This is a genomic window from Streptomyces sp. NPDC047042, from assembly GCF_040644035.1.
GTDB lineage: Bacteria > Actinomycetota > Actinomycetes > Streptomycetales > Streptomycetaceae > Streptomyces.
Map to the genome: position 1 here is coordinate 168754 of NZ_JBEYVP010000002.1, position 55493 is coordinate 224246.

Below are 55493 nucleotides of genomic sequence, written 5' to 3' on the forward strand. Positions count from 1 at the left end.
CCATTGGTTCAGCTCGCCAGCGATGTCCAGCACGTGCATGCCTTTCTTGCCGTAGGACGGATCGAACCGCCGTTGTCTCAGAGGAGTTTGTCCAGCGTGATCGGCAGGTCCCGCACCCGCTTGCCGGTCGCGTGGTACACGGCGTTCGCCACGGCCGCACCGACACCCGTGACTCCCACTTCGCCCGCGCCGAGGATGCCGAAGGCCGTGTTCGGGTCCGGGTCGTCAAGGAAGGACACGTCGATCGGCGGGATGTCGGCGTGCACGGGGACGTGGTACTCGGCCAGGCTGGGGTTCATGATCCGTCCGTTGCGCGGGTCGACGAGGGTCTCCTCGGCCATCGCCAGGCCCAGGCCCATCACGATGCCGCCGCGCAGCTGGCTGGCCGCCGTCTTCGCGTTGATCACCCTGCCGATGTCGAACACGCCGACCCACCGCGACACCCGCGTCTCACCGGTCTCGGCGTCGACCCTCACCTCGCAGAACTGGACACCGGAGGCAGCCTTGATCAACCGCTGGGCGCTGAGCAGGAAGCCCGGGAGGAACCGTGCCCGCCCGGCGATGCGGCCGAGCCGCGTCTCGGATCCGACTTTGGCTTCGACGTGCGGCACCTTCGCGCGCCGGAGTATCTCCTCGTTGCTGTCGCCGCCGGTCCTGCGGGCCATGGACTGCAGCTTCTGCTTCAGCTCCTCGCACGCCTGCAGCACACTGGCGGCGGTACTCGCGGTCTGGACGGAGGACGCGGCGGCCGGTCCCATCGGCAGATCGGAATCGCCGTACTCCACGCGGACCGCGTCGAACGGCACACCCAGCGCGTCGGCCGTGATCTGGGCCTGAGCCGTGGCCGCGCCCATGCCCATCTCCTGGAAGGCGCAGCGCACCAGGACGCTGCCGTCGGCCGACAGTCGGACCGTGACGTTGACCGGCATCGACAGTGCCGGGTGGAACGCCGTGGCCATGCCCGTCCCGACCAGCCACCGTCCCTCGCGTGTCGAGCGCGGTTCGGGGTTGCGCTCGTGCCAGCCGAACCGCTCCGCGCCCAGCGCGTAAAGCTCCGGCAGCTTGCGGTGCGAGAACTTCTTCTTGCCGTCGATCGGGTCGACCGCGGTGTCATTGCGCAGGCGCAGCTCGATCGGGTCCATGCCCAGCTCGTAGGCCAGTTCGTCGATCGCGGACTCCAGCGCGAAGGTACCGATCGCCTCGCCCGGCGCCCGCATGAAGGTGCTGGGCAGCAGGTCGAGCCGCACGCGGTCATGCCGCGCGAGGATGTTCTCGGCCGCGTAGAGGTGCTGGGACGCGGAGGTGACCTGCTCGAAATTGCCGCCGATCTCGCTGGCGCGGGTGACGCTGGTGTGCAGCAGCGAGGTCAGCCTGCCGTCGCGGTCGGCCCCGAGCGCGACCCGCTGGATGGAGGGGGTGCGTCCGCCCACCGTGCGGTAGACCGCCTCCCGCGACAGCACCAGCCGCACGGGCCTGCTGGTCGCGCGTGCGGCCAGCGCCGCGAGGATGGTGCCGGGCCACATCGCGAACTTGCCGCCGAAGGCGCCGCCGACGAAGGGCGCCAGTACCCGTACGTTGGTCCTGGGTACGGAGAACCGCAGCGCGAGGTGGGTGCGGAACCAGTCGATGGACTGCGTCGCGTCGTGGACGGTCAGCCGGTCGCCGTCCCAGACGGCGATGGTGGAGTGCAGCTCCAGCGCGTTGTGGCTGTGCGGCGGGGTGGTGTACCGCAGGTCCAGCGACACCTGCGCGGTGGCGAGCGCGGCCTCCGCGTCGCCCCTCTCCGCTCCCTGGGGGAAGAAGGAGTTGTTCGTTTGCGGCTGTGCGTCGTGTTGGACCCCCTCGAAGTCCACCACGGACTCGGTCACCGCGTACTCGGCGCGCACCAGCGCGGCTGCCTCCCGGGCGGCGGCGGAGGTCTCCGCTACGACCACCGCGATCGGCTGCCCCTCCCACAGCACCTCGTCGCTCTGCAGGTAGTTCACCGAGGTGCCGGAGAACAACATGGTGAAGTTGAACGTTCCGGCCTTGGGCGCCGGTTTCATGGGGGGTGCGTTGAGGTGGGTGAGGACGGCGATCACGCCCGGCACCGCGCTCGCCTCGTCGGTGTGCAGTACGGTGACGCGGCCGCGGCTGATGGTGGCGTGCACGAGTACGGCGTGCGCGAGGCCGGGGTAGAAGTGCTCGGCGGCGAACTTCGCGGCGCCGGTCGTCTTGACGCCGCCGTCGATGCGGTCGAGCGGTTGTCCGATCGTGGTCATGCCGCCCTGCCTTCTTCCTGCCTTTGAGTTCGGCATCAGGCGGCGCTCCCGTCGGTCAGCAGCTGCCGCAGGGTCGCCGCGATCGTGCGCCGTGCGAGTTCGATCTTGAAGGCGTTCTGCGGTCCGCCCTCTGCGGCGGCGAGTTCGGCTTCCGCCGCCCGCCGGAAGGCCTCCTCGGTCGGGGGCTGACCGAGCAGGAACCGTTCGGCTTCGGTGGCGCGCCAGGGTTTGGTGGCTACGCCGCCGAGTGCGAGCCGTACGTCGGTGATCACGCCGTCCTCGACGGCGAGCGCGGCGGCGACCGAGACGAGGGCGAAGGCGTACGACGCCCGGTCGCGGACCTTGCGGTAGAGCGAGTGCGCCGCGACCGGCACCGGGGGCAGTTCGACGGCCGTGATCAGCTCGTCGGGGGCCAGCACCGACTCGATGTGCGGGGTGTCGCCGGGCAGCGTGTGGAAGTCGGCGACTGGGATACGCCGTACGCCGCGCACGCTCTCCGCTTCGACGACCGCGTCGAGGAGCACCAGCGCCACGGCCATGTCCGAGGGGTGGGTGGCGATGCAGTGTTCGCTCGTGCCCAGGACCGCGCTGCCGCGGGAGAACCCGCCGATCGCGTCGCAACCGGTGCCGGGCGCGCGTTTGTTGCAGCTTGCGGTCTCGTCGTAGAAGTACATGCAGCGGGTGCGCTGGAGGAGGTTGCCTCCGACGGTCGCCATGTTCCGCAGTTGCGCGGAGGCGCCGAGCAGGATGGCCTGCGCCAGGACCGGGTAGCGGGTGCGGACGAGGGGGTCCGCGGCGAGGCGGCTGTTGCTCACCAGCGCGCCGACGCGGAGGGTGCCGTCGGGGAGTTCCTCGATGTCGGTCAGGGGCAGGCGGGTGATGTCGACGAGCGTCGCCGGGTGTTCGATGCCCTCGCGCATGAGGTCGACGAGGTTCGTCCCGCCGGCGAGGAACTTCACGCCCTCGCCGTCGGCGGCCGTGCGCAGCGCCGTGTCCACATCCGTCGCACTGGCGTAGGAGAACGACTTCACTTCGCGACCTCCCTGATCGCCGAGACGATGCCGTTGTAGGCGCCGCAACGGCACAGGTTGCCGCTCATCCGCTCCCGGATCTCCGCCTCGTCCAACTCCCCGCCACCGTCGGCGAGATGCTCGGTCGCCGCGCTGGGCGCGCCCTCCTTGTGCTCGGCCAGCATCCCGATCGCCGAACAGATCTGACCCGGCGTGCAGTACCCGCACTGGAACCCGTCCGTGCGCACGAACGCCTCCTGCAACGGGTGGTCGACCCCCTCGATCGTCGTGATCTCCCGGCCCTCGTACTGCACCGCCAGCGCGAGACAGGCGTTGATCCGCCGCCCGTCCACCAGCACCGTGCAGGCACCGCACGCGCCCTGGTCGCAGCCCTTCTTCGTGCCGGTCAGGTTCAGGTACTCGCGCAACGCGTCCAGCAGACTCACTTGCGGCGCGACGTCCAGTCTTCGGGCGGATCCATTGATCCGCAGCTCTATCTCCACCTGTCATTCCTCCGGTTCACCCGAGGGCTCGTTGTCTTGAGGGGTGCTCGCGAATGGTGATCGTTGTGCAGGTCACGCGCTGTCGGCGGGCAGCGCCGGGTAGTCGGTGTAGCCGCGGTGGTCGCCGCCGTAGAAGGTGGCCGCGTCGGGGGTGTTGTACGGGCCACCGGCTGCGAGCCGGGCGGGCAGGTCGGGGTTGGCCAGGAACAGGGCGCCGAAGGCGACGATGTCGGCGGTGCCGTCCTCGATGAGGGCGAGTGCGTCGGGGCCGGTGGTCTCGGGGTGGGTGAAGGGGTTGAGGACGAACGCCGTCGGCCAGTCCTTGCGCAGCCGGAGGGTCAGGTCGCGGTCCGGGCTCTCGACCAGGTGCAGGTAGGCGAGGTCCAGCCGGGCGAGACCGGCGATCAGGGTGCTGTAGGTCTCCAGCACGTCCGCCGGGTCGGTCTCGGCGATGTCGTTGTAGGGGTTGCCGGGCGAGATGCGGAAGCCGGTCCGGTGACCGCCGATCGCCTCCGCGACGGCCCTGGCGACCTCGATGCCGAAGCGGACCCGGTCCGCGGGCCCGCCTCCCCAACTGTCGGTGCGCAGGTTGGTGTTGGGGGCGAGGAACTGGTGGATCAGGTAGCCGTTCGCGCCGTGGATCTCCACGCCGTCGAAGCCGGCGGAGATCGCGTTGTGGGCGGCCTCGGCGTAGTCGGCGATCGTCCGGGTGATGCCGTCCTGGTCCAGTTCCCTGGGTGTGACGTAGTCGTGGGGGCCCTCGTACGTGAACACCTGGCCGGTCGCCGCGACGGCGGAGGGGGCGACGGGGACGAGTCCGTCGGGCAGCAGGCTGGGGTGGCCGATCCGGCCGGTGTGCATGAGCTGCGCGAAGATCGTGCCGCCCTGGGCGTGGACGGCGTCGGTCACCTTCCGCCAGGCGTCGACCTGCGCCGCGGAGTGCAGGCCGGGGGTGTTGGTGTAGCCCTGGCCGACCGCCGACGGCTGGATGCCCTCGGTGACGATCAGGCCGGCGCTCGCGCGCTGGGCGTAGTAGGTGGCCGTCAGCTCCGTCGCCGTGGCTGCGGGAGCGTCGGCGCGGCTGCGGGTCATCGGTGCCATCGCGATGCGGTTGGCCAGCGGCTTTCCGCTCAGGTCGATCGGGTCGAACGCGGTAGTCATGGCGGCTTCCCTCGAGGAACGGGTCGGGTGGGAGAGGTTGGAGAGCTAGTAGAGACTGTACATCTCTTTGAGACTGAGTCTCAAGATGAGTCGTGGCAGTAATATGCCTCGTATGACCGACTCCGCGAGCGCCGCCAACCCCACCCCGCCGAAGCCGCCCGGTCTGCGTGAGCGCATGCGGGCGACGGTCCGGACGGAAGTGACGGAAGTGGCGCTCCGGCTCTTCACCGCTCAGGGCTTCGACCGGACGACCGCCGACCAGATCGCGGCGGAAGCGGGACTGTCGCGCGCCAGCCTGTTCCGGTACTTCGGGACCAAGGAAGACATCGTGCTGGGCGGCCTGGAGGGCAATGGCCCGCAGGTCGTGGAGGCGCTCGCCGCCCGTCCCGACGAGGAGCGGCCCTTGGTGGCGCTGCGCCGGGCGTTCGACGTCCTGGTACGGGTGAACGAGGAAGCGCCCGAGCAGACGCTGAGCTTTCTGCGCCTGCTGCACGGGACGCCGTCACTGCGCGCCCGGCACTTCGAGAAGCAGCTGAAGTGGCAGGAACAGATGGTGCCGGAGATCGCCAGGCGACTGGAAACCGGCCCTGACGATCCGGAGGACCCCAGACCGACCGCCTTGGTAGCAGCCGCCCTGGCCTGCCTGGACGCGGCAGCGAGAGGATGGGTGGCCGGCGAGGGCAAGGCTTCCCTCGCCGACCTGCTCGACCGGGCAATGGGCGCCCTGACGGAATAGCCGCTCCAGGGACGGCCGAAGGCCCCCTAAGGGGCGCGGGGAACTGCGCGACCGGCCACAACGGCGCCGCACCAGACAACAAACCCCTCGGGGCCGCGGGGAACTACGCAACCGGCCCCAGCGGCCACTCCCTAAGGGGCGCGGGGAACTGCGCGACCGGCCACTATGGCGCCGCAGCAGACGACGAACCCCCTAGGGGCGCGGGGAACTGCGCGACCAGCCCCAACGGCGCCGCAGCAGACAAGCAAACAAACGAACCCCTACACCCGCCGCACATCCCCCCGCAAATGCACCCGCCCCCCACCACCCCGAAGCTCAAACCCCCCAAACCCATCCGCCCCATACTCCACCGCCCCCGGCAACAACACCGGCGCCCTGAACTCCGCACGGACCCAGGCCGACGGCGGCGCGCCATGCGCGGCGAGGCAGCGCGCGACGGTCCACATGCCATGGGCTATCGCACGCCGAAACCCGAAGAGGCGCGCGGCAAGCGGATGCAGATGAATGGGGTTGCGGTCACCGGATGCGCCCGCGTACCGCCGCCCGAGATCCCCGCAGAGCCGCCACTCGGCGACGAGGGGGAGCACCTCACGTTCGTCATAAACACCGCCCCCACCCCTGGGCGTACCGGCGGCAAGGTCACGCCGGTGCCGTGCGAGATACGTGCTCCGCGACTCCCACACCAGCTCCTCACCGTCACCGTCCCGCACCTCCGTCTGCACGGCGACCTCGGTGCCGCGTCGATGCGGCGCCAACTCCTCGACGTACACCGTGAGTTCGTAGTAGCCGCCGGTGGCGGTGAGCGGGCGCCAGCGGACGATCTCGACCGAGGTGTGGACCAGGCCGAGGAGCGGGAGCGGGAAGCCGCGGTCGGTCATCAGGAGCATGGCCAGGGGGAAGCCGAGGACGTGCGGGTAGGTGATGGGGAGGGAGTCGTCGCCGACGGGGAAGCCGCAGACCCGTTCGTAGGCGGCGAGGCGGGCGAGGTCGATGCGTACGCCGGGCAGCACGAGGCGGGTGCCGGGGTGGCCGGCGTACGGGCGGGGCCGGTCGAGGGCGGCCTTCTTGAAGGGGGACAGCAGGGCGCCCCGGGCGAGCAGGGGTGTCAGGGCCGGGGATCGGTCGAGGGTGCGAACAGAGCGGTCGGCCATGGTCAACTCCCACCTCGATACCTTACTTACTCCAGAGTCAGGTTACCGGAGGTAAGTCCCAGAACACCCCGAGATGAAAGTGTGAAGAACCACTGGGAACGCGCGTAGGGCCGGTGCTAACGTGAAAAACGCTCAGGACAGGGCAAGATGACGCATCGGTAACCTGTGTGACGCCTGAGCTTGCACATCCCCGCCGCTTCACCGCCCCGGAACCCGCACGAACCCCCCACGCGCGAGCCGTACGATCCGGTTTCTGAACAGCGGCACCGCCGAAGTCGTACATCTGTGGTGAACACCATCAGAGGTGTACACGCCGGAAGGCCGCCGCACGCCACAGGAGCTGCTCGTGTCCTCGTCGTTCCCGTCCTCCCCGCCCTCGCCGCCGATCGTGACCGCCGTCGGCTACGACGGTGAACCCCTCCTGGTGGAGCCCGAGATCCGACGACTGGACGGGGCCGTACGGGAGGTGTCCGTCCCGGCGTTCGTCGCGCCCGTGACGTACGGCTCGCTCGCCGACCTCCCGTTCGACAACGCGAACGAGGAACCCGAGGCGACCGCCCTCAGCCGCCGTACGCCGGACGGGAGTTGGGCGGACGTGACGGCGGCCGAGTTCGCCGAGCAGGTGCTCGCGGTGGCCAAGGGGCTGATAGCCGAGGGCCTGATGCCGGGCGACCGGCTGGCCATCATGGCGCGGACGACGTACGAGTGGACGCTCATGGACTTCGCCGCGTGGGCGGCGGGCCTGGTGACCGTCCCCATCTACCCGACGTCCTCCGCCTTCCAGACCCGCTGGATCCTCCAGGACTCCGGCGCCGTCGCCCTCGCCGCGGAGACCGTCGCCCAGGCCGCCGCCCTCGGCCCGGAGCGCGACCGTATCCCCGACCTGCGGCACATGTGGGTCTTCGAGAAGGGGCACCTCGACCGGCTCGCCGAGCTCGGCAAGGACGTACCGGACCAGGAAGTCGCCGTACGGCGTGGGGTGTTGGGCCCCGACACGCTCGCCACCCTCATCTACACCTCCGGCACCACGGGCCGCCCGAAGGGCTGCGCGCTGTCGCACGGCAACTTCTTCGCCGAGGTCGACAACGCCATCGAACTCCTCTACCCCGTCTTCCGGGAACAGACCAAGGACGAGGCGTCGGTGCTGCTGTTCCTGCCGATGTCGCACGTCTTCGGGCGGATGGTGGCCATCGCGTGCATCCGCGCGGGCATCCGCCTGGGCCACGCCCCGAGCCTCAAGTCGGAAGACCTGCTGGGGGACTTGGCGGCCTTCAGGCCCACCTGCCTCCTGGCCATCCCGTACATGCTGGAGAAGGTCTTCAACACCGCCCGCGCCAGGGCCGAGACGGGCAAGCGGGTCTCGTCCTTCGACCGCGCGGTGGCCGTGGCCCGCCGCTACAGCGAGGCGGTGGAGGAACAGCGCCACGGCATCGGCCACGGCCCCAGCCGCGCCCTGCGCACCGCGCGCACCTTCTACGACCCCCTCGTGTACCGCCGTATCCGCAACGCCATGGGCGGCAGGGTCCGTTACATGATCTGCGGCGGCTCACCGCTCGGCCGCCCGCTGGCCGGGTTCTTCGCCGGCGCGGGCATCGAGATCTACGAGGGGTACGGCCTCACCGAGTCCACGGGCGCGGCCACGGTCACGCCACCGCTCAAACCCCGCGTGGGCACGGTGGGTTGGCCCCTTCCCGGCACCCGCGTCCGGATCGCCGCCGACGGCGAGGTGGAGCTGTCCGGCGACCAGATCCTGCGCGGCTACTGGGACCCGAGCGCGGGCGGCGTCGTCCCGGCGGCACCGGACGGCTGGCTGGCGACCGGTGACATCGGCTCCCTCGACGAGGAGGGCTATCTGACGATCACCGGCCGCAAGAAGGAGATCCTGATCACCGCCGGCGGCAAGAGCGTGGCCCCGGCGCCCATGGAGAACTGGCTGCGGGCCCACCCCCTGATCTCCCAGGCGATGGTCCTGGGCGACGGCCGCCCCTACATCTCGGCCCTGATCACCCTCGACACCCCCGGCCTCACCCACTGGCGCCAGATGCAGGGCAAACACCCGGTACCGGCCGAACTCCTCATGGATGACGCCGACTTGAGGGCGGTCATCCAGCGGGCGGTGGAGGAGGCCAACAAACTGGTCTCCCGCCCGGAGTCGATCCGCCGCTTCACCATCCTCCCCGTCGACTTCACGGAGGAGGAGGGCCACCTGACCCCGTCGATGAAACTCCGCCGCTTCGAGATCATGCGGGACTTCGCGGCGGAGGTGGAGGGGTTGTACGAGCGGTAGGCGGAGGGTTGTACCGGCGCGGCGGCAGTCGGGAGGGCCGCCCGGCGGTGGGCGGAGGTTTGCCCGGCGGTGGGCCATATGTCTTCCGATAGTCATCTCGGCGGGTCACAATCACGCCATGACGGAGACGACCACCACGAGTGTGCCGCCGACCCGCAGCAGTCCGGTGGATGTCGTCCGCGGGTTTTTGACGAGTGGTGTGTCGGGAGCCTCGCTGACCGCGTTCGCGGTGGGCTGCATCATCGAGGACGTGCAGCCGATCATCGGCAGCCTCGTTCTCCCGGTGGTCTACGCACTGCTCCACTACCTCTCCCGCGCCCCGGAACGGGCTCGCAGGGCGGCCCTCGTCCCCGTCCCAGCGCTCGCGATGGTCGAGAGCCTGAAGGCCAGCGGGTCCGAACTGTCGTCGAACATACCGATCGACTTCGACCTCACGGTCGCCCCGGACGACGCGCCCGTGTTCCGCGCCCGGATGAACGACTGGGTCAAGCTCGTAAACGTCCCCGACTACCAGCCGCGCGACATCGTGGTCGTCGAGTACCCGCCGCACCGGCCGTGGGAGGTACGGCTCGTCAAGCAGCCGACTCCGGAATGGCAGCGCAGGGCGGCCGACGCGGCCATCGACTCGGCGCCCGAGTCGACGCTGGTGAAGGAACCGCCGATCAGCGACGGACACGCCGGGGCCGGCCTCGTCGGCTTTTTCGTCGGGGTGGCGGTGGTTCTGTTGCTGTTCCGCGCAGACCTGACGGACAAGGTCTGCGGCTCGGACGGGGACACGGGCAAACCCTTGTCGTCGTCCTCGGCGCAGTCTTCGCCCCCGCCCTCGTCGTCATCGTCATCCTCGATGAACACCACGGTGGTGTCGTCGGGGTCCGGCACGGTCGTTCTGGGTTCGGGACAGTCGTTCCTCGACGAGGGTGAGCTGCGGCGGGCCGTCGAGTCGCTGACCAAGGGCGGCAAGGGCCAGGCGCTCGTGTTGGCCGTCGAGGACAGCACGCTGTCGGTGGTGTTCCCGCCTTCGGGCCCCCAGCCCCCGCTCTTCGACCCGAACTCCCTGCCGTACGAGCGCATCCCGGCCCTGGTGAGGGAGGCGCGGACGACTCTCGGCGTCCGCTCGCCCCAGTCCTGGCAGCTGACGGCCGACCGTCTCACCGGCTCACTCAACCTGAGGGTGAGTGTGACAGGGGCGGGCGACGACACGGCGTCCCTGGTGGCGAACGGGAAGGGCGAGGTCGTAGGGCGGACGCGGGCGGCGAACTGAGAGCGGGGAGGAGCGGGGAGGAGAGGGGAGGGGAGGAGAGGGGAGGGGAGGCTCAGCGCCCGGCGCCCTTCCTCGCCGCCACCGTGTCCGCGAACGCCCGCGCCGCCGGACTCAGCGCGTCCCACCGCCGCACGGCCCACCCCACCGCCAACGGCCGGAGCGCGGGCAGCGGAATCAGCCGCACCGGCCCCTCGCTGCCCGGCACCGGCAGGTCCGGGACGGCCGGCACGATGGCGTACCCGAGCCCCAACTCCGCGAGCAGCAAAGCCGTGTCCCAGTCGGCGACACTCGTGTCGAACGCCGGTCGCGCCCCCAACTCCGCGAACGCCGCTTCCAGTTGGGCGGCGGACGTCGAGTTCGGCGGCAGCCTGATCAACCGCAGGTCGCGCAGATCGTCGGCCTCGGCGTACGCCCGCCGCGCGAGCGGATCACCGGCGCGTACGGCGAGCACCCACGGCAGCTCCATCACCACCCGCTGCTCGATGCCCCGCACGGGCGCCCCGATGGTGACCCACGCGAGGTCCAGCTCGCTGTCGGCGAGCGCGGCGAAACACCCCCGGCTGGAGTTCTCCGTACGGAACTCCAGGCTGACGCCCGGGTGTTGACGCCGGAAGGCGACCACCGCCTCCGCCATGAAATGCCGCACGGTGGTCGCACCGGTGGCGATCCGCACCGACCCGGTCTCCCCGTCGACGAGATCCTTGAGGCTCCGCAGCGCGAGATCCAGCCCGGCGATGCCCTCCGAGGCGGCGGCCTGCAACACCCGCCCGGCCGCGGTCGGTACGACACCCCGCGCATGCCGCTCCAGCAGGGCGACGCCCGTCTCCCGCTCCAGCCGTTTCACATGCTGGCTGACGGCCGACTGGGTGCACGCGAGGTCACGCGCGACCGCGCTCAGGCTCCCGGCCCGGCACACGGCGACGAAGACACGCAGGTCGTCCAGGGTCACACCACCCAGCTAACACCCAACTCAACCCGCACCCCAACCCCCACCCCACCCCCCACCCCAACACCCAAGTAAATACTTGGAGTTGGTGACAGAACCTTAGGATTGACTGGCTACGGACCGGTACGTCACGATCGTTGCAGGGCCCAGGCGGCAACCCGTCCCGCGCCCCCGCCGGGGTCCGGACCACAGGGTGGGGAGCGGACGGGTGCCGACCTTTCGCGCACCGAGAGGACGCCACCCCATGTCCGCTTCCCCTCCCTCTCCCCCTACGCTCGTCCCCTCCACGGCAGCTCAAGCAGTCGCGTTTCTACGGCAGTTGGGCGCCGAACAGATAGGCCACCCCGGCGGCACCCTGCTCGCCCACCTCTGCCGGGTCTACCGGCTGCTCGCCGCCTGGGACGCCCGGCCGGCCCTCCGCCTGGCGGGTCTCTGCCACGCCGCCTACGGCACCGACGGCTTCCCCACCGCCCTGCTCACCCTCGACCGCCGGGCCGAGCTGGCGAGGGTCATCGGCTCGGAGGCGGAGGAGATCGTCCACACGTACGCCGCCATGGACCGCAAGGCCACCTACCCGGGCCTGGCCACCCCGGACGCGCCGTTCCACGACCGCTTCATCGGCGGCGCCCGGGCCATGCCCCGCGACCGCCGCGAGGACCTCGCCGAACTGACGGCCGCGAACGAACTCGACCTGGCCCGCATCAACCCGGTGTTCCGCGAACAGTGGGGCCCGCACCTCCTCGCCCTGTTCACCGGCTTCCGGCCCCTGCTGAGCGCACCGGCGTGGGAGGAGACGGAAACGCTGCTGGGCCGCCGAGACGGCCGGGACCACTGAGGACCACCACCCTGACCATCTTCAAGGCGGCACTACGCTGCTCTGTCGTGCAGGAGACGCGACTCGACACCGCTAGGATCCGGGCGGCTCGCCGGGTCATCGACCCGGTCTTTCTCGACACCCCGCTGTATCGCTGCGAGGCGCTGGAGGCCGTCCTCGGGTGTGCGGTGAGCATCAAGCTCGAAACGGCGAACCCGGTCCGCAGCTTCAAGGCCCGCGGCACGGAGGTGATCGCGAGCCGGCTCGCACACAACGGCTCGTGCGCCGTTGTGTGCGCCAGCGCGGGCAACCTGGGCCAGGCCCTCGCCTGGTCCGGTCGCGGCCGGGAACTCGACGTCACCGTCGTGGCATCCCGCTTCGCGACTCGCACCAAGCTGGAGCGCATCCGTGCGTTGGGCGCCCGCCTGGAACTGGTGGACGGCGACCACGAGGTGGCCCGTGAGCGGGCGGCGGCCATCGCACGGTACGACGGAATCCGGCTCGTCGAGGACAGCCTGGACCTCGAGACCTGCGAGGGTGCGGCGACCATCGGCCTCGAACTGACGGAAGCCGCGCCCTCGTTCGACACCGTCCTGATCGCTCTCGGCGGTGGGGCGCTGGCCACCGGCGTGGGTCATGTGCTGAAGGAAGCGGCACCCGAGGTCGACGTGATCTGCGTCCAGCCGCTGGGCGCACCGGCGTTGACCCACTCCTGGCACCAACGGCGGGTCGTCACCACCGACTCGACCGACACCATCGCCGACGGAGTGGCCGGCCGATGCCCCATCCCGGCCGTCCTGGACGACCTCCTCCTGGTCGCCGACGACGCCGTCCTCGTCCAAGAAGCGTCGATCATCGCCGGTATGCGGCTGCTCCTCGAACACGCCGGACTCGTCGTCGAACCGTCGGCCGCGCTCGGCATCGCCGCGATCCTCGAAGACCGCGACCGCTTCGCCGGCCGACATGTGGTCACCATCCTGTGCGGCAGCAACGTCGACGTGGACGCCTATCGCCGGTGGTGCGCGCCTGCGCTCTGACGCGGCGTACGTCACTGTCCGGCGGAGACCGACCAGCGCACGCCGGAGGTGCCGGTGACGTGGACGTACGCGTCCGGGTCCGGCGTGCTGATCTCCGCCTCGTTGTAGATGCTGACGACCTTGCCGGCCTCACAGTTCTCGGCGAAGGTCATGCCGAGGTCCTTGACCTCGACCTTCACCTTGCCGTTGCCCTCGCAGTTCAGGGCGATCCCGAGGGTTCCCTTGTGGAGCCCGCCCTTGAGGGGGATGGCGCGACCGGACTGCCCGTTGGCGAACGAGGCGATGACCTTCCGCTCGATCTTCGGAGCCTCGGTGACGCTCTCGCCGTTGGTCTGGTCAACCTCGACGGCGGCTGCGGGTGTGGCCGGAGCCGACTTCTTGGCCGAGGTCTTCGGGCCGTCGCCGGCGCCGTCACCGGCGCCGTTGTCGCTGGTGCAGGCGGTGCCGGTCAGCAGTACGGCGGCGCAGATCGCTGCCGCTGTGGCGGCGCGGGTGATGGTGGTCATGTCCCGATCATCACCACGGCGGCTGCCGGGAAAGCCGACGCGGGCAGGCCCGCAGCACGCCCGCAGCACAGCTGTTACAGAGCCGCCCGGCGGAGGAAGGCGGCCCATGAAAGACAGGTGAGTTGGTGGTGCGGCGGATCACCAGGGGATGACGCCGTCGTCCTCGAAGAACGCACCGGTCGGGCCGTCGTCGGGCAGTGTGGCGAGCCGGACGGGGGTGGCCGCGCCCTGCTCGGGGGTGCGGGAGCCGTAGAAGCCGTTGAGGTCGGTCGCGACCAGGCCCGGGCAGGCGGCGTTGATCAGGATGTTCGTGTCCGCGAGCTGCCGGGCGTACTGGACGGTGACGGCGTTGAGGAACGACTTCGACGGTGCGTAGGCGGCCATGACGGGCCCGACCTCGATGTCCGGGTCCGCCTGTCGGGTCAGGGAGCCGACGGAACTGGAGACGTTGACGATGCGCGGCGACGTCGAGCGCCGCAGCAGCGGCAGCATCGCGTTGGTCACCCGGATGACACCGAGGACGTTGGTCTCCAGCACGGTGCGGACCATGTCGAGGTCGAGCGTGGTCGGGTCCTGGCCCCAGCCCGGCCCCGTCTCTCCTGAGATGCCGGCGTTGTTGACCAGGACGTCCAGGTGTCCGGCTTGCCGTTCGATCAGTTCCGCGGCAGCGCTGACGCTTCGGTCGCCCGTCACATCCAGCGGCACCCCGAACGCGTCCACCCCGGCGGCGCGCAGCTTCTCGACCGCGGTCTCGCAGCGTGTCTTGTCGCGGGCTCCCACGCCCACGCGGTATCCGAGGGCGCCCAGCCCCGCTGCGATCTCGTACCCGATTCCCTTGTTCGCGCCGGTCACCAGCGCGATCTTCGTTTCGCTCATGCCGTTGATGCTCGCTCGATGACGGCCCGCGCATCCAACACCGATACGGTGGTCTGTCATACCCGCCAGGTATCACAGAGATACTCTGCGGAAGTGGACACCCTGAACGCCCTGAACGCCCTGAACACCCAGAACACCCTGGACACCTTGGAGACCCGCGAGCTGCGCTACTTCGTCGCCGTCGCCGAGGAGCTGCACTTCGGCCGCGCCGCCGAACGTCTCGGCATGGCCCAACCGCCGCTCTCCCGGGCGATTCAGCAGCTCGAACGACGCCTCGGAGTCCGCCTGTTGGACCGTAACCGGCGCGGTGTCAGCCTGACCGGCGCCGGGGAGGTGCTGCTGTACGAGGGCCGCGCGGCCCTTGACGCGACCGTCGCCGCCGCGCGCCGCACCCGTCGTGCCGGTGGCGCCGACAGCCCGGGCGGGCCGCGCAACCGGCTCGTGCTGGCGGTGAAGGCCGCCGCGGCTCACGAGCTGCTGCAGAAGCTTCTCGGCGCCTACGCGGCCGAGCCCGACGCCGCCGACATCGAGGTCCTGCCGTGCGGCTTCTGCGAGCAGGAGGAGCTGCTGCGCGACGGCCGCGCCGATGTGGCGCTCATGCACGCGCCGTTCAACTCCCTCGCCGGATTCGACAGCGAGGTGCTGATGACCGAGGGACAGATCGCCGTGCTGCCCGCCGGTCACCCCCTCGCCGCACGGAAGACGCTGTCCCTGGCGGACATCGAGGACGTCCCCGACCTTCCGCAAGCCCGCTGGCCCCGCCACGGCACGTACCCGCCCGGCCCCGGCCCCGCAATCCGCGACCAGACGCAGCTGGCCCAGCTGATCGCCCTCGGACGCACGATGGCTGTCTTCCCCGAGTCCGCCCGTGCCTGGCTGTGGGCCGAGCACGTCGCCGTCCCCGTGACCGACGCGCCTCCCGTCGTCACCCACATCGCCTGGCCCGCGCACAGCCGCTCCCTCGCCCTCGCCGGACTGATCCGCACGGCCACCCGACTGTGACCGTGTGCGGCGCGGACAACGGCCGACCGAGCGGCCCGACCAACCTCTGACCTGCGGGTCTCCAGGGAGTGACCAGCGGGTCAAGCCCCGCTCACGACCGCCCGCCGAACTGCCACCCGTGCACCTCGATCGCCGCATACCGGTCCGGAGTCGCGAGGACGGCGCGGGCCGTGGCCGGGTCCGGGGCGCGGAGCAGGGCCGCCGTGCCCAGCCAGGTGGTGGCGTCGTCGGAGAGCAGCGGGCCGTACGCGATCAGGTTCTCCGTGTCGGACGGCAGGTCGAGGTCGGCGCCCTCACCGGCACCGGCGCCGACACCCGTGCTGTGTCCGAGGCCGATCACCAGGTACCGCCTGCCTTCGGTCGGGCCGCCGGGGAACTCCCACATCGTGCGTCCCAGCGTGTTGCGCCACCGGCGCAGCAGTACGTCACGGTAGGCGCCGGCCTGGTAGCACGGCTCGTCGAAGGCGAACGCGCGGGCGGTGGCGGGATCCGGCAGGTCGAGGATGTGCACGCTGCCGGTGAGGGTGTCGCCGTCGTCGGCGAAGGTCGGGCCGCGGGCGATCATCTCCTTGGCGTACTGGTCCATGTACGACCAGTGCTCTTCCAGCAGTTCGTCGCGCAGCGCCAGGGAATCCGGCCGGTCACGGTGGTAGCAGAGGAACTCCATGCCCGTAGGCGTACCAGGTTCTCCCGGCGCATGTCGCTTGACTTCACAAGACCCAAGTAGGACATTCCCGCCCCATGAACCCAGAAACGGACTCCACGCGACGTACCGAACTCCCCTCCAGACGTGGTGTGTTGGCGGGCGCGGCGGCGGCAGCGACAGCGACAGCGGTGGGTGTAGGGGTGGGGGCAGGTGGGTCCGCCCGGGCGGCGGTGCCGCCGCCCCTCCTCGGGACGTACGACGTCGTCGTGATCGGCGCCGGTGCCGCCGGGATGACCGCCGCGCTGACCGCAGTAAAACAGGGGCTGACCTGCGTGGTCGTCGAGAAGGCGGCCACCTTCGGTGGGTCCGCCGCCCGTTCCGGTGCCGGGATCTGGATCCCGAACAACCCGGTGATCCTGGCGGCCGGGGTGCCGGACACCCCGGCGAAGGCCGCCGCCTACCTCGCGGCGGTCGTCGGGCCGGAGGTCCCCGCCGCGCGGCAGCAGGCCTTCCTCGCGCACGGGCCCGCCATGCTCTCCTTCGTCATGGCGAACAGTCCCCTCCGCTTCCGCTGGATGGAGGGATACAGCGACTACTACCCGGAGTTGCCCGGCGGCTTGCCGGGCGGCCGTTCCATAGAGCCCGATCAGCTCGACGGGAACATCCTGGGCGCCGAACTCGCCCACCTCAACCCGCCCTACCTGCCCGTCCCCGCCGGCATGGTCGTCTTCAGCGCCGACTACAAGTGGCTGGCCCTGGCCGCCGTGAACGTGAAGGGCGCGGCCGTCGCCGTCGAGTGCCTGGCGCGCGGTACGAAGGCCGCGCTCAAGGGGCAGACCCCGCTCACCATGGGCCAGGCCCTCGCGGGCGGCCTGCGCGCGGGGCTGGCGTCGGCGGGGGTGCCCGTCTGGCTCAACACCCCGCTCACCGACCTCCACCTGGAGTCCGGAGCGGTCACCGGAGCCGTCGTCACCCGGGGCGGCGCACCCGGCCTCCTCCGCGCCCGGCGCGGCGTGATCGTCGGCTCGGGCGGCTTCGAGCACAACGCGGCGATGCGCGCCCAGTACCAGCGGCAGCCGATCGGTACGGAGTGGACGATCGGCGCGAAGGAGAACACCGGGGACGGCATCCGGGCGGGCGAACGGGCCGGCGGCTCCCTGGCCCTGATGGACGACGCCTGGTGGGGCCCGGCGATCCCGCTCCCCGGCGAGCCGTACTTCTGCCTCGCCGAACGCACCCTCCCCGGCGGCCTGTTGGTCAACGCGGCGGGCGCCCGCTTCGTCAACGAGGCCGGCCCCTACAGCGACGTCGTCCACACCATGTACGAGCGAAACGCCACCGACCCCGACATCCCGGCCTGGCTGATCGTCGACCAGAACTACCGCAACCGCTACCTCTTCCGGGACGTCTCCCCGACCTTCGTGCTCCCGGCCGACTGGTACAACTCCGGTGCCGCGTACAAGGCGTGGAACCTGGACGACCTGGCCACCTCCATCGGCGTACCGCCCGCGGCCCTGCGCACCACGGTCAGCCGCTTCAACTCCCTTGCCCGGAACGGCGACGACACGGACTTCGGGCGCGGCGACAGCGCGTACGACCACTACTACACGGACCCGGCGATCCTCCCGAACTCGTGCCTGGCGCCCCTGTGGCTGCCCCCGTACTACGCCTTCCGGATCGTCCCCGGCGACCTCGGCACCAAGGGCGGCCTGCGCACCGACGCCCGGGCGCGCGTCCTGCGGGCCGACGGCACGGCGATCCCGGGCCTGTACGCCGCCGGCAACGCCAGCGCCGCCGTCATGGGCCACAGCTACGCGGGCGCGGGCTCGACGATCGGCCCGGCGATGACGTTCGGGTACGTGGCGGCACTGGCCGCGGCAGGGGTGCTCTGATCCCGATCCTTTCCGACCCTCCGATAAGCCTGTGCGTTCTGCATGGACATGCCCTAGTGTCACGCTGATTGCTGGGGAGGCAACAGGTGCGTACAGGGCACGGGGGGCGGTTCGCCGCATCGAGAAGGACGGCGAGGACCGCGACGACCGCGGTGGTCGCGATGACGGTGGTGTGCATGTCGCTCGTCGCGGGATGCGGGCAGCGTTACAAGGATTCACAGCCGTACGAGAGCCTGGCGCAGACGCCGGAGAAGCTCGCGCCGAACGGCACGACCATCCTGGTCGGCGACCAGACCGCCGAGGTGACCGTGCACCTCTACGAGGACATGCGCTGCCCGTTCTGCGAGGAGTTCGAGACGACCGGCGCGGGCCCGGAACTCCAGCGGGCCGTGCTGCGACGCGAGGTAAAGGTGGAATACACCCTCGCCTCCTTCCTGGACGACAGGGTCGGCGGCAGCGGCTCGAAGAAGGCCGCCAACGCGCTCCGGGCCGCGCTCGACTCCGACAGGTTCGCCGAGTACCACGAGGTGCTGTACGCCAACCAGCCCGAGGAGGAGGTCGACGGCTTCACGGACGCCCGCCTCCTCGAACTGGCCGGACAGGTCGAGGGGTTGCGCACCCCCGCCTTCGAATCGGCGGTGAGGACGATGAAGTACCGCTCCTTCGTGACCGCCGCCGAGCGCGCCTACGAGGCCGTCGGCGACGAGCCGGGAAAGGGCCCGGGGACCCCGACCGCCGTGATCAACGACGTCCGGGTCCCCAAGGAGCTCGGCGGGGTGCTCTACGACTCGAAGGTCTTCGTGAAACTGCTGCGGGCGATCCAGGAGAACCCCGGCGAGTGGCAGTCGTACAAGGACTACCAGCCACTTCCGGACCCCAAGGACTACGGATACTGAGCCGGCGGCCTGCGGGCCATGAGGAACGCCTGCGGGGACGACTCCCCGGCCTCCTCGTACGCCGCCCGCACGGTCTGCGAGGTGAGGGTGAACCCGGCCTCGGTCAGCAGTTCGGCGATCCGCTCGGGGCGGCGGCGCTGGAAGGTCATGGACACGGGGCGTCCGAAGGGCCGGTCGTGGTGCTTGTGCACGTCCCCCGCCTGGAAGGCGAGCAGCAGGTGTCCGCCCGGCGCGAGCACGCGACGGAACTCGGCGAAGAGGGCGGGCAGCCGGTCGGCCGGGGTGTGGATGGACGAGTACCAGGACACCACTCCGGCGAGTGCCCCGTCGGGAAGGTCCAGCTCCAGCATCGACCCCTGCTCGAACCGCAGCCCCGGATGCTCCCGCCGGGCCACCGCGAGCATCGACGCCGACACGTCGAGCCCGAACACCGACAGCCCGAGCGAGTCGAGCAGCGCGGTGACCCACCCCGGCCCGCACCCGAGATCGGCGACCTGGCCGCTCCCGCCCCCTGAACCCCGTACGAACTCCGCGTACGCGGCGATCAGGGCCCGCTCGAGCGGCTGCTCGGCGAGCCCGGAACGGAAGAGGGCGTAGTAGTCCTCGGCGATGGCGTCGTAGAAGACACGGGTGGCGGCGACGAAGTCGGGGTCGTAGTCGGTGTCAGAGACAGTGTCGGTGTGGCTGTGGCTGTGGTTGTGGCTGTGGCTGTCCATGGCGGGACGGTAGTGGGGCCCACTGACATCGCGCCCCTGTGGCTGGAGGCCGTGGCCGGAAAAGGCAGGAGCTCCGATGCCTGATGGCTCGGAGCTCCTTGGGTACTGCACACGTTCCGGATCAGAGTAATCGGCTCAGAAGAGCCGCAGACTTAGATCGGGGTGACGTTCTCCGCCTGCGGGCCCTTCGGACCCTGCGTGACGTCGAAGGAAACCGCCTGGTTCTCTTCGAGAGAGCGGAAGCCGCTCGCGTTGATCGCGGAGTAGTGGACGAAGACGTCCGGGCCGCCGCCTTCCTGGGCAATGAAACCAAAGCCCTTTTCGGCGTTGAACCACTTCACGGTTCCGGTAGCCATAAGCCCTCCTTGGGCCCAAAGGGTTGCCCTGCTCCAGAACCTGCAAGGTGTAAACAAAAGCTTGTAAACAACTGCATTCATCTGAATACGACGAGAGCCCGCGGTCACATGCTCCGCAGGCTCTGTACTGCAAGGGAAACCAAACTGCAACTTGCGGCGAGCCTAGCATGCAGGCACCCGAATGCAATAGAGGTCAAGATCACGTCACTCGGACGTTTGAGAGGCGGCGCGCGCTCTTGACAACCCCCCAGGAGGTCTCATGGTAGGGCAGGCCGGTTAGCCTCGCGAGGTGGACAATTCTCGCACCCGGCCGCGCGTCGGCCACATCCAGTTCCTGAACTGCCTGCCCCTGTACTGGGGGCTTGCGAGAACAGGCACGCTCCTCGACTTCGAGCTGACCAAGGACACCCCTGAGAAGCTCAGCGAGAAGCTGGTGCGCGGAGATCTCGACATCGGGCCCATCACCCTCGTCGAGTTCCTCCGCAACGCCGATGACCTGGTCGCCTTCCCCGACATCGCCGTGGGCTGCGACGGTCCGGTCATGTCGTGCGTGCTCGTCTCCCAGGTCCCCCTGGACCGGCTGGACGGCGCACGGGTGGCGCTCGGCTCGACCTCCCGCACCTCCGTACGCCTGGCGCAACTGCTCCTGGCCGAGCGCTACGGCGTGCGACCGGACTACTACACGTGTCCGCCCGACCTCAGCCTGATGATGCAGGAGGCGGACGCGGCCGTACTGATCGGGGACGCGGCCCTGCGCGCCAACCTCCTGGACGGCCCGCGCTACGGCCTCGAGGTGCACGACCTGGGCACCCTCTGGAAGGAGTGGACGGGGCTGCCGTTCGTCTTCGCGGTATGGGCGGCCCGCAAGGACTACCTGGCCCGCGAACCGGTCCTCACCCGCAAGGTCCACGAGGCGTTCCTCGCCTCCCGCGACCTCTCCCTCGAGGAGGTCGCCAAGGTCGCCGAACAGGCCGCCCGCTGGGAGGAGTTCGACGCGGGCGTCCTGGAGCGCTACTTCACGACCCTCGACTTCCGTTTCGGCGGTCCGCAACTGGCGGCCGTACAGGAGTTCGCCCGCCGGGTCGGCCCGACGACAGGCTTCCCCGCGGACGTGGAGGTCGACCTGCTGGAGCCGTAGGCTGCTGGTCGCGCGCGGGACGGGCGGGCGCAAGGGCCGTGGGTGTGTGTACGGGTCGTGGGTGTGTGTACGGGGGAGAGGTGGGCGTCATGCAGCCGCTGGACGTCGGTGAGGCGACCGTCGTGGGGCCCTACCGGCTGCTCGGGCGGCTCGGCTCGGGCGGAATGGGCCGGGTCTACCTCGGGCGCAGCGCGGGCGGCCGTACCGTCGCGGTCAAGATCGTGCACCCGCACTTCGCGCTCGACGAGGAGTTCCGGGCCCGGTTCCGGCGCGAGGTCGAGGCCGCCCGGCGGGTCGGCGGCGCCTGGACGGCCCCCGTGCTGGACGCGGACCCGGAGGCCCCGGTGCCGTGGGTGGCGACGGCGTACGCGGCCGGCCCCTCCCTGACGGCCGCGATCACGGACGACGGCCCCCTGCCCGTCGACTCCGTACGGGCACTGGGCGCCGGCCTCGCCGAGGCGCTGACCGCCGTGCACGCCCTGAACCTCGTCCACCGGGACGTGAAACCGTCCAACGTCCTGCTCACTCTCGACGGCCCCCTCCTCATCGACTTCGGCATCGCCCGGGCCACGGACGGCACGGCGTCCCTGACGTCCACCGGCGTCTCGGTCGGCTCGCCCGGCTACATGTCCCCCGAACAGATCCTCGGCAGGCCCGTCACCGGAGCGGCGGACGTCTTCTCGCTGGGCGCGGTACTGGCGTACGCGGCGACCGGCCGCTCCCCCTTCCCCGGTGACTCCTCCGCCGCCCTCCTCTACAAGGTCGTCCACGAGGACCCCGAACTCGACGGTCTGGACGGTGAGTTGCGGGAGGTGGTGGTGCGCTGCCTGGCGAAGGACCCGACCGCGCGACCGGCCCCCGGCGAGGTGGCCCGACGGCTCGCCCCGGAGGGCGCGGCCCGACTGGTGGCGGGCGGGTGGCTGCCGGGGGCGGTGGTGGAGCGGGTCAGCCGGAGTGCGGTGGCGCTGCTGAACCTGGAGGTGGCGGGGGCGGAGGCTCGGGAGGGGGGTGCGGTGCCGGGGCTGGGCGAGTTCGGCCCGCCGCCGGTGATGCCGGGCGCGGTGCTGCCGGGGCCTCGCGATGCGGAACCCGCGCCCGCGCCCGATCCTGACCCTGAGCCGGTCGACCGTACGCCCCCCGGGAAGGTCTCCGTGAGTGTGGCGGCGACCTCGGCACCCGTCGCCGGCGGGCGCGGACGGAAACTGAGCTGCACGGTGGCCCTCGCCGTGGCGGGCGCAATGGCGGCGGTCACGGTGGGCTCCGTGTACATGTTCGACCTGCTGCCGGACAAGGGCGGCGACAAGGACACGTCGGCGAGCAGCGACACCGGCCCGGCCGCCGAGAGCCCCTCACCGAGCACGGTGCCTGGACCGGCGAGCGGCACGATGACGGTTCCCGCGTCCTACGTCGGCACCTGGGAGGGGCCGGCCGTCGCCCTCGACGGCGCGCTGTCGATGGGGACGTTCCGGGTGACGGTCGGGCGGGCGGCGGTGGGCGCCAAGTTGGGCACGTTCCGGCAGACCGACCCGATCGGGGGCACCTGCGACGACGACCTGTTCCTGAAGGAGATCACGAAGAGCAGGCTCGTCGTCACATCGATCGCCGACAAGTCGAACAGGGACGTGTGCACGACGGGATCGCACACGGTGCTGCTGACGCCGGTCGGCGACGACTTGAAGTACGAGACGGACAACCCGGAGGCGGGGGATCCGGTGGCTCGGATGTCGCGGGTGGGGTAGGGGGTCGAATTTCCAGCCCGCCGGCGTTTGAGGACAAGGCCCGTTCAGGGCCGTAGGGGGGCCTGGGGGCGCAGCCCCCAGAGACAGGATGGGACGGGTAGGGGCGGCGGGGGCGAGAACACCCCCCCCAGCCACCCCCCTCCCCCTCCAACTCACCCCGGAATGACCACCGTACGAAGCTCCCCGTCCCCCAGATGCAACATCCCCTTGCCCGGCGCGACCTGCCCCCCCACCATGCTCCGGTTGATGCGCACCCCGATCAGATCCCCGCTCGAGGACTCCTGCGGCGACAGCAGAATCCCCCGCCGCCCCTTCTTCGCGTCGACCTGCCACCCACTGAACCCACTGCAGACATCCTCCTCGTCGCCGGCGATGACCAGCGCGAGCCCCCGCTCCGCCCCCCGCGAGACGATCTTCTTCATCTGGCTCGCGGCGTCGCAGTCCTCCAGGATCTCCCCGTCGTCGACGAGCACCACGATCGGTTCCTCGAGCGACGCCTGGTCGATGATCTCCTCGAAGTCGTCCTCGTCGATGTCGTCCCCGGTGTACACCTTCAACACGCCGTCCATGCCGTCCAGTTGACGCAACGGCGACTGACGCGGCGCCGCGACGACCAGCCGTACCCCCTGCGACAGATACGACTGCGCGAAGTTCATCAGCACCGTCGAACGCCCCGACTTGGCCGGCCCCGCGACGACGAACGTCGGCACACCCGCCGCGAGGTCGGGCCCGAAGCCCGTGATGTCGTCGCCGCCGATGCCCACGAGCCCCCACAGCCGGGACCCGGAGGTCTCCGGGTCGCGCATGCCCCACGCGTCCGCGAACGAGATCCGGGACGGCAGGGAGTCGACCCGGAACGGCCGCCGGGAACGCGGGACTTGGGCATCCCGCGCCGCGGCCGCCTCCCCGATCGCGGTGATCGCCGCGGCCTGGCCCTGCCCGGTCGTGTCCTCCGACAGCAGCGCGAACTGGGTCTCGATACCGGACTCGTTCTTGTAGCCGCGACCCGGCGGAATCTCCTCCGGAACCTTGCGGTGCGGGATACCGAGCGTCGAGAAGTCGCTGCGGTCGGCGAGCCGCAGCCCGTACTTGTCCTCGGTGAGCGTGGCGATCCGGCCCACCAGCAGCGTGCGGTCACCGGTCAGGACGAGGTGGATACCGACGCTCGCACCCTCACGCATCATCGTGGTCAACTCGTCGGTCAGCGAGCCGTGGTCGACCTCGCCGAGGGTGGGCACCCAGCCCTCCCAGCGGTCCAGCAGTACAACGATGTGCGGCAGCCGCTCCTCCTCCGCCGACGCGGCCCGCTGCTCGCCGATGTCGGCGAACCCCTTCTCCGCCAACAGGTCCTGGCGGCGCCCCATTTCACCCTTGAGCCGGTTGACCAGCCGGATCACGCGCTCGGTCTGGTTACGGCTGACCACAGCACCGCAGTGCGGCAGCCGGCTCAGCGCGTTGAGCGCGCCGTTGCCGCAGTCGATCCCGTAGAGGTGGACGTCGGCGGTGGAGTGGGTGCGGGCGAGCGAGGCAGCGATCGTACGCAGGATCTGCGAGCGGCCGCTGCGCGGGGCGCCGCCGATCATCAGATGCCCGAAGGTGGCGAAGTCGACGACGACCGGGCGGCGCGCCTGGGCCGCCGGCAGGTCCTCGACGCCGTACGGGACGGGCGCCAGCTTGCCCGTGCCGTGGTCGGTGAAGGCCGGGACCTCGATCTCGTCGAGGAGCAGTGTCTCGGAGAGCGCGGGCAGCCAGGGGCTGTGCTGGGGCGGGATCCCGAGCGACCGGTTGGCGTCACGCACGGCGTCGACGAGCACCTTGAGGTCGGTGATCTCCTCTTCCTCCCGCGCCTCGACCTTGGGCTTCTTCAGCGTGGCCCGGCCCAGGTCCTCCCAGGTCAGCGCGCCCGACCAGGGCATGAGGACCGCCGGGTCGGCGGCTCCGGGCCGGCGTCCACCGACACGTCCGGACTGGAAGGGGACAAGGGACGCGTGGCCGAGTCGTACGTACGCGCGACCGGGGGTGTTCTTGGAGATGTGCCCGGCCTCGGGGGAGTCGATGACATCGCTCGACTCCCCGCCGTCCGTCACGCGCAGCGCGATACGGAGGTTGGTGTTGGCGCGGATCTCGGGCGACACGACACCCGACGGCCGCTGCGTGGCGAGGAGCAGGTGGATGCCGAGGGAACGACCACGCTGGGCGATGTTCACGAGTCCGGTGACGAAGTCGGGCAGGTCACGCACCATCGACGCGAACTCGTCGATGACGATGAGGAGTCGGGGCACGGGCGCGTGGGACGCCGGGTCCCGGCGCACCAGGTCCTGGTAGTCCTCGATGTCCTTCGCGTCGGCTTTGGCCAGGATGTGCTCGCGGCGGTGCAGCTCGGCGCCGAGCGACTCGAGGGCGCGTTCGACGAGGTGGGCGTCGAGGTCGGTCACCATGCCGACGGTGTGCGGGAGATGCACACAGTCCTTGAACGCCGCGCCACCCTTGTAGTCCACGAGGACGAACGTCATGTTCTCGGGGGTGTTGGCGACGGCGAGCGCGGCCACGATGGTCTGCAGCAGCTCCGACTTACCGGAACCGGTCGTACCGGCGATGAGCCCGTGCGGCCCGTCCTTGCGGATGTCGATGCCGAACGCCCCGTCGTACGACTCACCGATGACGGCCATCGTCGACTGCCCGCCCATCCGCCAGCGCGCGGTGATCGCCTCGGGCGTAGGCGGCTCCAGCTGAAGCACGTCGAGCAGCCGACTCGACCCGGGCAGCGCCGAGTCCTCGGTCTCGCCGCTGATGTCGCGCAGGGCGGACAGGGAGCGCGCGAGGCGCAGACACCAGGCGGCGGAGACGAAGTCGGGCCGTACGTCGGCCAGTCGCTCCGCGCTCTCCTCCTCGACGCGCAGCCGCAGCTTGTCGGCCCTCTCTCGCTGCTCGGGCTCGTTGCTGACGGCGTGCCACGCCTGGAAGGACGGGAACCCGCCCGCGACCTGCGGCTGAGCGTATCCCTGGCCCTGCTGCTGACCCTGGTTGTGGTGGGCTGCGTACGCCGGGTCGGTGTGCTCCTCGGCCTTGGGCTCGGCGACGACGAAGGCCTGGCACTCACCGGGCAGGAACCGCTCCTCGGCGTCGAGGCAGAGGGCGTACATCGCCACGGCCGGCCCCTCACGCAGCAGCTTGACGACACCGGGAAGCGACCGCAGCCGCCGGGACCCGTCCCACACCACGACAATGTCCGGGTCGCTGAACGACGCCCGCTGCCCCTTGTTCTGCTCGGCCGCCTTCTTGCGGGCGTCGAGAATCTGGGTCAGCTCACCGATCCGGGCGCCGACGGTCTCCGCGTCCGTACCGATGAGGACATTGACGTCCTGTCCGCCGGACGGCCTGGTGTGCGGCAGCCAGCGGACCCAGTCCCAGCTGTCCTGCGCGGTGCTCTCGCTCAGCACATAGAACTGGACGTCCATCGGACTCTGCAGCGCGGCGGTCTGGGCGACGGCCCACCGGCCGAGCGCGCGGGCCGAGTCCCCGGGCCCGGCCATACCGATGACTCCGAGGGAACGCAGCGAGAGCGCGACAGGCGCGTCTTCGATCTTCCACGTGACCTGGCGGCGATGCTCGTCCTGCTCGGGGTCGTCGAGCACGACCTCGGAGGGGAGTTGACCGGTCCCGACCCGCAGGAGCAGATGATCACGATCCGTACGCCGCCGCTCCCACAGCCGCGTACGGGGTCCGGTCCCGAGGGAGAGGACGGTGGCCGGATCGGGGATGGCGTGCCGCCGGTCCTGCCGCTCGGCGAGAAGTGCGTCCTGGGCGTCCTTCTCGATCCGTGCCTTCTGCTCCTTGTACTCCTTGACCTGCTTCGCATGGGACTTGCGCCCGTGCTTCTTGTCCATGAAGTAGTTGGCGAAGAGCATGATGGGGCTGAGGCCGGCCATGATCAGGTAGTACCAGCGCCCGAAGATGGTCACGGCCACGATCGCGCCCACCAGCGGTGTCAGCGCCATCAGCCAGGGCAGCGGCCGGGCCTCGAAGTCCCGGGGCGGCGACGGCAGCCGGAACTTGGTCTGCCGGTCGGGGGAGCGGAGGCGGGGCGGGCGGTTGTAGTCGAGGCCGACGCCGTCGTCCGACCACTTGAGGGCGGCGTTCGGCGGGGTGTAACGGGCAAGCTCGACAAGGGAGTTGCCGATGGCGATCTGCCCGCCGAGGGGCCACTCGTCGCCTTCGACGTCGGCGATGTCCTTGCCGTCGAGGGTGACGCCCGACTTCTCTCCGCTCTCCTTGTCCCCGCGTTCCCTGCCCCCGTGCACGGCGACCTGGCAGGTGCCGTCGGTTGCAACTGACAACGTGAGGGCGCGGGCGGCGACTTCGGGATCGTCGATCCTGATGTACGAGGCGGGCCCGCTGCCGATGTCGTACCGCCCGACCCCGAGCCGGTGCACGAACCCGGCGACGGGCCCGCCCACGACCCGCAGCTCGACGAGCCCGGTCGGCTCGCCGGGCAGACACCCGGCCGGATCCTGCAGGCTGACGACCGCGCCTTCGCGCAGGGGCGAGCCGACGACGTTCGAACTCGGGTCGACGGCGTAACCGTCCACATAGACAAGGGGAGCGTTGTTGGCGGGCACGCGCCCGTGCTGCCCATGTTGCCCGCGCTGCCCGTGCTGCCCGTACTGTCCAAGAGGGATGATCTGGGCGCCGCTGTGGCCGACCTGCTTCGCCAGTTCCTGGGCGATGTCCCCGACGGTGGACTCGGGATCCGCGTCGAGCACGACGTCGGCGGTGCCCCCGCCGAACGGATCGACGACGGTCAGAGTCAGGCGCACGGTTGTCCTCCCCAACGGCCCCCGTGGCCGCTTCCGCAACGCCGGCCACCGTAGGGAGTGACGATATCCGCTCGATATGACAGAAGGGCAACGGGTGTGGACAGGGGCGGACAGGGCCCTTCCCTATGGTGAATTGGTGACGGAACGGTGTTGAACAGTTCCGTGCCCGCTTCTGTTCCAGAACCGGGATGTTTCCACTCGCGCCACACCCGTAAGCTGCTGCCTCAGCCAGCTGGAACAGCCAGTTGGAACAGGGGAGCCACGGGGGTTGGCCCTGCGGCACTTTCACGAGGGAGCGGCTTCATGGCCAAGGACCTTGATGTCACATATCAGGACATGCGGGATGCTGCGAAGCATGTCGTGAAGGAGAAGGAAAGGCTTCAGGAGAAGCTGGACGGCCTGCGCAAGTACATCGCGAACCTGGTCGAGTCCGGCTACGTCACGAAGAGCTCGTCGAAGGCCTTCGACGAGAACTTCGAGGAGTTCACCCGCGGCGCGAAGGACACGCTGGACGGTCTGGACGGCATGGGTGACTACCTGACCATGGCCGCGGACAAGTTCGAGCAGATCGACGAGGAACTGGCGAAGTCGGCGAAGAAGTAGCCCAGCCAGTCAGGCCTGCGGGGCGCCGGCCAGGTGCGGCAGCGGACGCTGTACGTACCGAGCCGGCGCCCGGCCTCGTCCCGGCCGTGGCCGCGTCCAGATCCTTGCCCATGCGGATGGCTGCGAGGTATGAACAGCGCAGCCATGGAAGACGCGGGAGCGGACGGGTCCAAGCAGGCTTCGGCCGCGTTCCGTCAGGCTTCTCAACAGGGGGAGACCATGTCGGACCAGACTGCCGATATCACGCGCATCAAAGAGAGCGCACGATCTCTCTCCAAGATCCACCGGGAGTTCACCCGGAACGCGAATCCGGCCGACGGCCTCGGGGTCGACGTACTCGGTGACCGGAGTCTGGTCGACACCTTCGATGACTTCGGCGACAACTGGAAGATCCACCGGGAACGGCTCACCGACGAGATAGAGAAGCTCTCGAAGATCCTTTCCACGGCGGCCCAGGCCTATGAGGACATCGACCACCAGCTTGCAGAAGCTCTCCGCGCCACGGACAAACAGGGCACGGGACAGGCTGCGGACAAACAGGGTACGGATGGCAAAGGGGGCGCGAAGTGACGCGTCCCAGGCTGGATGAATGGGCGGTCATCGGGGAATCCTCGGACCCGATCCCCGGAGATCCGGAGCAGATCGCCTCGCTCGGCCGGGATTTCCGCAAGACCGCGGAATCCATCAAGAAGCAGGCGGACGAGATCAAGGCGCTCTCGTCCGTCGAGGCCTGGAAGAGCAAGACGGCCGACGAGTTCCGTACGCAGGCCGAAGGCGCCGAAGGAAAGCTGCGGAAGGCTTTCAAGCGATACGACGCGGCAGCGGACGCCCTCGGCGAAAAGGTGGTCGAAGGCGGCTCGTCGAAGGAGTACGCCTCCGAGCTGCACCGCGCCCAGACCCTCGCCGACAAAGCGCTCCGTGACGCCCAGGACGCGGACGCCGACCAGAAGACGAGCACCGGCGCGATCGACGGCCTGCCCAAGGACACGGCGGACGACGATCCCCAGCGCAAGAAGCTGGAGAAGCGCCAGGAGGCGGCGACTTCGGCGATGGAACGGGCGAAGAGGGACATCGAGGCCGCCAAGGACGTCCGCGACGCGGCGGTCAAGCGCGCGCGTGAAGCCATCCGGACCGCGATCGACAACGACGGCCTGAAAGACGGCACGTGGGACAAGTTCAAGGACTGGGTCCACGACAATGCCGGCTGGATCAAGAAACTGGTCGACATTCTGGGCTGGGTCGCCACTATCTGCGGAACCCTGTCGCTGTTGGTCGGATGGATTCCCATCGTCGGGCAGGCACTCGCTGCGGTACTCGGTACGATCGCGCTGATCGCCACGGTCATCTCCCTGGTCGGCCATATTGTGCTGGCGCTCGCGGGGGAGGGGAGTTGGTTCGACGTCGCGCTGGACGTCGTGGGCCTGGCCACATTCGGTATCGGCCGGGGAGCCATCGCCGGGGCGCGAGGAGCGGCGGCGGGAGCGAAGGGGGTCGCACGCTCGGCTGCGTTCCGTAATGCCATGGCGGGGGTAGCCGCGAAGCGCGGGACTGCCGCGTACAACAAGGCAGTTCAGGCGGCGTGGAAAGAAGCGAACCGATTGAGTGGCGGCGCATTGCGCGGCAAGGCCGGTGCGGAAGCGATCGCGAATGCACCCAAGGGGTGGTTCCCGGGTGCGGGGCGCCTGGCCGAGGCGTTCAGCCCCAAGGCCATCGGCAAGGAAATGGTCGACAGTTTCAAGGACCTCAAGGCGTTCAAGGACTCTGGGGATCTCTTCAAGGGGAATACCTGGTCCGAGGCGTGGGCGAACGGAATGCGTCCCAGGGTCGGGGACGCAGGCCTTGACTCCCTAAGCAGAGGAATTGACGATATCGGCGATTCCGTACGCTCCGGCAGTGCGGTTTCGAACCTTTCAGACACGTTCCAGGCGCAGACGCGAATATGGGCGGGTGCGACTGGCATAGCCTCGTTCACGGACGCCATGGACAAGGGTCCGATCACGGGCGGGATCGGTGACCTCATCGGCGTCGACGGACTGGGTGACGGTCTCTGGTCGGCGACTGGGATCAAGGATGCTTGGACGACAAGTGATGGCTGAGCAGTCGAAGAGCGCCACGGCACCACGCGAGCCGGCCCTCCGGCCGAAGAGCATGCGCGGCCCCGGCCTCGACGTCGTACGCAACGCGCGCGTGTACGCCGACGGCGACAGCCTGGTGGTACGCGATCGGCGCGGGCGTGAACGCCGGTACCCCGTCGGGGACGAGGGAATTCGGCAGGCCGTCTTCTTCCCGCCGGCCAATGTCCGGGGAACTGCGATGCAGCGGCCAGTGACACGCTGGGGCGTTGTTGTCTTCCAGGATGCTGCTGGACGCTACGTGCTTCGGGTTCCGCTCGAGCAGTGGCTTCCCGAGGCGACGGTCATGGGGACGGCGGATCTGAGCCCGCAGGACTGCCTCAGCCGTACCGGCCTGAAGCAACTGTTGGACAGCCTTGGCGTTCCCCTGTCGGAGAGCCCGCAGCCGTGGGGCCGAGACGTAACCGCAGGCCCAGGAGGCGGAGACTACGACTCGGCGGGCGAAACCGACGTACCTGTGTGGAACGGGTGGGCCCGAGGTATCGGAATGGCCGGTTGGTTCATCGCTCTGGCCTTCTCCATCTCGCTGGGAATCGGCAGTTGGGGCGCCATCGTCGCGGCGGGCTCACTCTGCCTGGTGCCCGGCAGTGATGTCGTCGTGCGTGTTCTCGCCTGGTGGCGCAACCGCGGTGACGCGCGGCTCGCGGGTGCTGTTGTCATCAGGCCCTCTCCTGAATCGGGCGCCGATGCCACCCGCCGGTTCCTCGAAACGGCGGCAGTGCGGGTGCTGCCCGGCGATGCGGTCCTGACGAACACCGTGGGAGAGGAGCGGTGGTACGCGCGGCGTGGGGCGCATGGCATCGCGAGGCTGGTGCGGCTGACGGACCCGAAAACGGGTGCCCGCTTGGGCGTCGAGCTGCGGGACGGCGAAGGTCAGGCCCGCGCGCTGTTGCCGTGGCGGTGGTGGTTCGCGGGTCCGGAGGGTGAACGGCGCTGGTCGGCGCTTGTGGCGGCTCTCGAAATCCCCGTATCTGATGAGAAGTTCAAGCATGCCTCAGAGGTGCGGGCCGCAGACGGTCCGGACCTCTGGGCGAGAGCACATCAACTCGCGGGCGACGCAAGGAAGATGTCGCCGATGGATGGCAAGGCTGCACGTAGGGCGACCAGTTGGAACGAATCGGTGATCGGTGGAGGAGAGGTCATCGTGATCCCGATCTTCAGTTCGCTGTTCATGGCCGGTCTCTTCTCCGACCGCGCGCCTGCTCAGGTTGCGGGAGCCCTTTCTGCGCTGACAGTGATCGCCGTGTGGGGGCCGGCCATCGCGCACCAGCTCGCCAGCCGCCTCACCAAGGACCGCCCTCAAGTCTCGGAGACATCGTGACCTCGGCGCCTGAGAGTGACCCCATGGCACCGCCCGCCGACTACCAACTGCTGCTGCCAGAAGGCTGGTTCCGGGTCAACATCACCCCGGAACGCCGCGAGCAGTCCGTGGACGCTCTCGTGGAGAGGCAGTTCAAGGGGATCGACAACGCGCCCCAACTCAAGGCGCAGGTCAGACAGGAAATGATCGGGCAGGCGACCAGGGCCTTCGAGGAAGGCGGCATCGAGCTCTACCTCAGCCTCCAACAGGCGGGCCCGCTCACCATCCCGGCATCACTGCTGATCGCCCTGGGCCTCCCTCCCCAGGGAGGCCGCCTTCCGGCCCTGCACGACTTGGCCGACCGGCTGGCCGCCGAAGGAAAGGACGACCGGGAGGTATCGGTCGTCGATCTCGCGGCAGGCCCGGCGCTCCGGGTGCGCGAGTCGTACGACCCGGCGCGCGAGGCCGGAGCAGTAAAGGCGAAGGCGGACACGGACACGGACGCGAACGCCGACGCCGACTACGCGCTGCCCTCCGTAACGCTGGACTACCAGGTGCAGATACCGAGAGCCGAAGCGATCCTGCTCCTCACCTTCTCCACCCCACTCGTCCAGATCGCCGATGCCATGGTCGACCTCTTCGACGCGATCGCCGGATCTCTCAGTTGGACGGACAGCGCATGAGCGAGCTACGGGAATGCGGCATCGTCTGCCCGACGGACTGGGTGCCGCTCGCGATCGAGCCGACCGACAACGTCAGACGCTGGGCCAAGAGCACGGCCGCCGACCTCCGGGAGCGGAGCCGCGCGGCGGGCTACGACATCGACGTACAGGTGCTGAGGGAAGACCTCCGCGCGCGCACGGAGGACAGCCGACGCCGCGACCCCTTCTATGCCTTCGCCTTCTACCCGGACGGCTTCGAGAACGCGCTGGCCACCCTGGAGATCGACCTCATCCATCCCGACACGGCGGTGCCCCGGATCACCTTGGACTGGCTGGCCGAGACCTTCAGCGCCCACGACTTCGGCCCACCGCTGATCACACCCACCAAGGTGCCCATCGGCCCCGCCGTACGCATCCGCCAGAACTTCGCCACGCCGGCAGCCGGCCCCGACGGCCCGGGCGTCCTCCTGGAGACCCTGACGTACGGAGTGCTGCCGACGGGAGCGGAGAGCGCGCTGGTCTTCCTGATGTCCTGGACGGTCCCGGGAATCGCCGAGGAGATGGAAGCGGCCGCGGCTGACATTGTGAAGACGCTGTCCGTGGCGTTCTGAGAGGCGAACGTGGCAGACATGCCGGCGAACGGGCCCCGGACCGAAGCACAGGCGAAGCAAGAGTCCGTGGCCAGGCATTCCTGGCCACGACGGACCGCAACGCTCCGCTGGTCACTCTTCGCCCTCGCCTGCGCCGCCGGCTCCGCAGGACTGGCCTGGCTCGTCCCCGTCGCCCCTCTGCACAACCCTTTGGCCGGCGCGGCACTGCTGCTTGCCTGGATCGTGCTGCCGCTCGCGTCGGTGCTGGTACCGGTGCTGTGCCTGCGCAGAGTTCCACGCAGGCAGCGAAAGGTCGCGTGGCAGTTCATCGTGCCCGTTGTCGCGGGCGTCGCACTGGGCGTACTGGGCAAACAGGCGGGCGATCAGGCCGGCCTGGCGGATCGCGGCGTGTGGACCGAGGCCGTGGTGGTGCGCAAGGACGAGGGCAAGACCGACAAGTGTCTGGTGCGGACGTCCGACGGCCGTGAGATCTGGCCTTCGCTGTCCGAGGGCGACGGCTGCAGGGAGTGGGTGTCGGAGGGGACCACACTGCGCATCCGGTACGACCCCGAGGGCGTCGCCCGACCGGTCGAGGACGTGGACACGAACTCGTACGGGGAACTGCTCGCGTATCTCCTGGTGGCGGCGGTGGTGATGGGGACGTGGGGTGGGGTGCGGCAGAGCCGTTGGGACTGGGAGTACGAGGTCGTGGGCGGGCGGGTCTGACACCCCGGCGATCAACGCGTTAGCCCGCGACGAGGTCGCCCCACACATACTTGCCTCGCAAGCCTCCCCTGGTCAGCGGCTGCCAGCCCCACAGGTCGGCGCAGGAACTGATCAGGGCGAGCCCGCGTCCGTCCTCCAGGTGAGTGAGCCGCGTCAACTCCTCTGTGGAGGGCGGCGGTTTGGGCGGCTCGGGGTCGGCATCCCACACCCCGACGCGCAGCACTCCGGCCTGCCAGTGCAGTCGCAGGGCCACGGGTCCTTTGGTATGCCGTACGCCGTTGGACACCAACTCCGTCGCGAGGAGTTCGGCGACATCGGTGAGGCGGATCAGACCGTGCATCGTGAGGACCAGGCGGACGGTGCGGCGGCAGACGGTGACGGCGCGGAGGTCGTGCGGGATGTACAGGAGGTATTCCCAGGGGGCGTCGGCTTCGCGGAGGTTGCCGGGTACACCGGGGTCGACTTCGGGCATGCGTGAACTCCGTTGCAGAGGTGGGGGGTTGAGGACCGGGCGGCTGGGTGGCGGACGGTGGCTGTACCGCAGCCGTCGTGGCAGGACGGAGCGGTGCGCATCCGGGGTCCCGAGTTCAGCTGTGTGTGCGTCGCGTCACTGACAGTAGAGACCAAAATTGGTCTCACGCAACTCGTTGTCATAATCTGCCCTCGAACGAGGTCAGCGTCCAGGGCCGTTGAAACGAGGAGAGACCCCATGGCCAGGAGGCGGCAACCCACCGCGCGTCAAAGGCGCCTGGGCGCGGAACTGCAGAAGCTCCGCGAGGCCGCAGGGCTCAGTGGACGCGAGGCTGCCGCAGCCTTGGGAACGGACTCGGCACGTTTGAGTCAGATCGAGTCCGGGGTCGTGGGCATGAGTGAGGACACTGTTCGTCGGCTTGCCGCCAACTACGTCTGCACGGACGAGGAGTTGACGGAGGCGCTGGTGGCAATGGCGACCGAACGCACACGCGGTTGGTGGGAGAAGTACCAGGGTTTGCTGCCAGCTTCATTCCTGGACATCGCCGAGCTGGAACACCATGCCACGTACCGTTTCGACATCGAGTTCCTGCACGTCCCCGGCCTCTTTCAGACCGAGGATTATGCCCGCCGCGTCTTCTCGTACCGGGTCCCCGAACTCCCGGACAACGACCTCACGTTGCGCGTCAGGCATCGCATGGAACGGAAAGCGATCATCACGGGTCCCGCTCCTGTCCCCTACGAGGCAGTGATCCACGAGGCTGCTCTGCGCATCAGAGTCGGTGATCGGGGCCTCTCGCGCGCCCAGCTCACGAGCATCCTGGAACTCTCGGAGGCGGACCACATCGCCGTGCGTGTCATCCCCTTTGACCTGGACGACTTCGGCGGAGCCTGGAGCACTATGACCTATGCGGGTGGCGTTGTACCCAGATTGGACACAGCGCTTCGAGACACAGCCCACGGCACAGCCTTCATCGACTCCGCAGCCCAACTCGCCGCCTCTAGAACGCTCTTCCGTAAGGTGAAGACCGTGTCACTCGAACCCACCCGTTCGCGTGACTTCGTCCACCGGCTGGTGAAGGAACTGTGAGGCGCACGGTGACCACCCTCTACAACTGGCAGAAGTCGTCCTACTCCGGCGGCGCCGACGGCAATAACTGCGTGGAGATAGCCTCCCTGCTCACCCAAGTGGCCATACGCGACTCAAAAGTCCCGGCCCACGCCACGCTCACGTTCCCGTCGAAGACCTTTGCGGCGTTCGTCGAGGTACTCAAGGCCGGCACTGCACCCACGGCCGTCTGACGGCGGCCACAAGACTGGTGGGTTCGATTTCGTGGTGTCTCGGTTCAAGGAATCCAGATCGCCAGTGAGTGCGCGAGGTTCTCCAAATCCTCGGAGGCGCTGATGAGTCGCGGGATGTCATCGAGCGCGGTCCACATCACGACGTCGGCCCCGTGCTCCTCGACCTGCCAGGCGTAACGCACGCAGGCGAGCAGATGCGGCGAGTCGTCCTGCGGGATGTACCGGAAGGCCGTCAGGCCTTCACCCAGCCGTTCAGCCTTGAAGGTCTTGACGACAGGCGGCTCCACGGCCTCCGGATCGTCCGCCAGGGTCAGGGCCCGGAGGGTCTCCTGGCGGGGGTGCTGCGCAGGCCCGATGGCCACGCAGACGGGGATCGGGAGGTCGGTGGGGTGGTCGAGGTGGAGGAAGAGCCAGTGCTCTGAGCCCGGTGGGCAGAACGACTCCGCACAGCGTGTGAGGGTTCCGGCGACGAAGTCCACGCCGTTCGGGCCCGGGTCGAATCCCCGGTCCTCCCAAAGGTCCTTCGCGTAGTCACGACCCCACGCCTGGATGTCGGCCCACTCGTCGAACGGCGCCGATGGGCCCGCCCGGGGTGGAACGACGACCCAGGCGTACTCGTCGACGTACTCGATGTCGATGATCGGCCAGAACTCGCTCATCCTTGCCTCCAGCGGAAGTTCGCCATCACGGCGTCGAACCACTCGACGAGAGCCTCGGCAGCTCGTCGCGCGAGATTTCGGCCACCCGTTTCTCCTTGTCGACTCAGGCCATTGCCGTCGGGGACGACTCCTCAACCGGGGCTACGAAGGACACCGTCTGGAGGATGGCCGCAGTCATGTCGCAAAGCTCTCCCCAGTGATTCATGGCAGCGGTGTCCAGCGTGAAAACGGCCACGAATGGGGCATCCGGGAAGGGGACGAAAACCTGGATCTGGCCGGTGAGAAGTCTGCCCTCTTCGCCTGTCGCAGTGAGCTCCGGCCCGATGGTGACTTCTCGGAGCGTGATGTTCGATACGGCCGGGCCGCAGGGCAGAGTCATGCGCCGACTGTCGGTGAGTGGATCGCGGGCGAGGCCCTGCTCGATCACTTCGGCGGCGTCCTCGGGCCTGGTGTGCGAGGACGCGACGGCCCCTACGGTGAACGAGCAATGCACTACGCCGCCGTTGTCGTCGCTGAACACGCACATGGCGGAGTACGCGATGCCCACGTCCGCGAAGACTTGGGTGAGGCCGGCGTAGAACGGTGCTGACGAGTCCCACAGATTGTCGTCGCCTTCGGGGAACAGCCCGCGTGCGAACTCGCCGGCAGCGGCTTCCCTGTCTTCCGGGTCCGCGTCGACGGGCAGCGCGTGGAAACCGTCCGGCGCTACGAACGACATGGGTGGGACACTCGGAGCGTCGATGACTGTCGGAGTACCCGACGAGCCCATGCTGCTGATGCTCACGTTCAGTCCTTGCCCTGTCCCATGTCTCCGGGCTGCGGTTTCGCGTCCCGACCGGCCTCGTCCATCACGAATCCCCGTGACTCGGAAGTCACCCCCGGTTTACTTCCGGCCACGGTCGACTGGACCCTGACGAGTCCGCTGGGCAGCCGGGTGAGAGCGGACGGAGTTGCCCCCGTGGGCAGGGTCGCGGTGAAACGGGAGATCCGCTCCTGTTGTTCCGCCGTGAGCTCGGCCTCGGACAGTCGGCGGTGGCTTCCGGAAAGCAGGCCGACAAGCTCCGTCGTATGGTCCGAGGTGCGTGTGGTCAGCCGTGCCCAGGATCCGTCCCGGAAAAGAAGCCGGAAGTCCGACTGGCCGATGCTGAATCGTCGGCGGGTCGCTTCGGCGACGTTTTCTCGCGGTGTCTCCCACAGCAGAGTGCCGGAGCCAGTGACGACGAGGCGTCGTGTGGTCAGGACGATCTCCGTGGCATACCCCGAAGCACGTCGGGCGGGGTCGAGCTGCCAGGGCAGCGAACGGGCGGTGTCCCCGGCGTCGGCCCACATGACCGGAAAGTCGTCGACTTCGTTCTCCCGATCCTCCAACTTCCCGCGTCCCGGCTCGGGGTTGACCGTGCTGCCGCCCAAGAGGTCGGAGAGGATTCCTCCGACCACGGCGAAGACGCCGGAAACGGCGGTACCGACGTGCACTCCGGCCTTCCCTGGGAGGCGTCGGACCGAGAACGCGGGACCTGCAGGCCAGTCGTCCAGCTCAGGCTCGATGTCGTTGCGCTGACGGTCACGGAAGGAACGTCTTCCCTCGACGGACGCGGCGCTGCCCGTCGCGAACGAGACCGGGTAGCGTGCCAGTTCCGTCTCACCGGATTCCGGGTGCCAGTTCACAGGGTTGTCCGTCCTCATCAGGAGGCGACCGCCGATTCGAACCGGTCGCCGGGATGAATGGCTTCACCGAGATGTGTGGGAATCGACCACAGCTTGGGAGCGATCTTGATGCCCGCGTCGATACCGCGACCCAGGTTACTCATGGGGTCGATCGCCCACCTGCCCCCGCTCGCAAGGCGCAGACCGCGGGTTCCGAGCCACTGGCCGTTGTGGACGGTCTGCTCGGCCACCATGGTCATACGCCCCATGAGTCCCTCGGCCTTGATCAGGCCGCCGTGCTTGAGTCCCCACAGTCCGATGGTCTTGCCCTTGACCGTGTAGTTCACCGCCCCCGCGACGTTGTCGCCCATCCCGATGATGTTCCGGCCGATCGTGGTGACGCCGCGGACCCCCGACCCCAGCCGCGTGGCCCGAGCAGCCGCGACCGCCCCATCGGCGACCTTGACCCCCTTGGCGAACGCGCCAACACCCGGAATGGAGCCGAGTGCGTCCAGGCCGATGCTCAGCCAACTGACGTCGGCACCGCCCGCCTTGGCCGTGAGATGGCTGAGCAGCGCGAGGCCGCTTGTGATGACGGCCGCCGTCGCGAAGATTGCTCCCAGGGGTGGGAACGGCATCGTGATGATGGCCAGCATGCCGAGAATGCCGCTCAGATCACCGAGGAAGTCGCCGATCGCCTTGAAGAGTTCGGCGTTGTCGGAGACCCAACCCTTGACGTCGTCCCAGAAGCTGTCTTCGATGGCGTCGTCGAGTTGGTCGCGGATCTTGCCGGCGAAATGGTCGCCCCGCTCGTCCCGCTCTGCCTCAATGCGGAAGAGCTGAAGGCGGTACTCGCTCAGCGGGTCATGGTCCGTACCGCTGGGGGAAGGGCTGGGCTCGCCTGGCTTCGCCTTCTCCGAGGCCTTTTTCTTTTCAGCATCTGCCTCCTCCTGGGCTTGCTTCGCGTTGGCCAGAACCTTGTCGGCCTGCCTCTGGAAGTCTTCCAGTTCACCGGCCCAGCTATGTAGATATCCGTGCACACGCTCGTAGCGTTCCGCCACTTCGCGCAGCTTTTTCTCCAGCTCTTCGGACTTGTCCCGCAGCGCGTTGACGTATTCGCCTTTGAGCTCGTTGTCGTCGCCGATGCCGCGCAGTAGCCGGGCCTGTTCGCGGAGGGAGCTCGCGACGCCCTTTATGTGCCTGACCTCGGTACGTATCTCATCGGGATCGCCTGGTACCGGGTCCGATTCCGCCAGCGGATGCCAGTCACGGGGGCGAGCTCTTGGCGCCGTCGTCACTTCTTCTTCCCTTTGCGTAGTTGCTTGGCGAGTTCGGCGTCCAAGCCTGTGAAGCCGTCGATGGTGGCCTTCACCAGCTGGCCTACGACGTCGATATTCTCGAGCAGCGCCTTGCGGTAGTCGTCCCAGTTGTCCACGAATTCATCCATGGCGTCGGTGATGCCGCTGCTACCCCAGTGCTCGCGAATGTCGTCGTTGCGTGCCTCCAGGTTGCTGAATTCCTTCTTCAGCTTGCGGAGCCGGGATTCCGACTCCACGAGAAGATCGACATTCACCTTGAGATCTGAGTCGTTTGCCATTCTGTTCCCTCCGGACAGACTGCTGTTCCCAAGCCGACGACCCGGCTCTCAGCGGTTGACGGCCTGGATCTCCTGGACGGTGACCGCCTGTTCGCTGCCGAACGTCCCGTCGGGCAGGTTGCCGCCCGCGCCGCCGGTGCCGGTCCAGGTGATGTGCCACGTGATGGTCGCCCTCAGCTGGTACGTCCCGTCTCCCGAGGAGCGGAGGTACTTGATGCCGCACGGCGGGGTCTGGCTGGACTTGCCTGGGGCGTAGGGCTCGCCGATGGAGTCGTCGGCGTTGATGGCGCACTCGCCGGAGGCCGGGTAGACCTGGGCGTCCTCGGTGCCCGGCTCCAGCCTGAGGGAGACCGGCTTGGCGGTGGTCGTGGCCTGGATGTTGAGGCCGGGGGCGTTGAGGGCGGCCGTTGCCTGGACCTCGTTGAAGACGGCCTTGTCGAGCCACGCCCAAGTAGGCAGGTTCACCTTGGTGTTGGCGGCGGGCGCGAGGGTGACCTTGGTGTCGGGGAGCTGCATGTGCTGGTAGGCGAGGCCGGCGAGTATCTCCGGGCTGATGGCCTGTTCGTACCGGGGCGGAGGAGCCTCGCCGTTGTCGACCCAGAAGGGAAGGTCGCTGCACGAGTTCCGCTTGAGAACGTCGGGCTCGTTGGGGTTCGCGACCCCGGCCCAGAACATCCCCTTGCCGTCCTTGTCGACGTTGTAGTCCTTGTAGCCGGGTGTGTCGGCCCAGCCGTAGTCGTCCTCGTAGTGGCGCTGCACTTCGCCGATCGCGGAGCCGGCGGTGCCTCCCATGCCGGGTGTGTTCAGCTGGTCCTCGATGCTTTTGGACATCTTCGCTTTGAAGTCCTTGGCGCCGAGGTAGGGGGCGTACCAGCAGGCTGGGGGCGTCCAGTTGACATCGGCCGACGTTACGTTGCCGGTGCTGCCGCCTTTGGCGACGGAGCCGGAGTAGTGGATCTGGGCGGCGGCGTAGATGCCGGTGCTGTCGCTGCCGCCCGACTGCTCTGTATTGGAGCCCTGGGTGTTGCCCGGCAACTCTCCCGCGTAGGCAGGTTCCGTAAAGGTGAGGATGCCCAAGGCCAGCGTCAAGGCAACAGTGCGGCTGCTGAGGGCTGTACGGCGTCCTCTGCTCACTGGCACTTCGCCGCCTTCGCCTCGACGTACACCTTGGACGCCTGCCACAGGCTGTCTCCGGTGGGGAGCTTGACCATGATGATCTTGAAGTAGTCGAAATCCGTGATGCTGGGCGCGCCTTTCAGGACCTTTCCGGTCTTGACCTCCTTGGAGTAGAACTTGCTTGAGTCCACACAGAACGCGACCTCGACCGAGTTGCCGTTCGACGCGGACCGGGTGGTGGCCTGGTAGTGGCGCCGGGTGCCGGTTGCCGTCCAGCCGCCTTTGAGCCTGACGTCGATCTGTGTCTTGCCGTACTTCAGTCCATCGCCTGTGGAGTAGGCGGCCAGAGCTGCATCTTTGGTTGTGCGCTTGTCAACGCCGTGATAAATCGCGCGCATGAAGTTCGCGGCATCATCCATCGCCGCCGCCTCGTTCTTGTTCGTCGGCTTGGTCCAGTCGAAGACCAAGTTCATGTCCTTCGGCAGGGACACGTCCACGCCGTCCGGCTTGTCCTCCGCCGCTGCCGCTGTCGCCGAAGGCTCCGCCGACTTCGTCGGTGTCGGCGTGCTCTGTTCGGCGCCGGCGATCTTGTCGTTGTCGGTGGACTTGTCGTCTCCGCTGCCGCAGGCCGTCAGCAACAGGGCTGCGGTCGCGGTGAGCGCGGCAGCAACGGGCAAAGAGCGGCGCTTCAAGGTGGGCTCCCCGTGAGATGTCGATACAGCTGAGAGCCCTGACGTTATCTGGGGCGCCTGTGCTCCTGCCACGCTGGATCGGCTTCACTGCAGGGGCCTTTGTGAATTTTTTGGGGCGAATTCGACGCGTCCTGTGTCCTGCCCGTGTTCACCCAGAAGCGTGCTCGTCCCCGAATGATTGGGCAGCGTAAGACTGCAAGTCGTCTTGTCCGATATCGCGGTAGCTGTCCGGCGGGTGCGTGAGCCCCACTGGACCACAGGACACGATCCGGCCTGCCCGACCCCTTACGCGTCCCGCGTCGGGAAGGTGCTGGTATCGACCTTCACGCGTTCACCGGTGGCCAGAGTGAAACTGACCGGCTCTCCGTACCGGGTCTCGACCGTCCGTCCGTAGCCGGAGGCGTGCGGTTCCGACAGCAGCGTGACCGTCCTGCTGAAGGGGTCGGCGATCATGTAGAAGTCGATGCCGAACCGCCCGTACTTCTGTACGTTCCGGACGTAGTCCTTCTCGTCGTCCGGCTCGGACGGGACTTCGACGACGGCCAACACGTCAAGACAGGAGTAGCTGTTCTTCCGGCGCTCGGCGTCGAAGTCGACGATCGTCAGATCCGGCGCCGCGTCGTTCTCGCCAGGGAAGGTGACCAGGACGTCACCGAAGACGCGTTCCCGAGCGATGCCCGCGGCTTTGACGGCGTCCTTGACGTCAGACACGGTCCAGTCCTGCTCGGGGCTCTGCGGGGTCATGATCACCCTTCCGTCGAAGATCTCGACCTTGTATCCCTCGGGGATACCGCCTCGCTCGATCAGATCGCTCATGACAGTCATGGCAGCTCACCTCCTGAGAGCAGTATGGCTGGACGGAGCCGGGTCTTTCGGCGTGGCGGTGCCCCGATCTGCGTATCGAGACCGGATCGTTCTGGCCGCCCTGTACGTGTTCACTTCGCCGGTATCCTGCAAAATGTAGGATTTGCACCATGGGTGCCTCCTACACGCTTACGGATGCCCGGAACAACCTGGGCAAGGTCGTCAATGAAGTGCGGCATGGCGGTAGGACTGTGGAGATCACGGATCACGGCACTCCCATCGCGGCTGTGATTCCGATAGAGCTGCTCGACTACTTCCAGCAACTCGAAGGCGAGCGCGATCTCGCCGCCGCAGAGGAGAGCAAGACCGGCGTCAGGCGCTGGGTGTCCCATGCGGATGTTGCCGCGCGCTTCGGTTTGAACGCTGACGGGACGCGCAAACGGTGACCTGCGAGATCGTCTGGTCGGACGCTGCCGTCGACCAGTTTGCCGCTCTCAACGAGAGGCACCAGGATGCGGCGATGCGCATCACGGCCGCGGTGTACGACCTCGCGGACAACCCGCATCCCACCAATTCCCGCCGGGCGCCGTCGAAGGTCACAACGACAAGATCAAAATGCTGAAGAGGCAGATGTTCGGCCGAGCCAACTTCGACCTGCTCCGCAAACGCGTCCTCCTCACCGCACGAGGCCGTTCATGATCGCGGTTTCGGTGACCCTCCGTGGCCCTGGCACTGAAAGTGATCCAGAACCCAGGTTCAGAGACCGCCGACGGTAAGCCGTTTGTCGGTTCGAGCGGTGGCTGTCCGGCGGGCGTATGCCCCACCGGAGCACAGGACGCGATCCGACTCCCGACCTCTTACGCGTCCCGCGTCGGGAAGGTGCTGGTATCGACCTTCACGCGTTCACCGGTGGCCAGAGTGAAACTGACCGGCTCTCCGTACGGGGTCTCGACCGTCCGTCCGTAGCCGGAGGCGTGGGGTTCCGACAGCAGTACAAGGCTCTTGCGGGTGTCAGTCGTTTCCTGATCTTGCCCGAACATGTGATGGCCCCGGAGGCGGGCTCGCGAAGATCCTTTGCTCGCCCTTGGTGCTTGTCTTGTCTTGCTCTCAAGCGAGCTCGCTAAATTCCTCTGTTGGCATGCGCATGGGGGGCACGGTAAGGGTGGAGCGGCTTGTCGGACAGTCTCGGGCGATGCGTGACATCTATGAGTGACATCAAGATCTATGAGTGACATCAAGGCGGACACCAAGCGGATCAAGGAGTGCTCGCGTGCGCTCCAGCGGATCTACGACGCCTTCACCAACCGTGCGAACCCCGCCGACGAGTTCGCGACCGCCGAACTCGGCAACCAGCTCGTCGCCGACGCCTTCCAGGACTTCGCCGACAACTGGAAGATCCACCGCAAGGATCTCGCCGAGCAGATCAGGACGCTGGGCACCATCACCTGGGACGCCGCGAAGAGTTACGACGCGATCGACTCGGAGCTGGCCGCCGCACTGCGCCGACAGGACGCCAAGGCGGGGAAGTGAGGCGTCCCCCCGTCCATGAGTGGTCCGTGTTGGGGGAGGACGGCGACCCGGTCCCTGGTGACCCTGACGCCATCGCGCTGCTTGGCCAGTCGCTGCGTGACGTCGCCGACGACATCCGGGGCGAGGCCGGCGACGTGGAGGCGCTGTCCGCTGTCGAGTCGTGGAAGTCCAAGGCCGCCGACACCTTTCGCGACACCGCGAAGGACACGTTGGGGCCACTGCGTAAGGCGTACCACCGCTACGACAAGGCCGCGCAGGCCATGGGCACGCGTGTCCGGGACGACAGCACCGCCGACTGGGCCTCCGCCCTGGAACACGCCCAGCACCTGGCCGACCGGGCGCTGCGGGACGGCCATACCGCCCACGATGACCACGAGTCGGCCAAGGCGGCCATCGACAAGCTGCCGGACGGCACCCCTGACGACGACCCCGAACTTGCCCGGCTGAAGGAGAAGCGGGACCGGGCCGCCGACGACCTCACGGCCGCGCAGACAGCGCTCCAGCACGCGAAGGACGTGCGGGACAGTGCCGCGAAGAAGGCCGCCGGTGTGATCCAGCGCGCCATCACCCACGACGGGATGCACGACTCCGGGTGGGACAAGGCCGGTGATCTGCTCGGTGACATGGGGGACGCCCTGGAGGACGTGGGCGAGGTCGCCGTATCGGATCTCGCGTCCATCGGTAATGCCATGGTGGACGACCTCGGCTCCACGATGACGGTTCTCGGCGGCCTCGGCCTCGCCGCCCTCGGTGCCGGCGAGGAGATCGGCGGTGGGCTGTTGGACGCCACGGGCTTCGGGGCGGCCATCGGCATCCCCATCAACGTCGCCGCCGCCGCGCAGATCGGTGTGGGGCTGTCCCTGGCAGGAGCCGGGATGGCGAACATCATGCAGGACGCGGCGGGGCCGGACCGGGTGGACATGACGTCCGACGGGAACGGTGGGGGAGGCGGAGGAGACGGTGACTGGGACGCATCGGCGGAGGCGGGTCGTACGAAGCCGTCGGGTGAGCCTGATCCGGCGGCCCGGCCACGTGGGAGGCCGGAATCGCTCAGCAGGAACGATGACGCCGAGACGGTACGGGCGAAAGGCCGGGAGGTGCATTCCGCCGATACCCTGGCAAAACAGGGCTACGACGTGGAACAGACGCCGGGTACGATCAACGGGAAGAATCCTGATTTCCGTATCGAAGGCCAGGTATTCGACAACTACGCTCCGACCGCCAAGAATCCCCGTTCTATCTGGTCCGCCGTTCAGAAGAAAGTGGACGCAGGTCAGACGGACCGGGTGGTCCTAAATCTGGGAGACAGCGACGCCGACCTCGGAGCATTGCAGTCGCAGTTCCAGGACTGGCCCATGGAGGGGCTGAAAGAGGTCGTGGTCATTGACCGTGCCGGCAATGTAGTTCACCTCTATCCGTAGGATCAGCATGGCAATCTCTTACGACCTCGAGTGCGCGACGGAGTCGTCGGCGACCGAGGTCGCGGCTCGGCTGGCTGAGATCGGTAAGGGCATCGGTGTATTCGATGCCACGGTCACTCCCGACCTGCTCCTGGACCCGGGCGTGAACACCCGGCACGGCACCTCGATCCGGGTGACCCAGGAGCGAACACCGCACCCCTGGCACCCCGTTGTCGCCGATCTGCACTTCACGCCGACGGTCTCCGCAGCGTTCCGCATGGCCAAGGGCGTCGAGGTCGGCGTCCAGCAGGACGACATGCTCCGCCTGGTGCTCCCTTTGCTGGAGCAGATCGACGGTGAGGCCGTACTTCACTTCCAGTACGAGTCGATCTGGCTGCTTCGGAAGAACGGCGAGCTGATTCTGAGCGAGAATGACGACCTCTGGCGACCCCACCGGATCAGCTTCGTGCTCCAGCCCTACAAGCGCGAGACTCATCGTTTCGAGGACTGAGGAGGGCGATTCCGGTCGCTCACCTGCTGAGGTAGTCGGCGCCGAGTGCGCGGTAGGGGACGCGATCCTTCATGACGTCCCAGATCGGGATGGCGAGCTTGTGCATGACGGCGACCAGCGCCCGCTTACCTCCTCGCCTGGCCGCCGGCCGGTAGTAGTAGTCGCGCAGGTAGGAGTTTTTGTTCCGGATGGCGGTCATGGCGGTCATGGCGGCGACACCCGGCAGACGCTTGAGGTTGCTGTTGCCGACGCGAGTGCGTCCGGACTTGCTGACACCGGCGGATTCGTTCTGGCCGGGGCAGACTCCGATCCAGGAGGCGAGGTGGTGCGCGGTGCCGAACTGGCTCATGTCGCCACCCGTCTCGGCGCGGATGATCTCGCGGCGAGGCGGCCAGTGCGGCCAATGCGGGGGGATGGTGTCCAGGTTGTCCAGGGCCTGCACCTATGAGCACCGGGAAGCGGTGGTGGACCACTGGAACCGGGAGGGCAGGCTCACCGGCCGGGCGAGCCGCAACGACTTCTACAACGATCCGGACAACATGGAGGCCATGGAGAAGAGTAAGAACTCGCGAGGAGGAGCCATGATGGACGCCAGATACAGCCAGGAGACAGGCCCAGACTACTCGTGCTCCTGACCGGTACCCACTCCCGGTTTTCCCATCACCCGGTTCTCCCGCCTCCCCGCTCCCCACGCCTGGAAGGAACCATGGATCTCCAGGCCACCATCGCCGGTTTCCGCAACGTCGCCCCTCGAGGGCCTGGACGGGGCATGGCGGTGGAGTGCTGTCCTTCGCCCGCGCCCATGAGCAGGGCTACTGCGGGGAGGGGCGTTTCCTCGGCTTCATGGAGGGTCTGCGGGTGCCCGGCTACGAGTTCGACGCCGTCGCGGTCGCCGTCCCCGAGGTGCACGGGCATCACAAGGCGCAGAATCCCGACCTCACCTCCGTGACGCACATCGTCTTTCCCGCGTACGCCTGCGAGTTCTCAGGGGGAGAGACCCTCGACGAGGCGGAGGCCCGGTACACAAAAATGCTCCATCCAGCAGAAATCGGCCGCGAGTCGGTGCCGTTCGTGAAGATGAGCTTTGACAACCCCCGTACCGGTGGCGGGAGTACCAATCCCGGGCGAGCGTTGACGTACCCGCGGATCGTCCGCCAGGAGATTCCCGAGCCGGCCAACTCCTCCGGCGGGTTCGTGGAGTTCGAGAACCGCTTGGGCAAGGTCTGGCGGGTGGAGTGGGACGGTGGCTGGATTCTGTCGGGAGAGGCGTCGGGAGGGCCGGAGCGGCGTGAGCTGAGTCCGGACGAGGTCCTGGAGCTCTTCGAGGCGGCGCTGCGGGTGGGCGCCCGCCCGTAGTGAAACCCTCGAGGCCTCGTGAGGCGGAACCGGTCCGCCCCCGTCGCGTGAGCGAATCGTGCAGGCCTCATGAGTGACCCGTGGTGAAGGTGGGCGCGGTGGCCGCGGTTTGCTGACCTGGGGATGTCGGGTCGGCAACAGTTCGCGCGCGCACAGCGCGGGCCCTTACCGGATCGCCGTGCCCAACGGGGAACCGTACGGCCGTAGTTGCACGTGAATAACGTTGTGCTCCTCGCTGTTCACGATCCAGAACGCGCCTTGAGGGGCTTATGTGCGGCTGATACGGTGCCATCGCTTGACACTCACTCCAGCGCTGGCTAATTGGCCGGGTCGGCCGGTACGTCCCAGCGAGGGCGGATCGCGTGGATCACGCGTATCGCGGGTGAAGTGTCCTATTTGGCGATTGAATTGGCAGAATTTTTCTTGGGTGTACGGGGAGCTGTTGCGTGAAGATCCAAGAGCGTACGGGTGCGGGCGGCGGCCGTTCCTCGGTGCCCGCTCAGCCGATGTCCGGTGAGCGGCTCCCGACGCCGCCTCGCGAGCGCAAACCGGCTCTTGCCGCTCTTGCGGTCCTGCTGATCCTGGTCGGTGCGCTGGGCGCGACGATGCTGGTGCTGCGGGCGGGGGACCGGATCGAGGTCGTCAAGGTGACCAAGCCGATTCCGGCCGGCGGGTCCGTCAGCAAGGCCAACACGGCGTCCGTCCTGGTCTCGGCCGCCGACGGCATCGACTACATCCCGTGGGAGCAGCTGACCGGCCTGATGAAGCTGAAGGCCGTCAGCGCGATCCCTGAGGGCGTCGTCCCCGTCGGGCAGATGTTCACCGGCGAGACGGGCCTCGTCGCCGGCCAGGCCATTGTGGGGCTCTCCCTCAAGGAGGGGCAGTACCCGATCGGCCTCAAGCAGGGAGACCTCGTCGCCGCCTACCGCGTCACCTCCAACGGCACCGGTACGGGCTCCAGTACGGGTGCCAGCGGCTCTTCCTCGTCCGGCGCCGGCACCAGTCTGATCGTGGACAAGGCGAAGGTCACCGAGGTGAAGAACTCCGATGACAGTGAGGTAATAAGCAGCACCAACCTCCCCGTCACCCTCACCGTAGACGCCACCAAAGCCGCCGACCTCGCCCAGGCCGCCGCCACCGGTCAAGTGGCCCTCGTGCTCATCCCCAGCAGCTGAAGGCGGCCCCGGAACCATGGCGCTCATCGTTCTTGCCGCCGACAAGGGCTCACCCGGCGTGACCACCGCGGCCGTCGCGCTCGCGGCGGTCTGGCCTCGGCGGGCACTGCTCGCCGAGACCGACCCGGCCGGCGGCGACCTCGTGTACCGCAGTGCCGCCGCGCACGGCGGGATGCTCAACCCGAACACCGGCATGCTGTCCATCGCCGCGACCGCGCGGCGCGGCCTCGTCCCCGATCAACTCTGGGACCACGTACAGCCGTTGAGCGGCGGGCTCGAAGTGCTCGTCGGGCTGGGAATCGCTGAACAGGCCGCCGGGCTCGCGGGGCTCTGGCCCACCCTCGGCAGTGCCTTCGCGCAGCTCGCCGACTCCCCGAACGCGCCCGCCGACGTCATCGCCGACTGCGGACGCATCAGCGGGGACACCCCTGTCGTCGAGCTGTTCCCGCATGCCGCGCTCGTGCTGCTCATCTCCAGGACCGAGCCGGAAGCCATCGCGCGTGTACGCGACCGCGCCGCCGCTCTCTCCACCAAGCTGCACGGCGGTTCGCGCGGCGCCGCCAGTCTCGCGACCCCCCTCATCGGGGTCATCCTCGTCGCCGACCCGAACAACTCGGGCAAATTGGTCAACCAGGTCAACGACATGCTCGTACACGCGCAGACGGGTGCCCGTGTCGTCGGCACGCTCGCCGAAGACCCGGCCGGGGCCGAGCAGTTGGCCGGGCGCAAGCGCGGGCGGCTCGACAAGTCGATGCTCATCCGGTCGGCCCGCAAGGTGACTTCGGATCTGTATCAGCAGTACGGCGCGGCGTGGTCCGTACCCAGCCAGGTCCAGCAGCAGGGCGCAGGCGGTCACCTGCCCGGTCAGCAGCATGGCCAGCAGCCGGGGCAGCAGACCGGGTACTCCGGTCATGCCGGAGCCGGGCGATGACCGCTGTCGACCACTCGTTGGTCAAACGGTTCCGGCAGGAAGCCGGTGACCGGATCGCCGAGCAGCGTCGGCTCGACCAGGCCTCCAACGTCACGCCGATGTCCGGCGAGGACGAGCGGCAGTACGCGCGGGCCGTCATAGCCCAGATCCTCGAGGACTACGCCCGCACCGAGATCAACGCCGGGCGTACGCCGCTGGACGCCGAGACCGAGGAGCAGTACGCGGCTGCTGTGCACGCCGCGCTGTTCGGGGTCGGCAGGTTGCAGCCGCTGCTCGACAACGTCGACGTCGAGAACATCGACATCAACGGGTACGACCAGGTCTTCGTCGGGTACTCGGACGGGCGTGAGGTCGCCGGTGACCCGGTGGCCGAGTCCGACGAGGAGCTCATCGAGCTGATCCAGGTGCTCGGCGCCTACTCCGGGCTCTCCTCCCGCCCTTTCGACTCCGCCAATCCGCAGCTCGACCTGCGGCTGCCGGACGGGTCCCGTCTGTCGGCCGTCATGGACGTGACCCGGCGGCCGGCGCTCTCCATCCGTCGTGCGCGGATGGGCAAGGTCTTCATCTCCGACCTGGTCGGGAACGGGACCGTGACTCCGGAAGTCGCGCACTTCCTGGCCTGTGCCGTGCGCGCCCGGAAGAACATCATGATCGCGGGTGCTACGAACGCGGGTAAGACCACGCTGTTGCGCGCCCTCGCCAACGAGATCCCGCCGCACGAGCGACTCATCACCGTCGAACGTGCGCTGGAGCTCGGCCTCGACCAGTTTCCCGAACTCCACCCCAACGTCGTGGCGTTCGAGGAGCGGCTGCCCAACTCCGAGGGGCAGGGCATGATTTCGATGGCCGAGCTGGTGCGGCGGTCGCTGCGTATGAACCCCTCCCGCGTCATCGTCGGTGAGGTGCTCGGCGACGAGATCGTGACGATGCTCAACGCGATGTCGCAGGGCAACGACGGCTCGCTCTCCACGATCCACGCCAACAGCTCGCACGAGGTCTTCAACCGTATCTCCACGTACGCGCTCCAGGCGCGCGAGCGGCTGCCCATCGAGGCCAGCCAGATGCTCGTCGCGGGCGCCGTGAACTTCGTCGTCTTCATCCAGCGGCGCAACAACTACCAGACGGGCGGCCGCCTCCAGCGCATGGTGACGTCGGTCCGCGAGGTCAACGGCGTGGACGGCCGCGTGCTGTCCAGCGAGGTCTTCGCCGAGACCCCGGACGGCCGCATCGTGCCGCACGCGCCCATCTCCTGCCTCGACGAACTGGTCGCGCACGGGTACCGGCTGCCCGGCGGGAACTGGGGGTGACCATGACCATGATCACGACGACACTCAGCGGTAATGCGTCGACGCACGCGTCGACGCACGCGTCGGCGCACGCGTCGCCTTACGCGTACGGGGACACGCACTCGATGGCGGTCGGCTCGCTCGGCTCCATGGGCGGACTGTTCTCCATGGAGGTTCTGTACGCGCTCGTGGCCGGCATCGCCGTCGGCGGCGGGCTCGCGCTGCTCGCGATCGCGATCCGCGGGCTGCCCGCCAAGCCCGAGCACGAGAAGCAGAAGGCCAGCGAACGTGCCAACGAACTCATCAAGTTCGCGGGGCAACGCGGTTCGCTCGCCGCGCTCGTCGGACTCGCCGTGCTGGTGCTCACCCGGTGGGCGGTGGCCGGTATCGCGGCCGGCGTCCTCGTCTTCTTCTGGGACCGCCTCTTCGGCGGCGCGGCGGAGGAACGGGCCGGAATGCGGCGCGTCGAGGCCCTCGCCTCCTGGACGGAGTCGCTGCGCGACACCATCGCCGGCGCGGTCGGTCTGGAACAGGCGATCCCGGCGTCGGCCCGCGCGGCGGCCCCGGTACTGCGTCCGCACCTGGACGCGATGGTCGACCGGCTCCGCTCCCGTACCCCGCTCCCCGACGCGCTCCAGCAGCTCGCGGACGAGATCAACGACGCGTCCGCCGACATCATCGTGGCGGCGCTCATCCTCAACGCGCGGCTGCGTGGCCCGGGTCTGCGTCAAGTCCTGGGCGCACTTGCCAAGTCGGCGCGCGAGGAGGTCGACATGCGGCAGCGCGTCATGGCGCAGCGGTCGTCAACTCGCCGGTCCGTACAGATCGTTGTCGTGGTGTCGGTCGGCTTCGTCCTCGGACTCGCCATCTTCAACCGGGAGTTCGTCGAGCCGTACGGCACGCCGATCGGGCAGCTCGTACTCGCCTGCGTCTGCGGCCTGTTCGCGCTCGGCTTCTGGTGGCTGCGCAAGCTGTCGACCATCGAGACGCCCGAACGCTTCCTGGTACGGGACAACTCCTCGGTGCAGTTCGTGCGGCCCAGGACACCTGCCCAGGCCGCGCCGGGGCAGCCCCCGTTCGGGGCCGGAGCCGCGGGTGCTGAAGAGGGGGTACGTCGATGAACGACCTGACCATGCCCGTGCTGGTCGGCGCGACTCTGGGCCTCGGTATCTACGTCCTCGTACGGGCGTTGATGCCGTCGAAGCGGAGTGCGGTCTCGCAGGTCGCGCGGATCGACGCGCTGCGGGCGCGGGGAGCGGCGTACGAGTCGGCCCATCGCACGCAGGACGCCGGTCGGATCGGCTCGTTCCGGGCCCAAGTGGGCGCGCGTGTCTCGGACGTCTACTTCCAGCAGGGCTGGGAGCAGCGTTCGTTGCGGGCCGACCTCGCTGTCCTGGACCGGAGTTGGGAGAACTTCCTCGCGACGAAGGTGCTGCTGGGCGCGGCCGGTCTGTTCTTCGGCCCGTTCCTCTTCGTCATCGTCTACACGCTGAGCATGGCCAGCAGCCCGGCCATCCCGGTCTGGCTGGCGCTGCTCTTCGCGCTGGTCTTCTTCTTCCTCCCCGACCTGGAGGTACGGCGGGACGCGGCCGAGAAGCGGCGCGACCTGCGGCGGGTGATCGGGGCGTACCTCGACCTCGTGTCGATGAGCCTGGCCGGCGGCCGGGGTCTGCCCGAGGCGCTGATGGCGGCGGCGGAGGTGTCGGACGGCTGGGCGACCCAGCGCATCCGCAACGCCCTCGCGGACGCCCGTATCACCGGTACCAGTCAGTGGCAGGCGCTCGGTGCGCTGGGCGAGGAACTGGGCGTCGAGGAACTCAAGGACCTCTCCGCCTCCCTCGCCCTGGTCGCGGACGACGGCGCGAAGGTCCGCGAGTCGCTCGCCTCCCGCGCGGAGACCATGCGGCACCGCGAACTGGCGGAGATCGAGGGCAGCGCGGGCGAGAAGTCGCAGTCGATGCTCGTGGCGCAGCTGCTGCTGTGTGCGGGGTTCCTGGTGTTCCTGATCTATCCGGCGGCGATGCGCGTTTTCCAGGTCTGAGTCGTTTCCCCAGTACTGCCAATGCTCCAAGATTCGCTTTGAGAGGACAACTCGCCATGAATGGACGGAACTTCAACACCGGGATCCCGGTAATGGACTTCCTGGTCACTTTCCTGCAGGCCCGGGTGCAGCGCGCCCGCTCCGGCGAGCTGGACCGCGGTGCGTCCGCGGTCGAGTGGGTCATCATCTCCGCGGTCGTCGTGGCGATCGTCGGCGTGGTCGCCGCGATCATCAACACCGCGCTGAGCGACGGTGCCAACAAGGTCGGCGACTGCATCAAGGGCGCCAAGGCAAGCGGCACCTGCTGATCGCACGTACGAAAACGGGGTGTACGGGGCCGAGTTGACGGGGTTGTTGCTCGTGGGTGGCGCAGACAGATGGGTACGCCGCAGGGTGGAGGCCGCACGCAGGTCGGCGTCCACCCGCGGTGACGCCGGCACGGGCGGAAACCGGGAGGCCGGCTCCGGCGCCTCCGGCTTCGGCGACTCCGGTTCCGGCGACTTCGGCTCCCGCGCGCCCGGCTCTCCTCGTACGCCCGGCTCTCCTCGTACGCCCGGCTCTCCTCGCTCGTCCGACTCCGGGATGACCGCGATCGAGTTCGTGCTGCTGACGCCCGTACTCTTCTTCATGATCTTCGCGACCGTGCAGTTCGCGCTGTACTTCTTCGCGGACCACGTCGCCCAGGCGGCGGCCCAGGCCGGCGCCCGCAAGGCCCGCGCCATGGCGCACGACCAGCCGGGCGTCTGGCGGGGCGAGGCGCAGGACGTGGTGGACAGCTACATCCAGCAACTGGGCCCGAGCCTGGTCCTGGCACCGAACGTGACGATGCTCCAGCCGGAGCAGAACACGGTGGGCGTGGAGATCACGGCACGGGTACCCACGGTGTTCCCGGGGTTCGATCTGACGGTGCATGCGCAGTCGGTGGGGCCGGTGGAGCGGTTCGTACGGGAAGGGGAGAACTGATGGACATCCCTGCTCTCGTAACTCGCGTACGGGCAAACCCGGTTCGCAGCCGGGACGACGACCGCGGCCTGTCCACCGTCGAAGTGGTGATCCTGGCCCCCGTGATGATCATGTTCATCCTGGTCCTGGTGGCCTTCGGCCAACTGGTCGACGGGCGCGGGGCAGTGGACGGGGCTGCACGGGACGCGGCCCGTTCGGGTTCCCTGCAGTGGGAGGAAGGCCTCGCCATGGCGGAGGCCCGCGAGGCGGCGGAGGCCGACCTGACGGACATCTGCGACGGCCCGGTGACGGTGACCAAGACCAGCGCCGGTTTCGCGGACGCGGACCTCTTCTCGGTCGACGTCAGCTGCCAGGTACGGGGTCTGGCCATGCTGGGCTTGGACATCCCGACGCGACTGACGGGGTCGTTCACGGCGCCGCTGGATCCCTTCAAGAGGAAGGCGGGGTGACGCGGATGAGCCGGATTGGCACGATCGGCCGGAGTGGTCGGATCGGTCGGCAGGAAGGCGGCGCTGGGACCTCGGCGGGTACGTGGTCCGCCCGGCCCACCGGTTCTACCTGGTCCAAGTGCTCAACTTGGTGCAGGACACGCCGCGCCCACCTGGACGACCGCGGGTCGGGCGCCGGTGCCGTGATCATCTTCGCCCTCCTCTTCCTCTCCCTCTCCGCCTTCGTGATCGACGGCGGCATGTCCATCTCGAAGCGGGAACGGGCGGCGGACATCGCGGAACAGGCGGCGCGTTACGCCGCCCAGGACATAGACCTCGACGCCCTCTACGGCAACGCTGCGGCGGGCGCCCCGATCAACTTCCAGAACTGCGACGCACGCGTGAAGGCCTTCGCCCAGGAGATGGGCATGTCGGCCGCGGACACGGGCGCGTCCCACTGCGTGGCGGCGAACGCCAACGAGGTACAGGTCGAGGTGCAGTTGACGTACTCGCCGGTGTTCACAGGCCTGTTCTACGGCGGGGATGTGACGGTACGGGGCGAGGCGGTGGCGGAGAACGAGGTGGGGTGAGGCAGTCACCTGCAGGGGTGAACCTTGGGCAGGAGCCATAGCGGCAGTGCACGGTCCACGTTGAATCACGCATGAATCGATTGATCAACTTCGCCTGTGCAGCCCTGTGCAGCCCTGTGCGCGGGCACACTGGGCTTCCCGGCTGCGGCTCCGGTGGTTGCTGTTTCCGCTCCACTTACAGGGCTTGCGGCGTCTACTCCCGGCCGAACCGAGAGCAAGTGCGTATGGCTGACGGTGTCAGGGAAAAAGGTCGCAGTCAGACGACCGGGCAGGGGCGAGTTCTCCGCGAACCCGAACAGTCCGGTGGACCACTACGTCTATCGGGGCGACCAGCTTCGTAGCTGCGTCATGACGTTCAACCGCGGTGGGACCAGGTATCGACAGTGCGGGCGGTTCGGAAGCGATTGGTATGTAGTGCGTGGCGGCCAGATCCCGACGACCTGCGCGCGTGTGAATTGATCCGGCAGAGAGGGAGTTCGTCTCATAGGGGTTGACGCTGAAACGTCGGGGGCCGGATCACCTGTCCCCTGGGCTTCCCTTGCCGCCGTCCCTGGTGTCCTTGGTGGTCATCTTCTCGTTGACCTGCTTGGCGAGTTCGTCGTCCAGTTTCTTGAACTCGCGCACGACGGCGTCCGACATGTCGGCGAGGGCGTCGAGCTGCTGGGTGATGTCCTCGCGGCCGTCCTCCCAGTTGGACTCGAAGTCCTCCAGCGCGTCGTTCACGCTGCCGTCGCCGATGTCGTCCTTGTAGGACGCGAAGAGCTTCTTGGTGTGGTTCAGCCGGGTCTTGATGGAACGCAGCCGGCTGCCGTAGTCCTCCAGCTCGCTCAGCGGAAGCGTGAGGTCGGACTTGCCCTTGCCCATGTGTGAGTCCCCCTGGACCGCCTCGTAGTCTGATCGGCGTCTGACCGACGTCCGACCGGCACCGTACAACGGAACGCTGCCGGCACGGCAGATCGAGCGAACGGGGTGAAGCAGAGGACATGGCCCGCTACAGCGAAGCGCAGACGGTCGAGCGAGGCGGCTTCCGGATCAAGGTCCCGGAGTCGTGGTGGGAGTTCGACGTACGCCCCGAGTCGCGCGACGACTCGATCCGCCGCATGGTCGACGAACGGCTGCGGCAGCGCCCGGAGTTGGCCCAGCACCGCGACACGTACACGACGTTCCTCCAGAAGGCGGCGGCGGACGCGTGGAAGTCGGGTGCGCTGTACTGCGGTTGCATGGCGGAGAGCT

General features: G+C 68.6%; 59 protein-coding genes (2 of these 59 only partly in view). 35 read left to right on the forward strand and 24 right to left on the reverse strand.

Going from position 1 to position 55493, the window contains the following annotated elements:
• From ABZ855_RS02590 to ABZ855_RS02610, 5 genes are all read right to left on the reverse strand, one after another.
• Positions 1–33, reverse strand: partial view of an XdhC/CoxI family protein gene (locus ABZ855_RS02590; RefSeq protein WP_360799725.1) — the 5' end (the start) only. Its footprint begins 1134 nt before the window's first position; the window shows 33 of its 1167 coding nt (coding positions 1–33); it begins with the start codon at positions 31–33; its stop codon lies beyond the left edge, outside the window.
• Positions 34–77: 44 nt separating this feature from the next.
• On the reverse strand, positions 78–2261 hold the full coding sequence (locus tag ABZ855_RS02595) for a xanthine dehydrogenase family protein molybdopterin-binding subunit (protein WP_360799728.1): 2184 nt from the start codon (positions 2259–2261) through the stop codon (positions 78–80).
• A 35-nt stretch (positions 2262–2296) separates the two neighbouring features.
• Positions 2297–3292, reverse strand: a complete 996-nt coding sequence (locus ABZ855_RS02600) for a xanthine dehydrogenase family protein subunit M (protein WP_360799731.1) — start codon at positions 3290–3292, stop codon at positions 2297–2299.
• Positions 3289–3774, reverse strand: a complete 486-nt coding sequence (locus ABZ855_RS02605) for a 2Fe-2S iron-sulfur cluster-binding protein (RefSeq protein WP_360799734.1) — start codon at positions 3772–3774, stop codon at positions 3289–3291. The genes ABZ855_RS02600 and ABZ855_RS02605 overlap by 4 nt, the downstream gene beginning before the upstream one ends.
• Positions 3775–3846: 72 nt before the next feature.
• Positions 3847–4935 carry an alkene reductase gene (locus ABZ855_RS02610; protein ID WP_360799737.1) on the reverse strand — a complete coding sequence of 363 codons (1089 nt, stop codon included), beginning with the start codon at positions 4933–4935 and terminating at the stop codon, positions 3847–3849.
• Between the two features lie 112 nt (positions 4936–5047).
• On the opposite strand from ABZ855_RS02610, the gene ABZ855_RS02615 reads away from it, so the two are divergent.
• Positions 5048–5671: a TetR family transcriptional regulator gene (locus ABZ855_RS02615; RefSeq protein WP_360799740.1), complete on the forward strand. Its 624-nt coding sequence runs from the start codon at positions 5048–5050 to the stop codon at positions 5669–5671.
• 260 nt (positions 5672–5931) lie between these two features.
• Here the strand turns inward: ABZ855_RS02615 and ABZ855_RS02620 are convergent, their stop codons facing one another.
• Complete coding sequence (locus ABZ855_RS02620) at positions 5932–6822, reverse strand: MaoC/PaaZ C-terminal domain-containing protein (protein ID WP_360799743.1); 891 nt, start codon at positions 6820–6822, stop codon at positions 5932–5934.
• Between the two features lie 388 nt (positions 6823–7210).
• Here ABZ855_RS02620 and ABZ855_RS02625 point away from each other — a divergent pair, with 388 nt between their 5' ends.
• Both ABZ855_RS02625 and ABZ855_RS02630 read left to right on the forward strand, forming a co-directional pair.
• A complete protein-coding gene (locus ABZ855_RS02625) occupies positions 7211–9109 on the forward strand; it encodes an AMP-dependent synthetase/ligase (protein ID WP_360800264.1) in 1899 nt (632 codons plus the stop codon).
• A 118-nt stretch (positions 9110–9227) separates the two neighbouring features.
• Entirely contained in the window at positions 9228–10370 is a 1143-nt protein-coding gene (locus tag ABZ855_RS02630) for a hypothetical protein (RefSeq protein ID WP_360799746.1), read from the forward strand.
• 52 nt (positions 10371–10422) lie between these two features.
• On the opposite strand, the gene ABZ855_RS02635 is transcribed toward ABZ855_RS02630, so the two are convergent.
• Positions 10423–11319 (reverse strand): LysR family transcriptional regulator, encoded by an 897-nt coding sequence (locus tag ABZ855_RS02635; RefSeq protein ID WP_360799749.1) that lies wholly within the window; start codon positions 11317–11319, stop codon positions 10423–10425.
• A 241-nt stretch (positions 11320–11560) separates the two neighbouring features.
• Here ABZ855_RS02635 and ABZ855_RS02640 point away from each other — a divergent pair, with 241 nt between their 5' ends.
• Positions 11561–12151 (forward strand): DUF6817 domain-containing protein, encoded by a 591-nt coding sequence (locus ABZ855_RS02640; RefSeq protein ID WP_360799752.1) that lies wholly within the window; start codon positions 11561–11563, stop codon positions 12149–12151.
• A gap of 47 nt (positions 12152–12198) precedes the next feature.
• Positions 12199–13167 (forward strand): pyridoxal-phosphate dependent enzyme, encoded by a 969-nt coding sequence (locus tag ABZ855_RS02645; RefSeq protein WP_360799755.1) that lies wholly within the window; start codon positions 12199–12201, stop codon positions 13165–13167.
• A gap of 11 nt (positions 13168–13178) precedes the next feature.
• On the opposite strand, the gene ABZ855_RS02650 is transcribed toward ABZ855_RS02645, so the two are convergent.
• Together ABZ855_RS02650 and ABZ855_RS02655 are read right to left on the reverse strand one after the other, a co-directional pair.
• Complete coding sequence (locus ABZ855_RS02650; RefSeq protein ID WP_360799758.1) at positions 13179–13673, reverse strand: hypothetical protein; 495 nt, start codon at positions 13671–13673, stop codon at positions 13179–13181.
• 138 nt (positions 13674–13811) lie between these two features.
• Positions 13812–14549, reverse strand: coding sequence for an SDR family oxidoreductase (locus ABZ855_RS02655; RefSeq protein WP_360799761.1), 738 nt, complete (start codon positions 14547–14549; stop codon positions 13812–13814).
• A gap of 138 nt (positions 14550–14687) precedes the next feature.
• Here ABZ855_RS02655 and ABZ855_RS02660 point away from each other — a divergent pair, with 138 nt between their 5' ends.
• Complete coding sequence (locus ABZ855_RS02660) at positions 14688–15551, forward strand: LysR family transcriptional regulator (protein WP_360800266.1); 864 nt, start codon at positions 14688–14690, stop codon at positions 15549–15551.
• Positions 15552–15642: 91 nt separating this feature from the next.
• Here the strand turns inward: ABZ855_RS02660 and ABZ855_RS02665 are convergent, their stop codons facing one another.
• Positions 15643–16218 (reverse strand): YciI family protein, encoded by a 576-nt coding sequence (locus tag ABZ855_RS02665; protein ID WP_360799764.1) that lies wholly within the window; start codon positions 16216–16218, stop codon positions 15643–15645.
• A 74-nt stretch (positions 16219–16292) separates the two neighbouring features.
• Between ABZ855_RS02665 and kstD the strand changes: the two genes are divergently transcribed.
• The gene (gene kstD, locus ABZ855_RS02670; protein WP_360799767.1) at positions 16293–18089 is read left to right on the forward strand and encodes a 3-oxosteroid 1-dehydrogenase; all 1797 of its coding nucleotides are present in this window, start codon (positions 16293–16295) and stop codon (positions 18087–18089) included.
• Positions 18090–18265: 176 nt separating this feature from the next.
• On the forward strand, positions 18266–18985 hold the full coding sequence (locus ABZ855_RS02675; RefSeq protein ID WP_360799770.1) for a thioredoxin domain-containing protein: 720 nt from the start codon (positions 18266–18268) through the stop codon (positions 18983–18985).
• Here the strand turns inward: ABZ855_RS02675 and ABZ855_RS02680 are convergent.
• The gene (locus ABZ855_RS02680; protein WP_360799773.1) at positions 18973–19701 is read right to left on the reverse strand and encodes a class I SAM-dependent methyltransferase; all 729 of its coding nucleotides are present in this window, start codon (positions 19699–19701) and stop codon (positions 18973–18975) included. The two genes, ABZ855_RS02675 and ABZ855_RS02680, sit on opposite strands and share 13 nt — an antisense overlap.
• 152 nt (positions 19702–19853) lie before the next feature.
• Complete coding sequence (locus ABZ855_RS02685) at positions 19854–20057, reverse strand: cold-shock protein (protein ID WP_053740801.1); 204 nt, start codon at positions 20055–20057, stop codon at positions 19854–19856.
• Positions 20058–20346: 289 nt separating this feature from the next.
• Here ABZ855_RS02685 and ABZ855_RS02690 point away from each other — a divergent pair, with 289 nt between their 5' ends.
• Together ABZ855_RS02690 and ABZ855_RS02695 are read left to right on the forward strand one after the other, a co-directional pair.
• Complete coding sequence (locus ABZ855_RS02690) at positions 20347–21195, forward strand: menaquinone biosynthesis protein (RefSeq protein ID WP_360799777.1); 849 nt, start codon at positions 20347–20349, stop codon at positions 21193–21195.
• Positions 21196–21284: 89 nt separating this feature from the next.
• Positions 21285–22934, forward strand: coding sequence for a serine/threonine-protein kinase (locus ABZ855_RS02695; RefSeq protein WP_360799780.1), 1650 nt, complete (start codon positions 21285–21287; stop codon positions 22932–22934).
• A gap of 152 nt (positions 22935–23086) precedes the next feature.
• Here ABZ855_RS02695 and ABZ855_RS02700 read toward each other — a convergent pair whose 3' ends face one another.
• Positions 23087–27751: an FtsK/SpoIIIE domain-containing protein gene (locus ABZ855_RS02700; protein WP_360799783.1), complete on the reverse strand. Its 4665-nt coding sequence runs from the start codon at positions 27749–27751 to the stop codon at positions 23087–23089.
• A gap of 303 nt (positions 27752–28054) precedes the next feature.
• Between ABZ855_RS02700 and ABZ855_RS02705 the strand changes: the two genes are divergently transcribed.
• From ABZ855_RS02705 to ABZ855_RS02735, 7 genes are all read left to right on the forward strand, one after another.
• Positions 28055–28354, forward strand: a complete 300-nt coding sequence (locus ABZ855_RS02705) for a WXG100 family type VII secretion target (RefSeq protein ID WP_235475678.1) — start codon at positions 28055–28057, stop codon at positions 28352–28354.
• 129 nt (positions 28355–28483) lie between these two features.
• Positions 28484–28924: a hypothetical protein gene (locus tag ABZ855_RS02710; RefSeq protein WP_360799787.1), complete on the forward strand. Its 441-nt coding sequence runs from the start codon at positions 28484–28486 to the stop codon at positions 28922–28924.
• Positions 28921–30450, forward strand: a complete 1530-nt coding sequence (locus ABZ855_RS02715) for a putative T7SS-secreted protein (RefSeq protein WP_360799790.1) — start codon at positions 28921–28923, stop codon at positions 30448–30450. Before ABZ855_RS02710 ends, ABZ855_RS02715 begins: the two co-directional genes overlap by 4 nt.
• A complete protein-coding gene (locus ABZ855_RS02720; protein WP_360799793.1) occupies positions 30443–31807 on the forward strand; it encodes a hypothetical protein in 1365 nt (454 codons plus the stop codon). The genes ABZ855_RS02715 and ABZ855_RS02720 overlap by 8 nt, the downstream gene beginning before the upstream one ends.
• A gap of 23 nt (positions 31808–31830) precedes the next feature.
• Complete coding sequence (locus tag ABZ855_RS02725; protein ID WP_360799797.1) at positions 31831–32469, forward strand: hypothetical protein; 639 nt, start codon at positions 31831–31833, stop codon at positions 32467–32469.
• On the forward strand, positions 32466–33059 hold the full coding sequence (locus ABZ855_RS02730; RefSeq protein WP_360799800.1) for a hypothetical protein: 594 nt from the start codon (positions 32466–32468) through the stop codon (positions 33057–33059). Before ABZ855_RS02725 ends, ABZ855_RS02730 begins: the two co-directional genes overlap by 4 nt.
• Positions 33060–33125: 66 nt before the next feature.
• Positions 33126–33764 (forward strand): hypothetical protein, encoded by a 639-nt coding sequence (locus tag ABZ855_RS02735; protein ID WP_360799803.1) that lies wholly within the window; start codon positions 33126–33128, stop codon positions 33762–33764.
• A 19-nt stretch (positions 33765–33783) separates the two neighbouring features.
• Here the strand turns inward: ABZ855_RS02735 and ABZ855_RS02740 are convergent, their stop codons facing one another.
• Positions 33784–34236: an ATP-binding protein gene (locus ABZ855_RS02740; protein ID WP_360799806.1), complete on the reverse strand. Its 453-nt coding sequence runs from the start codon at positions 34234–34236 to the stop codon at positions 33784–33786.
• A gap of 237 nt (positions 34237–34473) precedes the next feature.
• Between ABZ855_RS02740 and ABZ855_RS02745 the strand changes: the two genes are divergently transcribed.
• The gene (locus ABZ855_RS02745) at positions 34474–35325 is read left to right on the forward strand and encodes a helix-turn-helix transcriptional regulator (RefSeq protein ID WP_360799809.1); all 852 of its coding nucleotides are present in this window, start codon (positions 34474–34476) and stop codon (positions 35323–35325) included.
• 8 nt (positions 35326–35333) lie between these two features.
• Positions 35334–35537 carry a DUF397 domain-containing protein gene (locus tag ABZ855_RS02750; RefSeq protein ID WP_360800269.1) on the forward strand — a complete coding sequence of 68 codons (204 nt, stop codon included), beginning with the start codon at positions 35334–35336 and terminating at the stop codon, positions 35535–35537.
• A gap of 44 nt (positions 35538–35581) precedes the next feature.
• On the opposite strand, the gene ABZ855_RS02755 is transcribed toward ABZ855_RS02750, so the two are convergent.
• The 8 genes from ABZ855_RS02755 to ABZ855_RS02790 form a co-directional block, all read right to left on the reverse strand.
• A complete protein-coding gene (locus tag ABZ855_RS02755; protein WP_360799812.1) occupies positions 35582–36196 on the reverse strand; it encodes a hypothetical protein in 615 nt (204 codons plus the stop codon).
• A 103-nt stretch (positions 36197–36299) separates the two neighbouring features.
• A complete protein-coding gene (locus ABZ855_RS02760; protein WP_360799815.1) occupies positions 36300–36980 on the reverse strand; it encodes a hypothetical protein in 681 nt (226 codons plus the stop codon).
• A 2-nt stretch (positions 36981–36982) separates the two neighbouring features.
• Positions 36983–37861: a hypothetical protein gene (locus ABZ855_RS02765; RefSeq protein ID WP_360799818.1), complete on the reverse strand. Its 879-nt coding sequence runs from the start codon at positions 37859–37861 to the stop codon at positions 36983–36985.
• A 17-nt stretch (positions 37862–37878) separates the two neighbouring features.
• A complete protein-coding gene (locus tag ABZ855_RS02770; RefSeq protein WP_360799821.1) occupies positions 37879–39138 on the reverse strand; it encodes a putative T7SS-secreted protein in 1260 nt (419 codons plus the stop codon).
• Complete coding sequence (locus tag ABZ855_RS02775) at positions 39135–39437, reverse strand: hypothetical protein (protein WP_360799824.1); 303 nt, start codon at positions 39435–39437, stop codon at positions 39135–39137. Before ABZ855_RS02775 ends, ABZ855_RS02770 begins: the two co-directional genes overlap by 4 nt.
• Positions 39438–39485: 48 nt before the next feature.
• Positions 39486–40577 (reverse strand): hypothetical protein, encoded by a 1092-nt coding sequence (locus ABZ855_RS02780; protein ID WP_360799827.1) that lies wholly within the window; start codon positions 40575–40577, stop codon positions 39486–39488.
• On the reverse strand, positions 40568–41245 hold the full coding sequence (locus ABZ855_RS02785; protein ID WP_360799830.1) for a hypothetical protein: 678 nt from the start codon (positions 41243–41245) through the stop codon (positions 40568–40570). Before ABZ855_RS02785 ends, ABZ855_RS02780 begins: the two co-directional genes overlap by 10 nt.
• A gap of 285 nt (positions 41246–41530) precedes the next feature.
• Positions 41531–42070: a Uma2 family endonuclease gene (locus tag ABZ855_RS02790; protein WP_360799833.1), complete on the reverse strand. Its 540-nt coding sequence runs from the start codon at positions 42068–42070 to the stop codon at positions 41531–41533.
• 149 nt (positions 42071–42219) lie between these two features.
• Between ABZ855_RS02790 and ABZ855_RS02795 the strand changes: the two genes are divergently transcribed.
• The 4 genes from ABZ855_RS02795 to ABZ855_RS02810 all read left to right on the forward strand — a co-directional run bounded on the left by ABZ855_RS02795 (position 42220) and on the right by ABZ855_RS02810 (position 45490).
• Positions 42220–42495 carry a type II toxin-antitoxin system Phd/YefM family antitoxin gene (locus ABZ855_RS02795; RefSeq protein WP_360799836.1) on the forward strand — a complete coding sequence of 92 codons (276 nt, stop codon included), beginning with the start codon at positions 42220–42222 and terminating at the stop codon, positions 42493–42495.
• A 778-nt stretch (positions 42496–43273) separates the two neighbouring features.
• On the forward strand, positions 43274–43579 hold the full coding sequence (locus tag ABZ855_RS02800; protein ID WP_360799839.1) for a hypothetical protein: 306 nt from the start codon (positions 43274–43276) through the stop codon (positions 43577–43579).
• Positions 43576–45000: a putative T7SS-secreted protein gene (locus ABZ855_RS02805; protein WP_360799842.1), complete on the forward strand. Its 1425-nt coding sequence runs from the start codon at positions 43576–43578 to the stop codon at positions 44998–45000. The genes ABZ855_RS02800 and ABZ855_RS02805 overlap by 4 nt, the downstream gene beginning before the upstream one ends.
• A gap of 7 nt (positions 45001–45007) precedes the next feature.
• Complete coding sequence (locus ABZ855_RS02810) at positions 45008–45490, forward strand: SitI3 family protein (protein WP_360799844.1); 483 nt, start codon at positions 45008–45010, stop codon at positions 45488–45490.
• Between the two features lie 19 nt (positions 45491–45509).
• On the opposite strand, the gene ABZ855_RS02815 is transcribed toward ABZ855_RS02810, so the two are convergent.
• Positions 45510–45932 (reverse strand): transposase, encoded by a 423-nt coding sequence (locus ABZ855_RS02815; RefSeq protein WP_360799847.1) that lies wholly within the window; start codon positions 45930–45932, stop codon positions 45510–45512.
• Between ABZ855_RS02815 and ABZ855_RS02820 the strand changes: the two genes are divergently transcribed.
• The 11 genes from ABZ855_RS02820 to ABZ855_RS02870 all read left to right on the forward strand — a co-directional run bounded on the left by ABZ855_RS02820 (position 45916) and on the right by ABZ855_RS02870 (position 54260).
• Positions 45916–46125: a hypothetical protein gene (locus ABZ855_RS02820; protein ID WP_360799850.1), complete on the forward strand. Its 210-nt coding sequence runs from the start codon at positions 45916–45918 to the stop codon at positions 46123–46125. The genes ABZ855_RS02815 and ABZ855_RS02820 overlap by 17 nt on opposite strands.
• A 145-nt stretch (positions 46126–46270) precedes the next feature.
• Positions 46271–46846: a hypothetical protein gene (locus ABZ855_RS02825; protein WP_360799853.1), complete on the forward strand. Its 576-nt coding sequence runs from the start codon at positions 46271–46273 to the stop codon at positions 46844–46846.
• Positions 46847–47292: 446 nt separating this feature from the next.
• The gene (locus ABZ855_RS02830; protein WP_360799856.1) at positions 47293–48021 is read left to right on the forward strand and encodes a hypothetical protein; all 729 of its coding nucleotides are present in this window, start codon (positions 47293–47295) and stop codon (positions 48019–48021) included.
• A 16-nt stretch (positions 48022–48037) separates the two neighbouring features.
• Positions 48038–48952 carry a hypothetical protein gene (locus tag ABZ855_RS02835; RefSeq protein ID WP_360799859.1) on the forward strand — a complete coding sequence of 305 codons (915 nt, stop codon included), beginning with the start codon at positions 48038–48040 and terminating at the stop codon, positions 48950–48952.
• Positions 48949–50259, forward strand: a complete 1311-nt coding sequence (locus ABZ855_RS02840; protein ID WP_360799862.1) for an ATPase, T2SS/T4P/T4SS family — start codon at positions 48949–48951, stop codon at positions 50257–50259. The genes ABZ855_RS02835 and ABZ855_RS02840 overlap by 4 nt, the downstream gene beginning before the upstream one ends.
• A 128-nt stretch (positions 50260–50387) precedes the next feature.
• Positions 50388–51359, forward strand: coding sequence for a type II secretion system F family protein (locus tag ABZ855_RS02845; RefSeq protein ID WP_360800272.1), 972 nt, complete (start codon positions 50388–50390; stop codon positions 51357–51359).
• Positions 51356–52279 (forward strand): type II secretion system F family protein, encoded by a 924-nt coding sequence (locus tag ABZ855_RS02850; RefSeq protein ID WP_360799865.1) that lies wholly within the window; start codon positions 51356–51358, stop codon positions 52277–52279. The genes ABZ855_RS02845 and ABZ855_RS02850 overlap by 4 nt, the downstream gene beginning before the upstream one ends.
• A 56-nt stretch (positions 52280–52335) precedes the next feature.
• Entirely contained in the window at positions 52336–52587 is a 252-nt protein-coding gene (locus ABZ855_RS02855) for a hypothetical protein (RefSeq protein WP_360799868.1), read from the forward strand.
• 274 nt (positions 52588–52861) lie between these two features.
• Positions 52862–53242, forward strand: a complete 381-nt coding sequence (locus tag ABZ855_RS02860) for a TadE family protein (protein ID WP_360800276.1) — start codon at positions 52862–52864, stop codon at positions 53240–53242.
• Positions 53242–53691, forward strand: a complete 450-nt coding sequence (locus tag ABZ855_RS02865) for a TadE family protein (protein ID WP_360799871.1) — start codon at positions 53242–53244, stop codon at positions 53689–53691. The genes ABZ855_RS02860 and ABZ855_RS02865 overlap by 1 nt, the downstream gene beginning before the upstream one ends.
• Positions 53692–53843: 152 nt before the next feature.
• Positions 53844–54260, forward strand: a complete 417-nt coding sequence (locus tag ABZ855_RS02870) for a pilus assembly protein TadG-related protein (protein ID WP_360800279.1) — start codon at positions 53844–53846, stop codon at positions 54258–54260.
• 516 nt (positions 54261–54776) lie between these two features.
• Here the strand turns inward: ABZ855_RS02870 and ABZ855_RS02875 are convergent.
• On the reverse strand, positions 54777–55124 hold the full coding sequence (locus ABZ855_RS02875; RefSeq protein WP_360799874.1) for a hypothetical protein: 348 nt from the start codon (positions 55122–55124) through the stop codon (positions 54777–54779).
• Between the two features lie 119 nt (positions 55125–55243).
• On the opposite strand from ABZ855_RS02875, the gene ABZ855_RS02880 reads away from it, so the two are divergent.
• Positions 55244–55493: the beginning of a hypothetical protein gene (locus ABZ855_RS02880; RefSeq protein ID WP_360799877.1), read on the forward strand. It continues 398 nt past the right edge of the window; only the first 250 of its 648 coding nucleotides appear in the window; its start codon is at positions 55244–55246; the stop codon falls past the right edge of the window.

Bases quoted from the DNA above. Each gene is read 5' to 3' on its own strand.
- ABZ855_RS02595 (WP_360799728.1), bottom strand. From the start codon at position 2,261: ATGACCACGATCGGACAACCGCTCGACCGCATCGACGGCGGCGTCAAG.
- ABZ855_RS02610 (WP_360799737.1), bottom strand. From the start codon at position 4,935: ATGACTACCGCGTTCGACCCGATCGACCTGAGCGGAAAGCCGCTGGCC.
- ABZ855_RS02615 (WP_360799740.1), top strand. From the start codon at position 5,048: ATGACCGACTCCGCGAGCGCCGCCAACCCCACCCCGCCGAAGCCGCCC.
- ABZ855_RS02620 (WP_360799743.1), bottom strand. From the start codon at position 6,822: ATGGCCGACCGCTCTGTTCGCACCCTCGACCGATCCCCGGCCCTGACA.
- ABZ855_RS02630 (WP_360799746.1), top strand. From the start codon at position 9,228: ATGACGGAGACGACCACCACGAGTGTGCCGCCGACCCGCAGCAGTCCG.
- ABZ855_RS02640 (WP_360799752.1), top strand. From the start codon at position 11,561: ATGTCCGCTTCCCCTCCCTCTCCCCCTACGCTCGTCCCCTCCACGGCA.
- ABZ855_RS02650 (WP_360799758.1), bottom strand. From the start codon at position 13,673: ATGACCACCATCACCCGCGCCGCCACAGCGGCAGCGATCTGCGCCGCC.
- ABZ855_RS02655 (WP_360799761.1), bottom strand. From the start codon at position 14,549: ATGAGCGAAACGAAGATCGCGCTGGTGACCGGCGCGAACAAGGGAATC.
- ABZ855_RS02665 (WP_360799764.1), bottom strand. From the start codon at position 16,218: ATGGAGTTCCTCTGCTACCACCGTGACCGGCCGGATTCCCTGGCGCTG.
- kstD (WP_360799767.1), top strand. From the start codon at position 16,293: ATGAACCCAGAAACGGACTCCACGCGACGTACCGAACTCCCCTCCAGA.
- ABZ855_RS02675 (WP_360799770.1), top strand. From the start codon at position 18,266: ATGTCGCTCGTCGCGGGATGCGGGCAGCGTTACAAGGATTCACAGCCG.
- ABZ855_RS02680 (WP_360799773.1), bottom strand. From the start codon at position 19,701: ATGGACAGCCACAGCCACAACCACAGCCACAGCCACACCGACACTGTC.
- ABZ855_RS02685 (WP_053740801.1), bottom strand. From the start codon at position 20,057: ATGGCTACCGGAACCGTGAAGTGGTTCAACGCCGAAAAGGGCTTTGGT.
- ABZ855_RS02695 (WP_360799780.1), top strand. From the start codon at position 21,285: ATGCAGCCGCTGGACGTCGGTGAGGCGACCGTCGTGGGGCCCTACCGG.
- ABZ855_RS02705 (WP_235475678.1), top strand. From the start codon at position 28,055: ATGGCCAAGGACCTTGATGTCACATATCAGGACATGCGGGATGCTGCG.
- ABZ855_RS02710 (WP_360799787.1), top strand. From the start codon at position 28,484: ATGAACAGCGCAGCCATGGAAGACGCGGGAGCGGACGGGTCCAAGCAG.
- ABZ855_RS02720 (WP_360799793.1), top strand. From the start codon at position 30,443: ATGGCTGAGCAGTCGAAGAGCGCCACGGCACCACGCGAGCCGGCCCTC.
- ABZ855_RS02725 (WP_360799797.1), top strand. From the start codon at position 31,831: ATGGCACCGCCCGCCGACTACCAACTGCTGCTGCCAGAAGGCTGGTTC.
- ABZ855_RS02730 (WP_360799800.1), top strand. From the start codon at position 32,466: ATGAGCGAGCTACGGGAATGCGGCATCGTCTGCCCGACGGACTGGGTG.
- ABZ855_RS02740 (WP_360799806.1), bottom strand. From the start codon at position 34,236: ATGCCCGAAGTCGACCCCGGTGTACCCGGCAACCTCCGCGAAGCCGAC.
- ABZ855_RS02745 (WP_360799809.1), top strand. From the start codon at position 34,474: ATGGCCAGGAGGCGGCAACCCACCGCGCGTCAAAGGCGCCTGGGCGCG.
- ABZ855_RS02755 (WP_360799812.1), bottom strand. From the start codon at position 36,196: ATGAGCGAGTTCTGGCCGATCATCGACATCGAGTACGTCGACGAGTAC.
- ABZ855_RS02775 (WP_360799824.1), bottom strand. From the start codon at position 39,437: ATGGCAAACGACTCAGATCTCAAGGTGAATGTCGATCTTCTCGTGGAG.
- ABZ855_RS02790 (WP_360799833.1), bottom strand. From the start codon at position 42,070: ATGACTGTCATGAGCGATCTGATCGAGCGAGGCGGTATCCCCGAGGGA.
- ABZ855_RS02795 (WP_360799836.1), top strand. From the start codon at position 42,220: ATGGGTGCCTCCTACACGCTTACGGATGCCCGGAACAACCTGGGCAAG.
- ABZ855_RS02800 (WP_360799839.1), top strand. From the start codon at position 43,274: ATGAGTGACATCAAGGCGGACACCAAGCGGATCAAGGAGTGCTCGCGT.
- ABZ855_RS02810 (WP_360799844.1), top strand. From the start codon at position 45,008: ATGGCAATCTCTTACGACCTCGAGTGCGCGACGGAGTCGTCGGCGACC.
- ABZ855_RS02835 (WP_360799859.1), top strand. From the start codon at position 48,038: ATGGCGCTCATCGTTCTTGCCGCCGACAAGGGCTCACCCGGCGTGACC.
- ABZ855_RS02840 (WP_360799862.1), top strand. From the start codon at position 48,949: ATGACCGCTGTCGACCACTCGTTGGTCAAACGGTTCCGGCAGGAAGCC.
- ABZ855_RS02845 (WP_360800272.1), top strand. From the start codon at position 50,388: ATGGGCGGACTGTTCTCCATGGAGGTTCTGTACGCGCTCGTGGCCGGC.
- ABZ855_RS02850 (WP_360799865.1), top strand. From the start codon at position 51,356: ATGAACGACCTGACCATGCCCGTGCTGGTCGGCGCGACTCTGGGCCTC.
- ABZ855_RS02855 (WP_360799868.1), top strand. From the start codon at position 52,336: ATGAATGGACGGAACTTCAACACCGGGATCCCGGTAATGGACTTCCTG.
- ABZ855_RS02860 (WP_360800276.1), top strand. From the start codon at position 52,862: ATGACCGCGATCGAGTTCGTGCTGCTGACGCCCGTACTCTTCTTCATG.
- ABZ855_RS02865 (WP_360799871.1), top strand. From the start codon at position 53,242: ATGGACATCCCTGCTCTCGTAACTCGCGTACGGGCAAACCCGGTTCGC.
- ABZ855_RS02875 (WP_360799874.1), bottom strand. From the start codon at position 55,124: ATGGGCAAGGGCAAGTCCGACCTCACGCTTCCGCTGAGCGAGCTGGAG.